General features: G+C 38.0%; 40 protein-coding genes and 1 pseudogene (1 of these 41 running past the window's edge). 12 read left to right on the top strand and 29 right to left on the bottom strand.

Annotated elements, in window-relative coordinates; translation table 11 throughout:
• Positions 1 to 62: 62 nt before the first annotated feature.
• The 5 genes from bioD to bioB all read right to left on the bottom strand — a co-directional run bounded on the left by bioD (position 63) and on the right by bioB (position 4441).
• Positions 63 to 716, bottom strand: a complete 654-nt coding sequence (bioD, locus tag IE867_RS01220) for a dethiobiotin synthase (RefSeq protein ID WP_192482950.1) — start codon at positions 714 to 716, stop codon at positions 63 to 65.
• A 174-nt stretch (positions 717 to 890) separates the two neighbouring features.
• A complete protein-coding gene (locus IE867_RS01215; RefSeq protein ID WP_192482949.1) occupies positions 891 to 1682 on the bottom strand; it encodes a methyltransferase domain-containing protein in 792 nt (263 codons plus the stop codon).
• Positions 1676 to 2353, bottom strand: a complete 678-nt coding sequence (locus IE867_RS01210) for a hypothetical protein (RefSeq protein WP_192482948.1) — start codon at positions 2351 to 2353, stop codon at positions 1676 to 1678. The genes IE867_RS01215 and IE867_RS01210 overlap by 7 nt, the downstream gene beginning before the upstream one ends.
• Complete coding sequence (locus tag IE867_RS01205) at positions 2350 to 3492, bottom strand: aminotransferase class I/II-fold pyridoxal phosphate-dependent enzyme (protein ID WP_192482947.1); 1143 nt, start codon at positions 3490 to 3492, stop codon at positions 2350 to 2352. The genes IE867_RS01210 and IE867_RS01205 overlap by 4 nt, the downstream gene beginning before the upstream one ends.
• The gene (gene bioB, locus IE867_RS01200; RefSeq protein ID WP_263971895.1) at positions 3473 to 4441 is read right to left on the bottom strand and encodes a biotin synthase BioB; all 969 of its coding nucleotides are present in this window, start codon (positions 4439 to 4441) and stop codon (positions 3473 to 3475) included. The genes IE867_RS01205 and bioB overlap by 20 nt, the downstream gene beginning before the upstream one ends.
• 115 nt (positions 4442 to 4556) lie before the next feature.
• On the opposite strand from bioB, the gene bioA reads away from it, so the two are divergent.
• A complete protein-coding gene (gene bioA, locus IE867_RS01195; protein WP_192482945.1) occupies positions 4557 to 5831 on the top strand; it encodes an adenosylmethionine--8-amino-7-oxononanoate transaminase in 1275 nt (424 codons plus the stop codon).
• Positions 5832 to 5959: 128 nt separating this feature from the next.
• Here bioA and trpA read toward each other — a convergent pair whose 3' ends face one another.
• The 4 genes from trpA to IE867_RS01175 all read right to left on the bottom strand — a co-directional run bounded on the left by trpA (position 5960) and on the right by IE867_RS01175 (position 10005).
• The gene (trpA, locus tag IE867_RS01190) at positions 5960 to 6742 is read right to left on the bottom strand and encodes a tryptophan synthase subunit alpha (RefSeq protein ID WP_192482944.1); all 783 of its coding nucleotides are present in this window, start codon (positions 6740 to 6742) and stop codon (positions 5960 to 5962) included.
• Positions 6735 to 7916, bottom strand: coding sequence for a tryptophan synthase subunit beta (gene trpB, locus IE867_RS01185; RefSeq protein WP_192482943.1), 1182 nt, complete (start codon positions 7914 to 7916; stop codon positions 6735 to 6737). The genes trpA and trpB overlap by 8 nt, the downstream gene beginning before the upstream one ends.
• Positions 7917 to 8030: 114 nt before the next feature.
• Positions 8031 to 8951 (bottom strand): FUSC family protein, encoded by a 921-nt coding sequence (locus IE867_RS01180; protein WP_192482942.1) that lies wholly within the window; start codon positions 8949 to 8951, stop codon positions 8031 to 8033.
• Positions 8938 to 10005, bottom strand: a complete 1068-nt coding sequence (locus IE867_RS01175; protein ID WP_192482941.1) for a hypothetical protein — start codon at positions 10003 to 10005, stop codon at positions 8938 to 8940. Before IE867_RS01175 ends, IE867_RS01180 begins: the two co-directional genes overlap by 14 nt.
• Before the next feature lie 167 nt (positions 10006 to 10172).
• Here IE867_RS01175 and IE867_RS01170 point away from each other — a divergent pair, with 167 nt between their 5' ends.
• The gene (locus tag IE867_RS01170) at positions 10173 to 11018 is read left to right on the top strand and encodes a MurR/RpiR family transcriptional regulator (RefSeq protein ID WP_192482940.1); all 846 of its coding nucleotides are present in this window, start codon (positions 10173 to 10175) and stop codon (positions 11016 to 11018) included.
• A gap of 9 nt (positions 11019 to 11027) precedes the next feature.
• On the opposite strand, the gene guaA is transcribed toward IE867_RS01170, so the two are convergent.
• The gene (guaA, locus tag IE867_RS01165) at positions 11028 to 12578 is read right to left on the bottom strand and encodes a glutamine-hydrolyzing GMP synthase (protein ID WP_192482939.1); all 1551 of its coding nucleotides are present in this window, start codon (positions 12576 to 12578) and stop codon (positions 11028 to 11030) included.
• A 297-nt stretch (positions 12579 to 12875) separates the two neighbouring features.
• Between guaA and IE867_RS01160 the strand changes: the two genes are divergently transcribed.
• Complete coding sequence (locus IE867_RS01160; RefSeq protein ID WP_225629907.1) at positions 12876 to 14687, top strand: cation:proton antiporter domain-containing protein; 1812 nt, start codon at positions 12876 to 12878, stop codon at positions 14685 to 14687.
• Here IE867_RS01160 and IE867_RS01155 read toward each other — a convergent pair.
• The 6 genes from IE867_RS01155 to IE867_RS01130 all read right to left on the bottom strand — a co-directional run bounded on the left by IE867_RS01155 (position 14684) and on the right by IE867_RS01130 (position 32290).
• The gene (locus IE867_RS01155) at positions 14684 to 15565 is read right to left on the bottom strand and encodes a LysR family transcriptional regulator (protein ID WP_192482938.1); all 882 of its coding nucleotides are present in this window, start codon (positions 15563 to 15565) and stop codon (positions 14684 to 14686) included. The two genes, IE867_RS01160 and IE867_RS01155, sit on opposite strands and share 4 nt — an antisense overlap.
• A 5-nt stretch (positions 15566 to 15570) precedes the next feature.
• Positions 15571 to 16470 (bottom strand): LysR family transcriptional regulator, encoded by a 900-nt coding sequence (locus tag IE867_RS01150; RefSeq protein WP_192482937.1) that lies wholly within the window; start codon positions 16468 to 16470, stop codon positions 15571 to 15573.
• Between the two features lie 73 nt (positions 16471 to 16543).
• The gene (locus IE867_RS01145) at positions 16544 to 21067 is read right to left on the bottom strand and encodes an RCC1 domain-containing protein (RefSeq protein ID WP_192482936.1); all 4524 of its coding nucleotides are present in this window, start codon (positions 21065 to 21067) and stop codon (positions 16544 to 16546) included.
• Between the two features lie 136 nt (positions 21068 to 21203).
• Positions 21204 to 24173: a COG1470 family protein gene (locus tag IE867_RS01140; protein WP_192482935.1), complete on the bottom strand. Its 2970-nt coding sequence runs from the start codon at positions 24171 to 24173 to the stop codon at positions 21204 to 21206.
• Between the two features lie 108 nt (positions 24174 to 24281).
• Positions 24282 to 27779, bottom strand: coding sequence for a glycosyl hydrolase family 18 protein (locus IE867_RS01135; RefSeq protein WP_192482934.1), 3498 nt, complete (start codon positions 27777 to 27779; stop codon positions 24282 to 24284).
• An 86-nt stretch (positions 27780 to 27865) separates the two neighbouring features.
• Positions 27866 to 32290, bottom strand: a complete 4425-nt coding sequence (locus IE867_RS01130) for an RCC1 domain-containing protein (RefSeq protein ID WP_192482933.1) — start codon at positions 32288 to 32290, stop codon at positions 27866 to 27868.
• Positions 32291 to 32586: 296 nt separating this feature from the next.
• On the opposite strand from IE867_RS01130, the gene IE867_RS01125 reads away from it, so the two are divergent.
• Positions 32587 to 33837 carry an HlyC/CorC family transporter gene (locus IE867_RS01125; RefSeq protein ID WP_192482932.1) on the top strand — a complete coding sequence of 417 codons (1251 nt, stop codon included), beginning with the start codon at positions 32587 to 32589 and terminating at the stop codon, positions 33835 to 33837.
• Between the two features lie 4 nt (positions 33838 to 33841).
• On the opposite strand, the gene IE867_RS01120 is transcribed toward IE867_RS01125, so the two are convergent.
• Positions 33842 to 34288: a PACE efflux transporter gene (locus IE867_RS01120; protein ID WP_192482931.1), complete on the bottom strand. Its 447-nt coding sequence runs from the start codon at positions 34286 to 34288 to the stop codon at positions 33842 to 33844.
• Positions 34289 to 34498: 210 nt separating this feature from the next.
• Here IE867_RS01120 and IE867_RS01115 point away from each other — a divergent pair, with 210 nt between their 5' ends.
• The 3 genes from IE867_RS01115 to IE867_RS01105 are packed head-to-tail and all read left to right on the top strand — an operon-like array spanning position 34499 to position 38832.
• The gene (locus IE867_RS01115) at positions 34499 to 35299 is read left to right on the top strand and encodes an efflux RND transporter periplasmic adaptor subunit (protein WP_192482930.1); all 801 of its coding nucleotides are present in this window, start codon (positions 34499 to 34501) and stop codon (positions 35297 to 35299) included.
• 5 nt (positions 35300 to 35304) lie between these two features.
• Positions 35305 to 36645, top strand: coding sequence for an efflux RND transporter periplasmic adaptor subunit (locus IE867_RS01110; RefSeq protein WP_192482929.1), 1341 nt, complete (start codon positions 35305 to 35307; stop codon positions 36643 to 36645).
• A 15-nt stretch (positions 36646 to 36660) separates the two neighbouring features.
• The gene (locus tag IE867_RS01105) at positions 36661 to 38832 is read left to right on the top strand and encodes an HlyD family efflux transporter periplasmic adaptor subunit (protein ID WP_192482928.1); all 2172 of its coding nucleotides are present in this window, start codon (positions 36661 to 36663) and stop codon (positions 38830 to 38832) included.
• A 66-nt stretch (positions 38833 to 38898) separates the two neighbouring features.
• On the opposite strand, the gene IE867_RS01100 is transcribed toward IE867_RS01105, so the two are convergent.
• From IE867_RS01100 to IE867_RS01085, 4 genes are all read right to left on the bottom strand, one after another.
• On the bottom strand, positions 38899 to 39762 hold the full coding sequence (locus IE867_RS01100; protein WP_192482927.1) for a LysR family transcriptional regulator: 864 nt from the start codon (positions 39760 to 39762) through the stop codon (positions 38899 to 38901).
• 178 nt (positions 39763 to 39940) lie between these two features.
• Positions 39941 to 40657 (bottom strand): ribonuclease PH, encoded by a 717-nt coding sequence (gene rph / locus IE867_RS01095; protein WP_192482926.1) that lies wholly within the window; start codon positions 40655 to 40657, stop codon positions 39941 to 39943.
• A gap of 127 nt (positions 40658 to 40784) precedes the next feature.
• Positions 40785 to 41471, bottom strand: a complete 687-nt coding sequence (locus IE867_RS01090; RefSeq protein WP_192482925.1) for a 5'-methylthioadenosine/adenosylhomocysteine nucleosidase — start codon at positions 41469 to 41471, stop codon at positions 40785 to 40787.
• A 78-nt stretch (positions 41472 to 41549) separates the two neighbouring features.
• Complete coding sequence (locus IE867_RS01085) at positions 41550 to 42311, bottom strand: metallophosphoesterase family protein (RefSeq protein ID WP_192482924.1); 762 nt, start codon at positions 42309 to 42311, stop codon at positions 41550 to 41552.
• A 147-nt stretch (positions 42312 to 42458) separates the two neighbouring features.
• Between IE867_RS01085 and IE867_RS01080 the strand changes: the two genes are divergently transcribed.
• Together IE867_RS01080 and IE867_RS01075 are read left to right on the top strand one after the other, a co-directional pair.
• Positions 42459 to 43703: an MFS transporter gene (locus tag IE867_RS01080; RefSeq protein WP_192482923.1), complete on the top strand. Its 1245-nt coding sequence runs from the start codon at positions 42459 to 42461 to the stop codon at positions 43701 to 43703.
• 5 nt (positions 43704 to 43708) lie between these two features.
• Positions 43709 to 45895: a primosomal protein N' gene (locus IE867_RS01075; protein ID WP_192482922.1), complete on the top strand. Its 2187-nt coding sequence runs from the start codon at positions 43709 to 43711 to the stop codon at positions 45893 to 45895.
• Positions 45896 to 45959: 64 nt separating this feature from the next.
• On the opposite strand, the gene pckA is transcribed toward IE867_RS01075, so the two are convergent.
• On the bottom strand, positions 45960 to 47579 hold the full coding sequence (gene pckA, locus IE867_RS01070) for a phosphoenolpyruvate carboxykinase (ATP) (RefSeq protein WP_192482921.1): 1620 nt from the start codon (positions 47577 to 47579) through the stop codon (positions 45960 to 45962).
• A 174-nt stretch (positions 47580 to 47753) separates the two neighbouring features.
• On the opposite strand from pckA, the gene IE867_RS01065 reads away from it, so the two are divergent.
• Entirely contained in the window at positions 47754 to 49412 is a 1659-nt protein-coding gene (locus tag IE867_RS01065; RefSeq protein ID WP_192482920.1) for a glutamine--tRNA ligase/YqeY domain fusion protein, read from the top strand.
• Between the two features lie 43 nt (positions 49413 to 49455).
• Here IE867_RS01065 and IE867_RS01060 read toward each other — a convergent pair whose 3' ends face one another.
• On the bottom strand, positions 49456 to 50022 hold the full coding sequence (locus IE867_RS01060; protein WP_192482919.1) for a DOMON domain-containing protein: 567 nt from the start codon (positions 50020 to 50022) through the stop codon (positions 49456 to 49458).
• 377 nt (positions 50023 to 50399) lie between these two features.
• On the opposite strand from IE867_RS01060, the gene IE867_RS01055 reads away from it, so the two are divergent.
• Together IE867_RS01055 and IE867_RS01050 are read left to right on the top strand one after the other, a co-directional pair.
• On the top strand, positions 50400 to 51878 hold the full coding sequence (locus tag IE867_RS01055) for an oligopeptide:H+ symporter (RefSeq protein ID WP_192482918.1): 1479 nt from the start codon (positions 50400 to 50402) through the stop codon (positions 51876 to 51878).
• A gap of 88 nt (positions 51879 to 51966) precedes the next feature.
• Positions 51967 to 52827 carry a mechanosensitive ion channel family protein gene (locus tag IE867_RS01050; RefSeq protein WP_192482917.1) on the top strand — a complete coding sequence of 287 codons (861 nt, stop codon included), beginning with the start codon at positions 51967 to 51969 and terminating at the stop codon, positions 52825 to 52827.
• On the opposite strand, the gene ispD is transcribed toward IE867_RS01050, so the two are convergent.
• The 6 genes and pseudogenes from ispD to IE867_RS14865 form a co-directional block, all read right to left on the bottom strand.
• On the bottom strand, positions 52803 to 53498 hold the full coding sequence (ispD, locus tag IE867_RS01045) for a 2-C-methyl-D-erythritol 4-phosphate cytidylyltransferase (protein ID WP_192482916.1): 696 nt from the start codon (positions 53496 to 53498) through the stop codon (positions 52803 to 52805). The genes IE867_RS01050 and ispD overlap by 25 nt on opposite strands.
• Positions 53495 to 53815, bottom strand: coding sequence for a septum formation initiator family protein (locus IE867_RS01040; RefSeq protein WP_192482915.1), 321 nt, complete (start codon positions 53813 to 53815; stop codon positions 53495 to 53497). The genes ispD and IE867_RS01040 overlap by 4 nt, the downstream gene beginning before the upstream one ends.
• Before the next feature lie 326 nt (positions 53816 to 54141).
• Positions 54142 to 55426: pseudogene (gene eno, locus IE867_RS01035) on the bottom strand (phosphopyruvate hydratase); the annotation flags it as partial.
• Positions 55427 to 55505: 79 nt separating this feature from the next.
• Positions 55506 to 56423 (bottom strand): ribose ABC transporter substrate-binding protein RbsB, encoded by a 918-nt coding sequence (gene rbsB, locus IE867_RS01030; protein WP_192482913.1) that lies wholly within the window; start codon positions 56421 to 56423, stop codon positions 55506 to 55508.
• A gap of 24 nt (positions 56424 to 56447) precedes the next feature.
• Positions 56448 to 57398: a ribose ABC transporter permease gene (gene rbsC / locus IE867_RS01025; protein ID WP_192482912.1), complete on the bottom strand. Its 951-nt coding sequence runs from the start codon at positions 57396 to 57398 to the stop codon at positions 56448 to 56450.
• Positions 57399 to 57417: 19 nt separating this feature from the next.
• Positions 57418 to 57671: the 3' portion of a sugar ABC transporter ATP-binding protein gene (locus tag IE867_RS14865; protein WP_192482911.1), read on the bottom strand. It continues 1255 nt past the right edge of the window; 254 of the gene's 1509 nt are visible here — the last part of the coding sequence; the start codon falls outside the window, past its right edge — the gene reads right to left on this strand; it ends in the stop codon at positions 57418 to 57420.

Below are 57671 nucleotides of genomic sequence, written 5' to 3'. Positions count from 1 at the left end.
ATTGAAAATAGGCTAGATATCATAACGAAATTAAATTACTCACAACATTGGATGTTAACCATTTACAGATTAAACTGAATCTCTGCTATTTTTGGCACTGTTAACATTTGCGTCAATGTCGCAATATTTTCTTGCAAAACAGGCATATCAGGATTGATGCAATTAGCAACCCAGCCAATACAGGATATTTGTTGTTGTTTAAGATAGTGTTCAGTTAACAAAGCATGGTTAATACAGCCAAGCTTCATACCAACAACTAAAAGCACTGGAATATCGAACGCCTTTAAATAATCCGCCCATGTTTCATTGAAATTTAATGGCGTTAATAAGCCCCCAGCGCCTTCAATAAAAGTGATATCACTGCTAATTTGCGCTAAAGAATGCTTGGTTTGCGCAACAAGTTTTTCAACAGTTAATGATTTATTTGCTTGCTTTGCAGCAATGTGTGGCGCAATGGCAGGTTCATAAACGTTAGGGTTTATTACTTCATAAGAAAGTGGTGCAGAAGAAGTCTCTTGCAAAGCCAATGCATCCTCATTAACTAAGTGACCATCTTTGTTAAAGGCGCCTGATGCCATTGGTTTTAATCCAGCGACTGTTAAGCCCTGCTTTTTTAATTGATTCATTAAATAAACACAGACATAAGTTTTGCCAACTTCGGTATCTGTACCGATAATGGCGACTTTCTTATGTTTTGTTAATGAAGAGATATTCATTTGTTTTCCTTATTAATTATTTTATAAAAGGTATCGCATAGGGCGTATGCAATACGCCCCTACAAAGATCCTTGTAGGGGCACTTCACGAATGGCCCGGCATATACCACACACCACCGTAAAGGCAATTCATGAATTGCCCGATGCATACACCATCGTAGAGGTAATTCAATAATTACCCCTTTGTAATAACATATAACCCAACCTCATAACTTAACGTTGTCATTTGTTCATTATCATCACGCAAATATCGCCAAAGTGATTTCACCTCTGGCTTTTCACCCTTCTCACTCTTTTCATCTCCTAAATAACTATTCACACCGGTACTCTTTAGATGTTTTAACTGTGCCATTCTATTAACAAACTCTAGTTGAATGCTTTGCTTATCGATACTTAGACACTGCCAATTAAATGATTTAAACAACGATTGCATTTCATGATGCATTGTAAACTTATTAATACGAACAATTTTTTTAAGCTCCTCAAAGGTGCCATCCAACGGAATAGAAAACGCAAACATACCATTTACAGTCAACACTTGATCAATGTATTTGAATAATCTTTGTAAGCAATAAGACCACTGTAGCGCCATATTACTATAGATAACATCATATTTTTTTTGCGGTAATGTTTGCCAGAAAAATGATTGATTAAAATCACCTTGTATAAAGTTAAAGTTGCACCTTGATATCGACGAGCTATCAACTGCTATCTCCTTTGCTTTATCAATTAACACATCTGCAATATCAACTGCATCATAAGTCAATGGCATAATCTTTTTTACTATATCAATACTGCTAACACCATCACCACAGCCTAGCTCTAATATGTGCTGTGTATTTCGAGTTTGCTCAAGATACTGAAATACCATATTTTTCAAGTTTTCATCTACCTTGCGTTGCACTTGATCGTGTTGATGATAACTGTCTTTAGCGGCACTAAAGCTTATACGAGGTGATTTTAGCATGCGCTTACCTCACTCCCAGCAAGATGTAATAAGCCTAAGTGGCTTTGGTTCTTTGTGAGCTTACTATTAAATAACTTTGCCAAAGATGTACTATCAACAATCGCATCATTTTCTGCCAGAAATATAGTAATTCCAGTTTCTTTACACAAAGCAATGACATCTGTTATTGGCATTCTTTCAGTAAAAGAAAACATCCACTTTAAATAGTTTAATTGGCTATGATACTCTGCGTCTTTTGCCAATAGGCAATATGACTCTAGATCTTTAAGCCTATCAACCTCTGGAAAAGCAACAAGCTTTAAAAATTTCTGTGACAGTTTTTGGGGGTTTAATTCATATTGTCTTATAAAGGCTTGTTTTTTCTCATCACTAGAAAATTGCCATAACAACGGCAAACCATAACAATAAATGCTTTTATTTTTGATATCTAATTTATTTTGTTGAATAAGTCTCAAAACCCACAAGCCACTATGTGACCATGCATGAATGACTTGGGCTTTGGCTAATTTCCTTGATAAATACTGCAATACTTGTTCTTCATTTTTTTCACCCATGCTCTCAAAAAAAGGCATATCGATGCATTGATGAGCGGATATTTCAGGGTGAAATACTTGCCAAAGACTCGCTTTAAAGCCCCAACCTGATAAAAACACATGATTTTGAGTACTCATAACACACGTACCAATTGATCTAATAATGCTTTAATATCACCTATATCATGCAACGCGGTAAGTGATATGCGTAGTCGTGCACTATGCTCAGGTACTGTCGGTGGACGAATACATGAAACATAAAAACCTTTATCTTTAAGCATATTTTGTATGTTTTGCGTTTGTTGGTTATCACCAATGATAACGCTGCGAATTGGCGTCAAATCATCTGACACAACATGAAGGCCTAGTCTCTGTGCATAGTGGTTAAAAAAGGCAATATTTTCAAACAACTTGTCACGCAAATAATTCCCCTCCATAACTAGCTTTAAACTCGCATTTAAAGCCGCAACAACCGGAATGGCAAGTGCTGTGCTATAGATATAACTACGCGCTGTTTGTATCAATAGCTCAATAAACTGATCACTTGCACAAACCAATGCACCCATAGCACCTAACGCTTTGCCGCATGGAATAATCATGACAGGTACATTCTCAAAATTTAACCCCGCATGATTTACCGCACCCTTGCCTAATTGACCTAACACACCAAAGCCATGCGCATCATCAACAATAAGTTGAATAGGATCAACATTGGCAAGCTTTGCTAAAGGCGAAATATCACCATCCATACTAAAAACACCTTCGGTAATGACATAGTTAGCTTCTGGATGCTTTTGAAGGATCGCATGTAAACTATCAATATTTTGATGCGGATAACGCTTAAGCTTGGCGCCTGATAAGGCAATGCCATCTAAAATAGAGGCATGAACTAATTTATCCGCAACCACTGTCTGAGCATTTTTTCCTATTAGGCTCATCACCGCTAAATTGGCATGATAGCCAGAGTTAAATAGCAAAGCACGTGGATAGCCTACAAATGCCGCTATATCATGTTCTAACGCCTCAATAAGATAGTGACTTCCTGAAACAATGGCTGATGATGTGCTACCCACACCATAATACTCAATGGCTTGCTGCGCCTGTTTTTTAACCTCCACATGCTGTGATAATCCCAAATAATCATTACCACTAAAATTGATTAACCCTAGTTCATCAATATGGATAAACTTATCTTGTATTTGGGTAAATACGCGTTGCCGATAACGCCCGCTATGTTTAATTACCGTTAAGCGCTCATCATTCGCTAACAAGCTCATGATGCTCCTCATTGTTTTTTGTTACTTTAAAGCCAAGTGTATTGAGAAGCTTCAGATCATGATTCTCTGAAGGATTTGCTGCAGTTAATAATTTATCACCATAAAAAATAGAATTTGCCCCTGCTAAAAATGCTAAAGCTTGCATTTCATCACTCATTTGCGAGCGCCCTGCTGACAGTCTGATTTTTGAGCTTGGCATTAAGATTCTTGCCACAGCAATCGTGCGCACAAAGTCAAAGCTATCAACCTCTGCTTTTTTTAGTTTATTGCCAAGTGGTGTACCTGGCACTGGAATCAATTGATTAATTGGCACGCTTGCCGGTGGTGTTTTTAAATTCGCCAGTGTCACTAACATTTGTAAACGATCATCAATTGTCTCCCCCATCCCAAGAATGCCACCGCAACAGACTTTCATGCCTGCATTTGCTACTTCTTCCAGAGTATCTAAACGCGATTGGTAATCTCTCGTACTAATAATCTCTTGATAAAACTCCTCTGAGGTATCCAGATTATGATTGTAATAATCAAGACCTGCATTGGCTAATTCTGTTGCTTGTGCTTTGGATAACATTCCCAAAGTCATACAAGTTTCCAATCCCAATGACTTAACTGATTGGATAATCTCAAGTAATTGTGGCATCGCTTTCTCCGGTGGATTGCGCCACGCAGCCCCCATACAAAAGCGCTTAGCACCAAGATCTTTAGCTCTTTGGGCTTGTGATACAATACTCTCTACATCCATTAACTTTTCTTTTTGAACACCCGCATTATAATGCCCACTTTGCGGACAATACTTGCAATCCTCAGGGCAACTGCCTGTTTTAATGCTTAGCAGTACACACAGTTCAATTTCATTAGCAAAATTTTCGCGATGTACCGTTTGTGCCGTAAATAGTAATTCATTAAATGGTTTGTTATATAAGCTCTGTGCATAATTTAAATTAATCATTGGCATTATTATCCTTTATCCTTTGTTTTTCACATTGTGATACTTTTACATCGGCAACAATCTAGATATACTTGCCACTTTAGTCAACTTATAATTTTATTAAGGTTTACAAAAAATGTATTCGACCAATCTTTGGCACCCTTGCTCACAAATGAAAGATTATGAAACCTTCTCGCCTCTTAATATTACCAAAGCCAAAGGCAGCTTTATCTATCATAATGACAAACCGATTATTGATGCAATCTCAAGCTGGTGGTGTAAGTCATTAGGTCACAGCCACCCAGATTTGCAAAAAGCTTTAACACAGCAACTAGGCACACTTGAGCATACCATTTTGGCAAATACCACCAATACAACCATTGAGCAATTAACGCAAAAGCTCTGCCAACTTACCCGTACTGACAAAGCACTTTTTGCCAGTGACGGCTCTTGTGCTGTTGAGATTGCGATGAAAATGAGTATTCATGCACGTGTTATCAAAGGACAGACAAACAAAACGCATTTTGCCGCACTGCAAAATGGATATCATGGTGAAACTTGCGCCACCTTAAGCGTGAGTGATTTAGGTTTGTACAAGCATGCTTATCAATCCTTATTATTTGATTGTACTTTCTTGCAAGATATTCCTTATGTGACTGGCATTAACGACCCACTTTGGCATGATACACAAAGTGCTTGGCAAAAATCACAAATGCAATTAGAAGCAATTAAAGATAAGCTTAATGCCGTGATTCTCGAGCCATTGATTCAAGGTGCTGGTGGCATGCTGATTTATAGCAAAGACTATCTAGCAAGACTGGCTAAGTGGTGTAAGGAGAATGATGTTTACTTAATTGCCGATGAGATTATGGCCGGCATTGGGCGCACCGGTAAAATGCTCGCCTGTGAACATGCTGATATTACACCTGACTTTATTTGTTTATCTAAAGGCATTACTTCAGGCATGCTTCCTTTAAGTATTTGCTTAACGCATGATGATATTTATGCCCTTTTTTATGATGATTACGCAACACAGAAAGCCTTTATGCACTCGCATACCCATAGTGGTAATACATTGGCTTCAAGAGTCGCTTTAGAAACACTCACTATTTTTGAGCGTGAGCGTATACTTAACTATGTTAATAACACATTGGCGCCAACGATGCATAATATCATGCTAGAAATCGCTCAAAGCACTCAAAAACTGCATAATGTTCGCAGCCTTGGTGGCGTTGTTGCTGCTGATTTAAAAACCACAGAGCCACGTGCTGGTTATAAGCTTTATCAAAGAGCCATAGAAAAAGGCGCACTAATGCGTCCATTGGGAAATACTATTTATTGGCTGCCACCACTAAATACTGATATTAAAACGATAAATAGGCTGGGAGAGATATTGCTTGAGCTATTATGAAGCATCAATGTATAACTATTGGCTAATCATTAGTCAAAGCTATTAGTTTCTTCCCTTCCCTTCGACTGCGCTCAGGGAACGGCAAAGGTATAACCGTTGGCTGAGCGTCAGTCGAAGCCATTTATTGATTACTCCAATGCCTTAATAAACTGACGTATTTTATCAGCTGCTATTGTTGTATCATCTAAATGCTGCTCAATTAATGAAGTAAAGTAACTACCTACAATTGCCGCATTACCACCGGCTTGCCATACTGCGTGAACATGCTCAGGTTTTGAAATACCAAAGCCAACGACCATAGGTTGATCAATCAACGCTCTTACGTGCTTGATTCGTGCGATGGTTTGTAGAGCAATCTCGCTTTTAGCACCCGTGGTACCAAAACCACTTAACACATAATTAAATGCACTACTATGACTGGCTAACTGCTTGACACGCTCATCAGATGAGTTTGGAGCAACCATTTGTACCGCACCAATATTATACTTCCTAAGTAATGCCTCATGCGCTTGTGACTCTTCTAACGGTAAATCAGCACAAACCACACCATCGATGCCAACCTGTGAAAGTTTCTGATAAGCGCTTTCACCTTGTTTAAATAAAAGGTTGTAGTAAATGAGTAAGCCAATTGCGATATCTGGATACTTTTGACGAATAATACTTAGCATCTCAATACAGCGATCAAACGTCATGCCTGATTTTAGTGCCCTTTCCATTGAGCGTTGATTGGTTGGACCATCGGCAATTGGATCAGAAAATGGAAAGCCAAGTTCAATCGCTTCAATACCACTATCAATTGCTGCAGATATGATATGTAGGCTTTCATCAAAATTAGGATCACCCAAGGTAAAAAATGGCATAAATATTTTTTTGCTGTGATTTCTAAACAATGTGTCAAATCGATTACTCATCGGAAAGTCCTTTATATCTAAAATAACTCTGTAAATCTTTGTCACCACGCCCTGATAAGTTGACCAAAATGGTTTTACCCTTCAACTGCGATTGCGCCAATTGAAACGCCAATGCTAATGCATGCGCTGATTCAAAGGCTGGAATAATACCTTCTTGTTTTGATAACGCTTCAAATGCCGCAATAGCCTCATCATCAGTGATAGTAAGATAGCTCACGCGTTTGCTCTCTTGCAAATAAACATGCTCAGGTCCAATACCAGGATAGTCAAGGCCGGCTGAGATCGAATAAGGCTCTTTGATCTGCCCATCTTTATCTTGTAAGAACAGTGATTGCATACCATGGAACACACCTATTTCACCTTTATTCATCGTTGCCGCATGCTCACCAGTTTCAATACCTTTTCCAGCAGGTTCAGCGCCATAAATAGCCACATTCTCATCACTCAAAAAGCCACTAAATAGTCCAATTGCATTACTACCTCCACCAACACAAGCAATAACTGCATCAGGTAAAGCATTGGTTAATTTAAGCATTTGCGCACGTGCTTCTTTACCAATAACCTCTTGGAAGTAACGCACTAAGGCCGGAAATGGATGTGGTCCTGCTGCAGTACCAAAGCAATAATAGGTATCCTCGGCATGTGTAATCCAATCACGCATGGCATCATTGATCGCATCTTTCAATGTTGCACTTCCTGATGACACGCTGTGAACCTTAGCACCAAATAATTTCATGCGCTCAAGATTAGGCTTTTGTCGGGCGATATCTACAGCCCCCATATAGATCTCAACTTGAAGCCCAAGCATCGCTCCTGTCATTGCCGTTGCCACACCATGCTGACCGGCACCCGTTTCAGCGATAACACGCTTTTTGCCAAGGTATTTAGCCAAGAGCATCTGCCCAATGGTGTTATTGGTTTTATGCGCACCACCATGCAATAAATCCTCGCGCTTAAGATAAATATTGGCACCATATTTATCTGATAAGTTATGTATATAAGTAATCGGTGTTTTGCGTCCTGCGTAGTCTTTTAACAAACGTTTAAATTCTAACTGAAAGGATTCATCTTGTTGAATGGCGATAAAGCCTTTCTCAATCTCTGTTAAAATCGGCATCAAACTCTCTGGCGCATAACAGCCCCCAAATTGCCCATAGCGTGTATTTAATTGCATAAATTAAAATTTAAGTTAAGCATAAGTGCCGTTACGATAACATGCTTTTTATCAACGTACAAAACAATTTTGCAATTATGTATCGATACACAAATACAAGACTATCATAATCAACTATTTTTTAGATGGGTTATTAGTTATATTTTCAAGTAAAGCATACTCATTTTTTAACAGATCAAAAAACATCACTAATTTCTGGCGGCAAAAATGCAGTAATTTTTGATTACTTTGACGATCATCTAACAGCAACAAGGCGTGATAAACCGACATAAGTTCACGCATTGTTGACAGCAACACCTTAATCATATTGATTTGCACCTTATTAAGTTCTATTTTGGTGTTGATAAAGTTCTCAACCACATGCTTTTCTTGCAATGTCAACTCATCGATAAGCAACCTTAATATCTCTTTATCCAAACTCTGATCAAAGCCTTCCTCTTTATCTATTGATGTCTTGTTTTTTCCTTCTCTTTGCATTAAAAACATTTCAATAATCTCTTTATGCGTCAAATAAACCGATGAAAATTCTGCATAAAATTTTTCTCTTAAATTGCGCTGTTTTAATAGCCTACTAATTAGCAGAATCACTAATGCCCCTATTGCAATATCTAATATGCGTGCGATAAGTAACGACACATCCCAAAAGGATAAAGTACCAATAAACATCACCACAAAAATACTACTAAAGAAAACGCCCACCGCATAATGCACCACACTAAAATAAAGCGTATAAAGCGCTAACACTAAGATCACTGTGATAATCACATAAAACGGCACATAAAGATTTAACACATAATAAGCAAACGTCCCAATAAAGCAGCCGGAAATCGTATTGACGATAACGGCTTTAGAACGAAGTAGAACCTCTCTGGCATGCACGCTAATGCTAATGGATATAATTGCCAAAACACTCCAATAGTTACGTTGTAACCCAATGGCTTCGGTTAATACAATTGCAATTAAGCAAGCGCTTGCTACCCTTATTGCCAACAACTTATACGCCGGTAACGCATTTAACCAATTAGTTAATCTCATGCACGACCTCTCTTAAAGATAGCGCAGTGTTATGCATACTCTCAAGAATAAGTATTATCTCAAAAACAAGGACTTGGCAGCCTTTCAAGCTAGATGCTGTTAATACTTCTTGTTTAAAATGATCGCTATATGTTTTAAATTGATTTAACTGATGTTTAAAATCCTCATCTTTATTCATCAAAAACACCCAAACGGCAAGCTTCGTTGCCATATAAACGATATCTTTAATTGCCGTTTTTTTAATAATATTTTCCGCAATAGCCGATTTTCTTTTGGATAGAGTGTAGTAGAAAAAGATCAACCGAAAGGTATTTTGCACTAAACTGTGATAATGCCCATAGCATTTATGCCAAGCAATTTTGCGCTTAGGCAAAATAATCCAGCTAGCACCTTTATCATGTAAAGTAATGAGCCTTTTATTAACTTCTTTTTGGGTTTTATCTATATCAAAAATATCTGCATTGACATCAAATGCCATACGTAAGATATAGCGTGTTTCATTTTGCAGCAAAATCGCATGCATCTGTAAGACGCGTAATAACTGCCTTGGTGTATCCCATGGGCGCAGCATCAGCACCAGTACAAAAAAGGCGATCCCTACACATAGTAGACTAATATATAACTGTATTAAATCTTGTTTAAGTACTGGTAATTGAATTGATGATATCGCCAATACAATCACTAAGTAACCAGGAAACTGATTAAATATAGGGTCATATTTCCTTACCCAAAAGGCATAATACGCACAAATAATTAACAAGGTAAAACTTAATAACTTATAGGGGTACAGCCAATAAGAGGCAGTTAATGCTAAGGCAAATCCTGCTAAAAACCATAGAAATATCTTGCGCCGTGAATATATATCGCCCACTGCGCAAACGATGGCAGCAAATGCCAGAAAATAAAACACCCAAATAATTACCTCATAAACAAGTCCAAAGCGCCATGCGATTAAAAAATATACAATCATAATCGCACCAACTTTGATCACCATAGACAACACATGTGCCCCGGGATCATTCTTTGATAAGTTGTATATAAAATGTTTTATCATTTTTACTGTGATCCATGTTTATTATCTACACGCCATGCTATAATGCGCCCAATTTTTATGGTTATAAGCAAATCTTAATGCCATTGCAAATTATAGCGTTTAAACGCTAGAAATGCAGTGACACCGCTGCAACTTAGGGGTACAAAAGCGTGAGACATGATGAAACAATGTTAGAAAAACTTCAAAATGGGGAGTTTAAATTAAGGAAATCTGAACAAAAAGTTGCGAATTGGATCATTGATAACAGCCATGCAGCGACTTCTTTAAACATCACTACAATTGCACAAAACATTGGTGTTAGTGAGCCAACGATTGTCCGCTTTTGTCGTGCGGTGGGTTGCAAAGGTTTTCAAGAGTTTAAGATTCGCTTTGCTGAGGAGCTAGCCCTTGGTAAAATCAATGAATCTATTGATATTAAGCTTGATGACTCTACTGCGGTTGTTAAAGATAAGGTTGCCCAATACGCACGTGCTGCTATTGCTAATGTTGATCGTGAAATTGATGCTGAGCAACTGGAGTTAGCGACACATATTTTGATTGACTCTAATAAAGTCGTTGTTTGTGGTTTTGGCGCGTCAAACTGCACTGCTTTTGATAGCTTCCATAAACTCTTTAGAATGATGCCAAAAGTTGGCTACTACCCTGATATGCATATGTCGGCAATGGCGATAGGCTCTTTGGAACCAGGTGACGCAATTATTGCCATTTCTAACAGTGGCAAATCAGAAGCCTTGATTAGCCTATGCAAGCTAGCACGTAGCAATGGTGCAAAAGTGATTACGATCACTGATCCAGGCTCACCGGTTGATCAAACAGCAAGCGTGCGTTTGAATATCAAAAAGCAAGTCGATACCGGATTATTTGTACCGATGGCACATCGCTTAAAGCAGTTAACAATTATCGACTTTTTGGTATATAACTACGCAAGATTGAATGAGCAGCGTGCAGCTCAGCGTTTAAAGAAAACAAAAACGGCGTTAACCAACTTAAAGCAGCAACACAGTATTATTTAGTTATTTTGATCATTCCCACTCAATCGTTCCTGGCGGTTTGCCTGTGACATCATAAACCACGCGTGATATGCCTTTGACTTCGTTAACAATCCGATTAGAAATAAGACCTATCAAATCATAAGGCAAATGCGCCCAACGCGCAGTCATAAAGTCGATCGTCTCAACCGCTCTTAAGGCAACGACATAATCATACTTACGCTGATCACCCATCACACCAACAGATTTCACCGGTAAGAATACAGCAAAGGCTTGACTGACTTTATCATAATAGCCACTTTTCTCTAGCTCTTGCATATATATCGCATCGGCTTGACGCAAGATATCAGCATAATCTTTTTTAACTTCACCTAAGATACGCACACCAAGACCAGGGCCTGGGAATGGGTGACGATAAACCATGCGATATGGCAAACCTAGCTCAACACCCACTTTACGCACTTCATCTTTGAAAAGCTCTCTTAACGGCTCAACCAGTCCAAGCTTCATATCTTCAGGTAAACCACCCACGTTATGATGTGACTTAATCACATGCGCTTTACCGCTACTGCTGCCTGCTGACTCAATCACATCAGGATAAATCGTTCCTTGCGCTAACCATTTAGCATTTTTAAGCTTTGCTGATTCTTCATCAAAGATATCAACAAACAAATTACCGATAATTTTGCGCTTTTTCTCAGGATCATTAACCCCTTCAAGCTTAGCTAAGAATCTCTCCTCGGCATTCACACGCACAACATTAACATGCATATTTTCAGCAAATGTCTGCATGACTTGATCACCTTCGTGCAAGCGCAACAATCCAGTATCAACAAACACACAGGTCAACTTCTCGCCAATGGCTTTATGCAAAAGGGCAGCAACCACCGATGAATCAACACCACCTGATAAGCCTAAGACGACTTCATCAGATCCAACTTGCGCTTTAATTTTTTGCACGGCATCTTCAATAATACTTGCAGGATTCCATAATGCTTCACAGCCACAGATTTTAAAGGCAAAGTTCTCGAGCAACTCTTTGCCATAAGCAGAATGCGTCACCTCTGGATGATATTGCACACCATAATATGGCTTTGCTTTATGTGCCATTGCGGCAATCGGTGCATTTTCAGAAGATGCAATTACTTCAAACTCATCTCCTAGACCAACCACTTTATCACCATGGCTCATCCATACATCTTGAGTTTGCGGCACTGATTCGTACAAAGGATTTGCTTTACTGATTTCAATCTTGGCATAACCAAATTCACGTTTATCAGATGAGGCAACTTCACCACCGAATTGATGTGCCATGGTTTGCATACCATAGCAAATGCCAAGTACAGGGATATTCAATTCAAACACACATTCGGGCGCTCTAACATGTACCGACTCATTAACTGACTCAGGTCCACCTGAAAGGATAATGCCACTGGCAGCAAAATCTTTAATAAAACTGACATCAACATCATAAGGATAAATCTCACAATACACACCAATTTCACGCACACGACGCGCGATCAATTGTGTATATTGCGAACCAAAATCTAAAATCAACAATCTATGCTTATGTATATCTTGCATACAGGAAGTACTCATCACCACGTTAAAAACTGCCCGCGATTATATCATGCCAATAAAACATTGCATCCATTTGCTTGAAATTGCTGATAAAATTTAAGTGCCGAGGTAGTTAACTCACCTGTGTCATAGATATATAGCTTAAGCAGGCGTCACACCTGAACATCATCTTCTGCTATTAATAGCCTGCTAAACATTCATAATAGCCACCCTGCGCATTGTAAGCAGTTAATTAATGCACTAGCAGAAATAAGCTGTAATAATACTCAGTATCAATTATGCACCTTAGGAAGAATCTATATGACCTCAATGCTATCTCAAGCTGCTTTATTTCTATTTTTTGCCATTATCACTGTGCCCATTGCCAAGAAATTTAAACTAGGATCAGTTTTAGGTTATTTATTAGCAGGTATTTTGATTGGTCCCTTATTTGGTCTGATTGGTTCCGAAGTATCATCGATCCAACACTTTGCGGAATTAGGTGTTGTCATGATGATGTTTTTAATTGGCTTGGAATTAAAGCCTAAAGAAATCTGGCATATGAAATCACAGTTACTTGGTCTAGGTGGCATGCAGATCGTGTTAACCACGATACTTTTGAGTTTATTCACACATTTTATCTTCCGATTTGAGCTATATCCATCCATTGCTTTGGGGCTTATTTTTTCATTATCATCAACAGCCATTGTCTTGCAAAGCTTACAAGAAACAAAGCAGTTAAACACCAAAGCTGGTAAGTCAATTCTATCAGTGCTCATTTCACAAGATATCGCAGTGATCCCAATCTTTGCTATTTTGCCTATGCTTGTTATTTCTTCAACTAACGCTAGTGCACCAAATAGACATTTAGGGTTTATGGCTAGTTTGCCAGGTTATGTTCAAGCACTGATAATATTAGCCGTGATTATTTTGATGATTTTTGTTGGCAAATATATTTTAAGGTATGTTTTTCGCTATGTTGCTAAAACCAAATTGGTTGAATTATTTACAGCTCTTGTATTGTTACTAATTATTGCAGTTTCTTTGACAATGGAATCACTGGGATTATCTGCGGCACTGGGTACCTTTATTGCTGGTGTTATCTTATCCGAAAGTGAATATCGCCATGAAATTGAAAGCCAAATATCCCCGTTTAAAGGCTTATTGATGGGGGTATTTTTTATTTCGATTGGTGCAAGCATTAATTTTGTTTTATTCGCTCAAAACTGGATATATATCTTAGTTGCTGTTTTATTACTGATTTGTACAAAAATCACCATATTAGCACTATTGGCAAAAGTTTACCGACTTAAAACCACAGATTTTTGGCTATTTAGCCTATCTTTGGCACAAGGTAGCGAATTTGCCTTTGTATTATTGGGATTTGCATTAACCTTGGGGTTATTTCAAAGCTATATTGTGAGCATTGCCATATTAGTCATTATTCTGTCGATGCTGTTAACGCCTATAATTTTCTTAATTTATGAACGTGTCATCCTCGTGAAATATCAAAATAAACAAAACATGCCTAATGACACTATTGCACATCAAAGCAATATTATTATTGCCGGTGCTGGTCGTTTTGGTCAAATTATCGCGCGCGTATTAAATGCCAACCAACATGAACCTGTTATTCTTGATTATGATATTGATATGGTTGAAACCTTTAGAAAATATGGTAATACAGCTTATTATGGCAATGCGCTCTTACCCGAGGTTTTAATCTCAGCAGGCATTATGAATTCAACTATTTTCGTTGCAGCCTTAGATGATCGTGACAGTCAAACAGAGCTTGTAGCAATGGTTAGACGACATGAAAAAAACATCAAAATTATTGCGCGAGCACGCGATAGGCACCATGCCTATGAGCTAGAAGAAGCAGGCGCTAATTATGTTATTCGAGAGACCTTTGAGTCCGCTAGTACAGCGGCTATTGAAGCACTTATAATGCTCGGTGACGATAAAGATATTGCCACACAAAAAGTAAATATCTTCAAAGCGCATGACATTGAATCCATGAAAAAACTAAAACAAGAATGGCTTGAAAATGGCACGAACAAAGACTATATCGACCATGCAAACACCAATAAACAAATGCTTGCTGCATTAATGGCAAAGAATATAAACAACTAAATCTCATTAATACATTCTAAGCATACGCGCTCACATAATTCTCTAAGCCATATATTTTGAACATTATGCTCTAGATGTTTAGGATATGCTAAAGTCACTGGTACTCTAGCGGTATCAAATGGCAAGGGTATAACATTGAGTCTTTTATGCAATGAATATTGTAAAGGTAAAGTCGCCACATAACGATCTTGTAGTAAAGGAATAATACGATCCATCATTTGGCATCTTAATTTAATGTTTCTAGGGTCTGGGGATCCCAAATAGCTTTGAACAAAACGGTTATTGTCGCTATTCATAGTATGAACGACATGCGGCAAACTAATATAGGTTTGATAATCAAGCACTTTATCTGGCAATGGATAACGATCATAAGCCAAAATAAAAACATCATCCATAATTGCCTTAATTGTAAAATTCAATAAATTTTCATATAAACCGATAATAATATCCGCTTTTTCAAACTGATGTATCTGTTCATAACTATATTCTGTTGGAAAGACCTGCAATGAAATGACATGATCGCTATTATAGCTTTGTATTTGATTAATAATGCGCTCAGCAACTATTGAATAACCAATTTCGAGAATTTGAATGGTGAACTGTTTTGGTGTTTTATAAGGATCAAACTGTTCTAAATTCGGCAAAATAGCTGAAAATTCTTGATTTATTTGCTGTAAGGTTGACAGTATTGCGTGTGCTTTTGCCGTTACCTCCATATTATGACCGTTACGCACTAAAATCTGATCTTTCAACTCATTGCGCATCTTGTTTAAACGTAAAGTGATCGTAGGTTGTGACATATTCATAAGCTTGGCAGTTTTGCTAATGCTACGCTCAGTAATTAATGTTTGTAAAATAATATAATCTTTAACATCCATGTAAACTATGCCTCCAGTCTGAGTTTAAATAACTGTGCTTTAGCACGAATGACTTTGGCACACACACTGCGTATCCAGCGATTTTTGGCATCAATTTGCAAAAAATTTGGGTATGAAAAGGCAATCGGCAACAGCGGTGTTGCAAATGGTAATGGTAAATAAGCAAATCCACGCTCCTTAGCAAAAGAAGAACCTATCGTTCCAACACACCTTCCTTTTGCAATGCTCTCAGACGCAACATTAATATTATTCGTGCGCAATTTAATATTTCGTGGATCCGGTTTTGATAGCCATTCTAAAAAAAGATTACTTTCATCATCTTTAGCAAAGACCACATGTGCTAACTTTAAATACTGTTGCATTGTAATCTTCTTATTACCGTTTAATGCATCCATTTGATGGACTAACTGATACTCATCCCAAGCGATTATCTCTTGAGTGTAACCCTTGATTGGATAAAGCGTACCAATAATAATATCAGCATTTTGGAAATCATACCGCCCTTCAATACCCTGCTCTAAAGGGAAAACGGTGATCCGTACTTCATGCTGATCATTGATTGCATAAATGGCATTAATATATTCCTCAAAACAAAAATGACAATGTCCATCTGATAGATATAAATTGATAATTGTCGGTGTGTTTTTTGCATCGAAGTACTCCATTGGATAAAGGCTCTCAATGCTTTCGCTTAAGCGCGTTATTGCATTGCTAAGTGATAATGCTCTAGTAGTCAGCACCATATCCTTTCCTTCCCTTACCAGTAATGGATCATCAAAATAACCTCTGAGTTTATTGATGCGTGCTGTTACTGCCGGTTGCGAGAGATTGATTTTCTCACCAACCTCAGTTACCTTGGCGCCGGTTAAAAGTAAACGTAAAACCTCTACATCTTCATTGTCCATATTGGCTTATCCTTAACACTTATAACTATATTGAGTATAGATGGCAATGAGTGAATTAACAGCTAAATTTTACTTAGCGTGGCGTTAATATTTCTACAGGTGTCGTTACAATACTTTGTGTACCAGCAACCTGACCATAGTCATTATCACCTGTACAAAATAAGCGATTAGTATTTGTATCTGTTTGTGACTGACCCAATACACAGGTATGATGTTGCCCAAGTGCCAACTGAGTAATATCGCGAAGCTTATCAGAAAAATCCATCACAATAGTGGGCACAAGTCGCTTTGTATTCGTATCTGCCCGCCCCATCTGACCAAACCCTGCAGATCCCCAGCACGCCACTTTATTATAGTAGACATCGCCACGATGACGCACTACAGCACAGCTATACTCACTACCTGTTTGAATTGAATCAGGCTTAGCTTCCATCGTATTTAAACTAGCAACAACTGCTTCGGTTTCATGCTTATCAAATCCAGACAGTCCATTACCTAATTGCCCAAAAATATTTACCCCCCAGCAATAAATATTACTAGCCAAGTCTGATCTTGTAGCACAGCTTTGACCATAACCTGCTGAAACCTTTGCGATTGGTCTTAGTACATTAGGTTGGGGTTTTGCATACACAGTCTTGAATTCCATCGGACCAATGTCATTTTTCACGCCTGTGCCTAGCTGCCCAAATTTATTAGCTCCCCAGCAGCGTACTGGATAACTATCACCATTTTGAATGCCGCAGGCATGATCACTACCAACATCAATATCCAAGAATGAATACTGTGATACTATCGGTGCGTTTTCTGAATAAGCAAGACCGGTTGAACCCACAGGAAAACGTCCTAGCTGCGCTTTATCATTTTTACCCCAACAATAAACATTAGATTTTGTAGAAGGCACATTAAAATCCCTTACAAGACAGCTCACACCATTACCTAACGACAAATCAATAATTTCTCGAGTGTCATTAGAAGAGATACCTGTAACATAGCGTCCATAACTTAAATAACTTGTTGCAGCATCTATATATGTTTCTTTATTTGTATTATCGCCCCAACAGTAAAGATCTCCTTGATTGGTAATACCACATGAGTGATAACGACCAGCCTCTACCCGTTTGAATTTTACAACTTGATTATTTGGATTGACAACAACTGGCTTTTGCGGGCGATCGCTATTAATAGTTGTTCCATTACCTAATTGACCATGGTTATTTCTTCCCCAACAGTAGGTATAGCCTGATTTTGTTACTGCGCACGTATGATTACCGCCAGCAGATACATAAGCCCAACTATCATCTAAGAAATTGATAGTTAACTGTGGGTTAATAATATCTGGTTTGACGATTGCCGAACCTACCTCATTGATGTGTACGCCAAGCCAATCAAACCCTGGTTTAAGTGCTATTACCTCTAATGATATATAGCAAGGCATTGTCGGATTCTCTTTATAAATGGTACATCTAGGTGGTGACTGTGTACTCATTGATTGTGCATTTTGGAAAGAAGCTTGATATACAAGATTTTCACCTTTTGTATAGTCTAGCCAATTACTCGGCGGTATTATTTTGAGTCTAAAACGTTTATTTAAATAAGCGCCAGAAAACTGCGTATCCTGATATTCGTCAACCACATTAATCAAAGTCTTACCTTTTTCAATAATAGAAAGTGCGCCTGCTTTAATTGCATCACCTGCTAAATTACTACTGCCTTCATTAAGCAATAAATCATAATCCCCCGCTTTCGCTGTATTGCTTACACTAAGCTGTAAATAGCATGACTCATCTGGAGAAATACTATTGCCTAGCGTACAACTATTTTTACCTTCAGCTGCAGGCAGAACTTCAAGACCCTCAACATGATTTGCAAGATAATAATCATTGAGATCTGTTGAAGGAACCCACTGTACATCAGACTCATTATTCACCAACTTTATATCATAAAAAGCATAATCCACTGCTTCAGGGATCTCCATCAATTGATCAGAAATCGCATAATTTACCTGATAAACATAATTTGTTTTAAAGCGAATCTCTAACATAGTCATTGGTACATCACCATTGATTTCTGTTAACATTAGCTCAGCATGATTGCCACTTGATTCTGCTGCATCTGCATTTGCTTCAAAAATAACAGCGCATGACTCAAACGCACCTAGTTGCCCTATCTCACTACAGTTTGCTAAGTCATTAACACTGCCAGTCATCACTCGTTTAATACCATGAGGTAAACTTTCATTAAATGCTAATGTATAACTATATTCCGTCGGATTAGTTATTTTTACATGCTGTTTACTTGGCTTGGTGTAAACCAGTTGATATAGAACCTCCTGCAACAATGTCGTTTGTGGCATATCGATATATGGCATGATATCAACGCGTAACTCAGGATAATACTTAGCAACCGAATTACTCGTATGGATATCAATCACATCACCCAAAGTATCACCATTAAGATGATTACTAAAAATCGCATGCGCATGATCTTTTACGACTTGATGTAAATCTGCCATTGTTTTATCTTGTTGCAATGGCAGGTGTAGTATGTAAGTATCACCTACAGCAATTGAGTGCAACTGTTTCACAATTGACAGGTCAAATAATTCACCAATCCAACTTTGATTGAAGTTCAGCTGAACCCCAGAAACCACTCTTGCAGTATTATTATGTAATATAATTTGCATACTTTCTTGATCAATATCTACATAGCTTTTAAGTGGCTCTAGAAGTGCTAACTCATTTAATTTGCTTAAATCATCATTAGACGCAGGATCCTTAATTTCAACGACCAACTTACTTTCCGTATTTGTGTCATCTTGCCATTTAATTAATAAATCTGGCGTAAAGACCTTATCATTAATCATATCGGCAGGAATGTTAATCTTTAACTGACAAGGAGATAGTGCGCTAACTGCCTTGCCTAAAATACAGCTATTTCCAATTGTTGTATCCTGTACAGCTGTTGGAATATTAAGTAACTCAAATGACTTATAGACTTTCTCAACTGCTGGTGCAATTGTATAGTAAACAATTAGATCCTTGCCTTTCACAATTGCTTCTGGGTTAAGTTGATTGCTTGGCTGTACCCCATTATTACTGTAGTTTGGTAATGACAAATTAGGCAATGCATCATGATTGGTGCCTGATAGTTTTAAAAATAGCTGATCATTTTCAACACTTTCATTAGGCTTAAATGTCAAATAACAAGATTGCCCTTTGGCTAAAAACGCCACATTTGTACATGATGGTGTTTTTATGCCGTCACTGACTTCAACCCGATCTGTTGTAACCACAGTACCATTAGCATCAACGACTTGATAATCCTGAAGCTCACTAGATGGCAGCCAATGCAGTAGTGAGCTATTTTGAAGCTCAACTTGGTTTTGGTAGTTTGCTAAAAACGTGCTATTTTCTCCAATGTGTAAAGCAACATCATTAAGCATATTAACTTGTAACACAGTTGGATCACGATGTGTAATATCCGCACCAAAAAAACTTATATCATAGCTAAATCCAGTCGCATCTTTCCGAGCAATCTCAGGTGAAATATTAACCTTAACCAAGCAGCTTTTATTAAAATCTAACGGTAAAGTGCACATGGATAAATCTACATCAATATCATCTGTTTGCGGTGTCACTGTTATTGAAATATCACTCATTGCTTTGCCACTAACATTAAGTAGTGACACCATAGCATGGTACATACCATCTTCTTCCACGAATTTACTTACACTTGATGTGGCAAGCTTAAGCTCTTGTAGATAAATAGTCGGTCTGACTTCATATATCTGTGCTGGGAAAGAGGCGCTTTTGTATTGAATTAATGCATTAGGATCACTTACCATTTGTTCTTGCCACAATCTAAGTGCATCAAGAGCAGCTTGTGAGTCTTCTATTTCAAAGCTTATTTTGACGCTTTCACCACTTTCTATCTCAATCGGTGCTTGAATATTTTTGACATAAGCTTGTATAGCCGCTGGGAAAATAATCTCAGGATTGTTAATAGCACGTGCAGTTGCATTACTAATAGTGACTTCACTTTGCATACCTGTACCCATTGGCGAGATATCAACAATGTTAAACTTATCCATATTAAAGATTGGATCATGTGGTGACTTAAACGTAAGTTTAATATCGCTTTCTGCCTTGCCAATATTTGTATTGTAAACAATCTTGCCTTCAAATTGATCGCTATCTTTTGTGGTTGATGCCTGCCATGTATCTAAGCATGATTCACCCATTGTCATTTCTTTATTGATCACACAGTTGCTATTATCAACTGCTGTGATAGCAACACTACTATCATCTAAACTTGTTTTAACCACTTCTTTGCTTAAAATTTTCAAATGTGTACTTTGGTTTGCCGCTTTAACATGTAGATGATTAACATCCTCAACCATAAACTGCATCTCTAGCATGGCATTGCTATCACTCATATAGCTTTCAGACATACTACTTGCTACAGCAAGTTTTGGCTGAACACCAACCACTGGATCAGGTGTAGGTGAAGGATCTTCCGACCCTCCACCGCCCCCGCAGGCAGTTATAGCCGTTGCTAATACAACAAGGTAAATACTTTTATAATTAAATTTTGACATGTAGTCCTCCGTTTGTGGATCTCAAAGCATTTGGTTCAATCAATGATCTTTTATGACGTACAATATGATCCGACTTGAAGATGTCGTAAAATCAATTCTTTTAATAGAAATATTTGAGAATTTGATAATTAATGTTCTAGTCGTGTTGCTCGATCGGATAATAATAATATTGATGCCCTAACTCAGATATTTGGTAGCCTTCACTAAAATCTGCTGATAGATAATTTAATTCAGTCCATTGTTTATCGGCATACTCAAAGATAGATAATTTATTTGAACGTGACGCTTCTTTTTTTACCTTTGCACCGATTAAAAATAATCTGTCATTAATTAACTTCAGTGTTTCTGCACTTGCTGCTGCATCTGGGGTTTCAGCTAATTCACGACAATGTAAATCATCACCAAAATGCCCATGCTCATAATCAATATCACACCGAACAATTTCTTTTTTGCTATGTCCAGCATCAACTAAAGCATAAAAAGACATCATATTTGGAATGGCATGCACTGAATAAATTTCTTTGTAGTTACTTGGCATTAAATAGGATGCATCAGGATGATTGATAACAATATTTCCATCTCTTTCCATAGGCTTACTTTGATAGTTAAAAAAGTTAACGCTATGTGAATCAGCATCTGATGCATCAATCACTGCCATATAATCAGCTTGAGCAAAGTAAAGATTATACTTTAGCGTTCCTTTTGATAAATATAACACCGTTTCATCAAAACTAGGATCCAGCTTTATAAGGGCACCAGAATCAGGGTACCCATCAAAATTAATTAGATAAGTATTGCCATGTTGATCCATTGACATTTTTAAATCATCATAGGCTGTTACATCAGTTTCAATGCTAAAATCTTCACTCCATGTATAGCCTGACGATGTTGGTTTCCCGATAACTTTTATTGCTTTTTCTAAATAATTATCTCCAACGAAAATTTGAATTTCGCCTGCTAGATTAAATATTGATCTAGCACCAAGATAAACATAATAGTTACTAGGAAAATCAAGATTAACCCAAGCACCACCAATATTTTTAAGCAATTCAATAGTTCTTTTATCGTGCTGCGACTTATCAATAACAACAACAGCAAGTGTATTATGATCGGGATCATTCTCAAGCCAATAATACTGTTCTATCATTCCAGCTGTATGCAAATGTTTTGCTATATCTTCGTCTTTAAAGCTAGCCCCACCGCCCATAAGCTGATAAAGTTTGTGATTAGAGAGTGTTGCACTTGGGGTATCTGCATACAACATTATATTTTTTTCTAGATTAAATCGATAGTCTTGACCAAGCGCATTAATCGTTAACTGTGCTTGTGCTATATTCACATCACTTGGGCTAAACATATATAAATGACAAGACGCTCCTACCTCAAGATTAAATGTCTCATCATTCATCTCACAGTAATTTGGGCAAAGTTCAGCAGTACACCATGTCGCACCATAACTTGAAGTACCATTGCTACCATTATAAAACTCAATACTCTCTGGTAATAAATTGCGATCAGTCCTAATATTCGTAATATTAATTTCACCATTATTGGTTAATTTAATTGCTCCCATATTTGATTGGTCTGAACCCTCCTGAACATCAACAACAATACTAGCACTTGCAGAACTTATATAAAATGATTCATTAACATCTGCAACCAGATTATTTGCTTGCTCTATATGCAATAAGTATCCATCTGGTGCAACATCCTCAGAGGCATGTATTTTAACCTGACATGACTCGCCTATTGCCAGCGCTGTATTAAAGCAATTTGACATTGGATCAAGCTTTAAACCAGATATATTCTTATTTTCTTGCATGATTTTAAAATATGACATTGCAGGCAGATCCGCAGTAAATGGACCATTATTTGTAACATTTACCTCAAACGTCTCGCCCTGCTTAGCATGAACATCATTTTCTATAGACAAACTCACTGGATCAATATCGATACTATTTTGAGAATTTAGCTGATAACCACTTTCTGTTGTATAGTTCAAAGTAATTTGAGCAGGTTTTGTGTAATCATCTAGCCTAGCATTATCATCTGCTTTTAAAATAACACGACAAGACGTGTGTGCCGACAGTGTCTCTTGACAATTACTATCCTCTATAATAACACTGTCACCTGCGATATTTTCAAGCGTGACCGCATTAATATTTAACGCTGCATCTGTATTATTTGTATAAGTAACGGTTTGAATTTCAGGCGCGTTAAACACGACATTATTGCTATCAATAATTGAGGTAGAGACTTCAAAATCAATGACATGAACATCCTTAGCATTTGCCGCCTCAAGCACTAAATCAACCTGATCGCCTTGATGCATATTAAGTGCTTCTATCGTTTGTTGATCAACGGCTAAGCTAAAGTTTAAACTAAAGGTTTCACCAGAGTGCAACTCAGCAATCTGTAATGGCGTGACATTCAATGCAATATCTTTTAGCCACTGCGGCATCTGAATCGTTAATGCATTGATAGTTACAGCAGAGTGATTACGCACATCAACTGTTACAGTGGAGCCTGGCTTAAGATAATGATTTGTTGTAACTGAATGAGATAAATCAACTAATCGTGCATCATTTTGTGGTACAAACTTCAGTGATTTATTAATAACAAGATCTTCTGCATTCTCTGAAGTCCTTACAGCTAAAGTTAAGTGTTTATTGGTTTCTTGATTAACTGGCATACCAAGCTTAGCTAAGAAAGCAATATTGCATTGCTCACCGGCGTGTAATACTTTACCTTGACCTTTTTCATCAAAACAGGTGTTTTGCGGCAAGCTTAAATCATAATTTAACTCAACACCATCAGTCACTGGTATTTCAAAACCTTGAATGGTAACAGCAGTATTATTACTGGCCCTACCAACAGCACTAAGCTTGACCTGCTCAACAACTGGGTTTATTACAGTATATGATAATACAGTCGCCTTACCTGACTGAATAACCTCAGGTGCTTTGATAGCTTCTTGGGCTTTTAATTGCGCTTTTACTGGTGTTGGAATTGGCATATCGCCACTACTACTGCCACCGCCGCCACCACAGCCTATTAATGCTAATGAAAATAGTAATGAGGTATGCTTTAGATTAAATTTCATCATTTCTCCTAAGTTTTATCGTGGGGAATTTTCAAGATCAAAATATGAACCAAATAGAAGTATTCGTAAAATTTGATTATTTAATATCTTTATTTAATTTATTGATAAGCACTAATCTGAGAACGTTTGTGACAAACTATCAATTAGCGATGGATCTGGGTTTGTGGCAGGATTAGGTGCATCACCTGAGCTATCCCAAAACATACCACCTTGTAGTCCTTGTTGTTTTATCCATTGACCTTTTATTTTAACCATCGTCGCCGAGTCATAAGTGATAAACATTTGACTAATAGGATTGTAATAATAACTCTCAATAATTTTATCAAAAGGATAAAGTATGCCACTAACACGGTAACCTGCACTTGTTACCTCACCAAAATTACCGACACTTCTAAGCACCTCATTATTATCTCGCACCAGAATATAAGTATACTCACTGGCAGTATCTTCAAAGCTTTGACAAACTTCAATTGTCTTTTGCGCTGAGAAAGTATCACCCATGATACAGTTATACCCCAGATTGCCAACTTCCCATTCGCCATTACCTGCATTACCGGTCTGATAAACGCCTGGAATATGACTTTGACCTTCGTCAACCTCAACCCATTGACGCCCATAAGCGGGAATGCCAGCAACAATCTTATTATTAGGAACACCAACTGCATTTAATGTCGCAACTGAGCTTATTAAATTCCATGTTCCTTTAGTCGTCGTATAATTTGGCGCATCAGAACCTTCAGCAGCTGAAAGTGGTGCTTGATTGCCTGTCGTTTGATCCCAAGTCCCTGCAGCATCATAGGACATAATATTAATCGAATCTAAATAATCCATCATCTTACTATAGCTATTGACGATAATATTATCTGGTGCTTGATTAATTGCGATACTCAAATGGTAATGTTTGCCTGTAATATTGGCTAATTCATCAAGTTTTTGACGTGTCACTTTAATGAGCTCAACATAGTTATCTGCTTCCTCATATGCCAAATGCTTATCATAGATGGCTTGCTTTTGCTCGTCACTAATACTAGCCCCTGCTGCTTTAATCTCGGCTTGTGCTGCATTTAAAAAAGCATTTTGCACACCCCATACTGGAAACTCCCAGTCTAAATCAAGTCCATCCATATCATAGGCTTGAACTAAAGCAGCGGCTGTATTGGCAAAGTTCTCACGTTTTACTGGATCTCTAGCGACTTCAGCGAAATGCGTTGACCAAGTCCAACCCCCTACGGAAAACACGGCAATCAACGTATTATTGTATTTTTCTTTCGCAAAACCTTTTAATTGCGCTATACGCTCTAAATTACCATAAAAAGGTTTGTCTGATCCTTCTCCTGACCATGTCCCAGGCTTATAGATTCCGTGCTCTGTTACCACTTCAGTCGTAAAGCGTTTATCAATATCGGCATAACTATCGCCTAAGACAACATTACCATTGCTATCAAAGTTTAAAAATGCGTAATAAATCACATCTAAGTCTTTTGCATCCAAATCATGAATTTGATTATTTCGATCATATGTTCCCCATGCCGGATAATAAGCACCAACCTTATAAAACAAACTATCTGCGGTATAGCTTATGCTCAAATTTTTTGTGCTGTCTTTTTCAATGACTACCTGTTCAGTTTGTGATGCACTATAGTAGCGCTTATTTACTTCATCTAAATACCCCTCATACGACAGGCGATATATTCCTTCTGGCAGCTCAAACTCTGTCATAAAGTTACTGGTACTTTTACTGACTACAACACGATAAAGCGCATCATAAACCGTTACTGTCCGCTGTGATGCAGCTTGAGGTAAATCAGTCAGCGAAATATTAACATAACCCAACTCATTAGCAGCTACCTCTGTATAGTCAATCATGGCAGGTAATGACATACCTTGAGATATCGACATTTGTGGTGTCGATAGAACATAATTCACACCATTGTATATAATCAACGATTGTAACGTATATTCCCCCTTGATGAGGTTAACACCCTCCGAAGATCGCAACTGATCTAGCGTAAATGTAAATGTTTGATTGTTGGCATCTGTCAATATCAAGTTACCTGTTGCTAAGGAAGGAATTCCATTTAAAGTGAAGTTAACACTGACTTCATCAGGTGTTGGCGTAGGTGTCGGCAGCTTACCCAAAAAGGCACGCGTAAAATCATAAGGTGCTTGCTCTACGCCTGAGTAATCTGGACTGGCATTATCACCCAAATCACCTGTTTTATTTTGATTACGATCACCATCCATTGACCAAAATGAAATGCCTGCCATTTTCTTTAATTTGACATACTCTTGTAAATTATAAGCATCTTGTGGATAAAACTCACTGTAATCATAATCAACACCAATCTTTGGCGTGACACGTATCATCTGCCAAATTTCATCATCTGATGCCTCTTGATAAATTGACTTTAATTGCGTAAACCCCTTCTCAGCTGCAGCAATAACACTATCTGATATGGGCTTATCTTGCAATTTTTGCGCATACCATGCCATTGTCATCATATTCCATTCAAAGACCTCTAGTCCTTTTTCCTTTGCGCGCTGTATGATTTGTATCGCAGATGGTGGAAAGCCATCAATATTTGCAGGTAAGGTAAATGAAAACTTAACATTCGGATTGGCTTGTTTAATTGCAAGCAAAGCATCTATTCGCTTATTATTTGCCTCAGTATCACTTAAAGCACCACCTTCAACATCAAAATCTATCATAAAAGGATCATAAGTATTAATTGCTTCTTGATAAACAGTAATAAGGTCATTAAGCATACATTTACTTGCCACCGTACTGCCATTTTCACCACCAAATGAAATCCCTACATGTCCTCCTTGATTCTTAAGGTAATTGACTTCATTAACATAAAGCGCTTTATCTAAAGCAAGCTCTGGAGATCCACCCCATGCTGGAAAACAACTATCTGACCACGCATTTTGCGTAATAAATGCCAATATATAATCATAGTGTTTAGAAACATCGGCAATTTCCTGTAAATTGGATCGTGGTGGCGTAGTTGACCATAGCATGTTAAAACTCACATCCTTAAACGGCATTAACGCAATATGCTCACTTTCTTCAGGTTCAGGCTCGGGTTCTGATTCAACCTTTTGAAATGTAATTGCAATGGTTTTATTATCATTTGGGTATAACTCAATCTGATCATCAGAAAGCGTATACTCCATTTCATCTTTGCCAATAACATAAGTAGATATCTTGTAACGCCCACTTCGCATCTCGACACCATTGGCAAGATACGCAAGTGGATAACTAAATTTTTGCCCAGTTTCATTGATCAATTCAAGCATAATATTGTCTAGCGCATTAGGCTCAGAAGGCGCTTCATGAATAGTGGCTGTAAGCTGTCCTATCCCTTCTGGAATAACCTCTGGTTCCGGTTCCGGCTCAGGTTCTGGTTGAGGGTTTGGTGTAGGTGTAGGTGTAGGTGTAGGTGTAGGTGTTGGATTTGGCACAGGATGAGACCCAGGATCTGGTGATGTTGAAGGGGTTGGATTCGGCATTGAATCAGAGGATTCACCGCCACCGCAACCTATCAAAAGCATCGATGATAAAATAGTAATGAGTTTTAATTTTCTTTTATTAACATAACATAGCATACAAAGCCCTCCTTTAAAGCATGTTAATTATCTTTGAAGTGATTTGATAAACAGTAAATGTGTGACGCTTTCTAACTTTAGCGTGTTTAAATTATCGGTAACTTCCCAACAACAGGAATGAGGCTATTATTGAGCATACCATTACCAAGCTGACCATTTGTATTTCGACCCCAACAATAGCTATAGCTCATACTAAGAACACATGTATGTGAACTTCCGGCAACAATTGAATTAATAAGAGCATCTTCTGGAATATCTCCTTGGACAATCGCAATCGGTTTATTTTCATAACTACCCGTTTCAACGCCATTGCCAAGCAAACCATTGCGATTCGCACCCCAACAATAGACTTTATGATCACTTGCAATAGCACAACTATGAGCGTTACCCAATGCCATTGATTCTATATACACACCTTCAGGCATTGAACCACTTTCTACTTTTTTAGGTAAAGTTTCACCTAAAGATGGAGGCACTCCAGTACCCAATTGCCCACTCTCATTATTACCCCAACAATAGGCTTCATTATGATCACTCACGCCACAGGTATGATAATGGCCCGTATATATGCTTTTTAAATTCACACCTTCAAGGTTTACTTTAATTGGTATATTTGATGTATTCACTGGCAATTGAGTGCCTAACTCTTTAAAGTAATTGCTTCCCCAGCAATACGCTTCTTTTGTATCTGTTAATAAACAAGCATGGTTATTTCCAAGAGAAATTGATTCAATCACCGCACCTGGCGTTATATTACCTTCATTAACTCTTACAGGCACTGTCTTATTTGGATCGGTAATCCCAGCACCTAATACACCATTTTGGTTATTACCCCAACAGTAAACATGCTTATCTGTCGCTAACGCACAAGAAAATGAAGCGCCCGATTTAATCTCTGTTAGTTTCACATCCATTGGCATCTCGCCTTGTGCAAGTGCCTTGGGTGTATTACTCTCTTGAAAGCTGCCATTGCCAAGCTCTCCTTTGTAATTAGATCCCCAGCAATAGGCATCTCCAAGCAAGTTAAGTGCACAAGTATGGTAGAACCCCACCGCAATATTCTGCCACTGATTTGCTGCTGATGCTTCTCCCAAAACAACCGATACCGGCTCTAAAGCATATTCATAACTTTCTCCTGCCCCTAATTGACCATTGAAATTACGCCCCCAGCAATAAGCATTATTCTTGTCATCGAGTGCGCAAACATGATTATTAAAACTAGAAATCGAAGTGTATTTTACTGAGGAGACATCTAAGTCTAATTCAGATACATTAATAGGTAGAATCGTTTGCTGTTCAGGTATTATTTTCAAGAGATAATGACCACTTTGAAGCGCTTCATCAATCTGGACAGGCACCTTACACTCAGTACTTTGTGCAGACTGTGAAAGAATACACATACTCCCTTGAGGAAAGCTAATCGCTGAGTGATTTGCACTCATACTAAATGGCTGATCACCATCGACAGCAGTATGCCAGTTCTCAGGTGCTGAAATCACCACATCAATGATTTCTCCTGAGCGTACAACATGATTAATGCTATGATTATTTTGCACTAGCTGAACACTTGCCTTGCCGTACTCGACAATTGATACTTGCCCAACATCCAACACATCAAGTGCCAAATTACTTTCACCCATTTTAAGGCTTAATTGATAATTTGACTGTGTCAAAGCATGCTCATCAACCTCTAAGCCAACATAACAATAGCCATCCGTAGCAACTGCAGATCCACTCATACAATCTGGCATTATGGTTGGTGTGGTGATGCTAAGTCCACTAATGCCTTGGTCATGACTGATCATATAATCTGAAATATTCGTCGAAGGAACCCATTGTATGCCTTGTTCATTGTTGACTAATTTTAAGTTATATACCCTATGACCTGATAATGGTATTGCAATTGCACTGCCCTCTGTTTGATAAGTGATATCATAAACATAATTCACTTTAAAGCTCATCTGCAGTGTTGTCGCGATGGTCACATCTCCTTCAGCAGGTGTCATGCTTAGATCAAAATAATCTCCTTCAATAACATTTGCATCTGGTGATGCTATAAATGCTACTGCACACTTTTCCCCTGCTAATAAACTTGGAAATTCACTACAATTTGTTAGCCCATTGATTGCACCTGACATCACGCGGGTAATGCCACTGGGTAAGCTTTCTGAGAAGTTTATGTCATAACGATAATTGGTTGGATTTTTTACCTCGATATACTGTTGACTAGGCTTGCCAAATATCATGGTGTAAGCTAGCGTTTGTTTGTTATCTTCATTACTAAAATATGGGATTGTATCAACCTGAATTTCCGGAAAGTACTCATCTAATGCGTTACTACTACTAAAACGTATTACTTGACCGCCAGATCCATCCTCATAATTATTATGGGTAATCTCATCAAGATGATCTCTTAATGCAGCACTTAAATCATTTGCTGATTTATCGGATTTAAGAGGAATATGAACGATAAGCTCTTGATCTGGACTAAGTGTGATCATCTGCAACTGACTTAAATCAACTAAATCATTAAGCCATTGGGCTAGTATATGTATGTTTAAAGCTGATAATACTTTACCCGTTGTATTTTTAATAAATATCTGTATGCCATCTTGGTTGATATCAACATAATTCGTTTGCGACTGTAAAAGGTTAATATCAGACAACCCGCTTACATCCTCGCCTGATTGCGTAGGATCAACCACATCAATATTAAGCTTAACAGTTGATTGCGTGCCATCTTGCCAGAGTATGATTAATTGTGGTTTAAAATTCTCGCCATCAATTTCATCTCCAGCAATATCAATTTTAAGCTGACAAGGATTGTCACCACTGACGATATCGCCTTGTTTACAACTATTGGGATAACTCATATCTTGTGTAGCAGCTGATACACCCACTAATTCAAAGCCCTTAAATGTTTTGGACGATGGCGGTGCTATTGTAAAATACATTGATAAATCACGCCCTTTAACTACTGTTGAAGGCGTTAATGCATTATTACCACTAATGCCGTTAGCGCTATAATTCGGCAATAAAAGTGCTGCGTTTTGCACATTAGAATGATCTAAATGCAACTTAAGTTGTTTGCCTGTTTGGTCAGTATTTGGCAGTACAGTAATATAACATCCTGTATTTTTAGCTATTGTATGAGCAGTTAAGCAATCAGGTGACTTAACGCCATTGCCTATAACAAATTCTGATGTGATATCATTCAGCATTCCATCTATGATTTTATAGTCTTCTACATCAGATGATGGAAGCCATTGAATCAAGCTATTATTTTGTAAATATATCTGATTGTCATGATCTGCAACTAAAGTACTTTCAAGACCAATAGCAACATTTGCATTCATATCCAGCAAAAAGCTCATTGCATTTGGCTCTCTATTGCTTTGATCATTCACTCTGAAACTTACATCAAAGACTTGATCGGCAGCATAGGCATTTGAAATGCTAGGATCAATGATAATGGTGACAATACAGCTATTATTTTTTTGTAATGGGTAATGGCATTTTGAGTGATCCACTGTGATATATTGACTACCTTTTGTAATATCAGTTATAAGATTTGTCATGCTGTCTTGACTGACATTAAGTATTGATAAATCCATCGCTAACTTACCACCTATCTCACGGAAATTCTGAGCATTTGATTTTTGAATAACTAAATCATTCAAATAAATTGTTGGTTGCAATGGGTAAACTTGCATCGAAAAACGTGCACTTGAGTATTTTAAATGTGTATCTTCTTTATTCGCATTAAGATCATCTTGCCACGCTTTTAGTGCCTGTTGCGCTTCTTTATTATCAACCACTTTAAAACGAATAATGGCTGATTGACCACTTTTAATCTCTGTCACAGTCGACATATCAGTGATAAATGGTTTGAGCCCTTTAGGAAATTCAATGACAGGATGGTTAATCGCATATTGAGTGCTATTATTCAGCGTGATGCTAGTAGTTTCGCCCACTGCTACGGGTGTAACCGAGCTAATCGAAAAGCGATCTCTTTGAAAGACTGGATCAGTTGGTGATTTGAAAACAATTTGGATAGGTGCTTCAATGCGACCAAGATTGCTATCATAGACAAGCTTGCCTTGATATTGATCTTCTTGATTGACAGTGCTTACTTTCCACTGATCAATACAGTTCTCTGCAGGCTGCAAAATTTTTTTGGTAAGGCATGACTGATCAGAGCTTATTTCCTCAAAATGTATTGCATGACTTGATTGACTGGTGTTCACGAATTCTCTTGAATATATTTCTAACTGCGTCTTGTTATCAGCCGCCTGTAACAGCATTTGATTGACACTTCCTACTTCAATAGACATTTCAAGTATCGCTTCTTTATCACTCATATATGGACGTGAAACATCGGTCATAAGCTTGGCATTGGCTGCTATTGTTGGTGTATCAGGTGTAGCTGATGAGCCGCCGCCACCGCCACCACAAGCAGTTAAGCCTAGTACAGATAAGATATAGAGTAATTTGTATTTTTTGCTGATCATAGTATATTCCTCGGGGCCGGATTAAGTAATTATTTGGATCGAAATATGAACTTAAATGGCGAGAGCGTAAAATCAGATATTTAAATAGTTATATTATATTTTTGAATTTTTCGATTAAATAAAGAAGCTTTACGAATCATTTTTTAGGTCCCGCCATACATAGCAAAATTATATAAAGATCAATCTCATTGCGAGCGCCCATTTTTGGTAATAAAAAACAATAAAAATAATGCGCGCTTCACAGCTGATTGCTATGATAATCAAGTGATAAATTTAATATACAGCCAATAACACACATGGATCTTAGCTTTACACTTATTCTTTTGGTCGTTTTAATTTTGTGCTCTGCCTTTTTCTCAGGCTCTGAAACCGCAATGATGTCGTTAAATAAATATAAATTGCGACACATGGCAAAGCGCAAAAACAAAGCCGCTAAGCGCAGTTTAAACCTTATCAAGCGCCCTGATCGCCTGTTAGGCATGATCCTTGTTGGCAATACCTTCGCCAACATCATTGCCTCAGCCATTCTAACAAGCTATGCCGAGCAGCATTTTGGACATATTGGCATGATCATATCAACCATTGTGCTCACCATCATTATTCTTCTATTTGCCGAGATTATTCCAAAAACATTGGCTGCCCTTTTTCCACAACAATTAGCATTTCCCGCTTCTTTCTTATTGCTCATTTTACTGGTTTTATTTTATCCACTCGTGTGGCTATTAAATGGTTTTGCTAATCTGTTATTCCGTTTAGTAGGACTTAACATAAAACACAAAGAAACTGCTGAGCCATTAAGTAGTGACGAGATTCACTCGGTTGTTCACGACTCCAAAAGTAAATTGGGCCCCCGCAACAAAAATATGCTTTTAGGTGTGTTAGAGCTTGATCAGATCAAAGTCTCTGATGTCATGATCCCACATCATAAAATCGAGTATCTCAACTTAAGTCTTGATATTGATCAAATCATTCATCAAATTATCCATTCTAAGCATTCAATTTTAATTGCCTGCTATGAAAATATTGAGAACATAGCTGGCATCATTCTTACACGCGAAGCATTAAAGTTTATTGCCACAGATGACACCCCCACCTATGAAGAGGTTTTGACATTGCTTAAAGAGCCTTACTATATTCCTGATCATATCTCTATTAAGCGCCAATTGATTAATTTCCAACAAAAGGGCATGCGTTTTGCTACCGTGGTGAATGAATATGGTGAGATTGAAGGCATTATTACCGTTGAAGATATTATTGAAGAAATTGTCGGTGAATTTGCCGATACGTATAACCTTGAAACCCATATTAAAACGGGTAAAGATAATACTTATAGTACCACCGGAGATACCACCATTCGTGAGATTAATCGTCATTTGCATCTACATTTACCAACCCAAGGTGCTAAAACAATCTCTGGCTTTATTATCGATGAATTACGTGAAATCCCAATTGGCAACTGTTGTCTTAAAATCAATGGCTTTATCATTGAAGTAAAAAAGGTTGAAAACAATATGATTAAACTGGTTAAGATCCATGAGATCAACTAAATTTCTAGGCGATTGCTCTACGCGATAATTGCAGATATATACAGTCAAATAACCAGTTATAGACAAAAGCATAAACCAAGAAAAATACGACAAAACCAATATCAACAATAAATGCCTGCCATAATGTCATATTAAGCCAATAAGCAACCAATGGAATGGTGACAACAAGAAGTCCCAACTCAAATAATAATGCATGTATTGCTCGAATAATTGCACTTCGCTTAAAACGATCTTTGCCAAGCTTTGCCTCATAATGATCAAACATCCAGTTATAGATAAAATTCCACAACATCGCCATCAATGAGATAAGCATACCCAATACACCCACTTCAACAATGCTCTTATTCAATACCAATGCTGCGACAGGCGCAAAAATAATAAGCGCAAATAACTCAAAACCAATCATATGAATGACTCGTGTCGTCAAACTAAATCCATTATTCTGTTGCATAACAAACTCTCTTTTTTTTTGTTGTTGCTTAAATTAATCATTAGTTTAGCTAAATCCCAGTCACTTTAAAACACGCACTAAATACGCACTTTGCCATATGGTTATCGTTAAATTCGCACATAAGAAAAAGTTATTACCTATTGTTATAACAACACCTTATTACTACGCTAAACATCAAATAAAAAAGATATCATTTTACAGGGAATCGTTATGCATAAACCCATTATTTTTTATACTAGCTTACTAATGACTAGCTTGTTGTACGCTGATAACACCACATCAATCAACAATAACTACGACAAATCAAATAGCACATATGCCTCACTGTTTCCAATACAAAAAGCTTCATTATCAAGTCCCATGACTGGTGTTATTCAGAAAATCAACTTTCGCCCAGGAGATCAATTCAAACAGGGTGATGTGCTGGTACAGTTTGATTGTGAAGAGGTTGATTTAAAAAGCAAGCGTGCTCAAGCTGAGCTTGATGCCGCTAGCGCGCAACTAGATAGTACAACTGAGCTTATGCGTTTAAACTCGGCGAGCAAAATTGAACTTGCTAAGGCAAAAAGCCAGTTTGAAATTGCAAAAGCTGATCTTAACATCATGAAATTCCAACAAAAACAATGTCAGGTTTTAGCCCCCTACCATGGCGAAGTTGTCCATCAATCCGCCGAGGAAAATGAAACCGTTAAAACGGATGATCCCTTAATTGATATCATTGATAATCGTGAGCTTGAGATTAAGATGTATATTCCCTCAATCTGGCTGCAACATATCAAAGCACAAACACCTTTTACTTTAGTGTTAGATGAGTTACCAAAACAACACTTTAATGCCACAGTGACAAAGATCGTCGGACAAATTGACCCAGCAAGTCAGTCTATTTTAATCTACGGTAAACTAGTAATGCCCGATACTAATGAGAAACTCACACCACAAATGCTATTCTCAGGCATGAGTGGTATTGCCTATTTTAATCCAGACATGCACACATCGATTAATAAGGAGTAGGCAATATGAAAGATACATTAGCCAATCTACTTTCTTTACAACAAGAGCTAAGAGAAATCAACAAACTCAATGAGCTTGCATTTTTTATTGCGCATCAAAGCAAAGTTGTTATTGATTACCAACGCGCCATAGTATGGAGCTCATGGCAAAACAAACATATTCAAATTAAAAGCATCTCCGGCATTACGCGTTTGAATAAAACAAGCCCCTATCAACTGTCTGCTACTGAATTTATTGATAAATTAATCACTTATTATGCACAAAATAAAGAAGTGCAAACGATTGATAGCGAGACAGCTGTTGAAGCCGTTAATAAGATTTGGTTAGAACCCTTATCCAAATATGTCACCTTCTACTTTTTTCGCAATAGCCACAAAGAAGTTATCGGTGGCATACTATTATTAAACAATGAATTACCTGAAGAAAATGAATTTAAACAATTTGACTGGATCGCCCATTCCTACAAACAAGCATGGCTTCATTTAAGCAAACCACGCAATATCTTTGGACAGTTTACCTATTACTTTAAAAGTCGTAAACGTCGTATTATATGGCTCATCATTGTAGCTGCATTTCTGGCGATGTTTATCCGCGTACCACAAAGTGTATTAGCACCTGCCACCATTATTGCCAAAGACCCTATGATTATTACCGTACCAATGGAAGGTGTGATCGAGACTGTATTTGTAAAACCTGAGCAGTATATTACGCAAGGTGAGACATTATTTGATATGGATAAGCGAGATCTTCTCAATGCTCATGAGCTTGCACAAAAAGAGCTTTCAACAGCTACTGCTAAATACAAAACAGCCGTTCAAAGCAGTTATCAAGACATTGAAAAACGTGCTGAGATTCAAGTTTTACAAGCGCTGATGCAAGAAAAACAACTTGAAGTTGACTATACCGCCCATCTGATTAATGAATCAGATGTCAAAAGTCCTATTAATGGTATTGCTATTATTGATACGCCTAACCAATGGTTTGGTAAACCCGTTGTCACGGGTGAGAATGTTATGCAAGTAGCAACACCAGGTCAAGTTGAGATAGAAATCTGGCTGCCTGTTGCTGATGCTATCAATTTTAACAAAGGTGACAAGGTCAAGTTATTTCTAAATGCTGACCCGCTTAACCCTGTTTATGGCATTATTGATTATGCAAGCTTTGAAGCAACGATTACACCATCGCAAATTCTGGCTTATCAGGTCATTGCTCGTATTAATTCAAATCAAGACATACCTAAAATTGGCAGCCAAGGAACTGCCAAATTGATGGGTAATAATGTTAGTTTGTTTTATTACTTATTCCGTAAACCTATCACAACCTTACGACAATTTTTTGGGTGGTAAAGTATGCAAATGTCAATGAACTCAGAATTACCAGAAATTCTCCCATCTTTGCGTGAAGGTGTTATCTTGCAAAAAGGTGGTATGGACTTTAATAATAGTCCAACATGGGTTGTGCAGGATCTTTTAAATAATCGTTTTTTCCATCTTGGTTGGCACGAGCATGAGATATTGCGCTTTTGGCAGAGCATTTCTCCTGATGAGTTAATTAATACAGTTAAAGCAAACTCTCTGGCACAAATTACGACAGATGACATCACACAAATATTAAAATTTTTATCACAAAACTGCCTGATTGAGCAGTCTTTTGGCACCATGAAAACCATTAATGAAACGCAAGCACCGAAAAAAATGAATTGGTTTTTATGGCTTGCTAAAAACTATTTGTTTTTTCGCGTGCCCTTAGTCAAACCAAATCGTTTTTTAAATGCTATTTATCCTTATATGCGTTTTGCACTTGGTAAAGGTTTTGCATTAAGCATGATCATATTAGGATTTATTGCCATTATCTTTACATTGAGACAATGGGATCAATTTACACATACTTTTTTTGCCCTTTTTTCCATCCAATATATCTTATTGTATGGTATTGCATTAATACTTGCTAAAAGCTGTCATGAATTAGGACATGCGTTAATGTGTAAGAAATATGCGCTGAATGTGCCAACGATGGGGGTCGCTTTTTTGGTCATGTTTCCGATGCTTTATACTGACACTGGTGAAAGTTGGAAAATCAATGATCCCAAAGAGCGTGTGACTATCGCATTAGCAGGTGTTATCACTGAAACATATATTGCGATCTTTGCATTGTGCGCGTGGTTACTCATGCCTGAAGGCGCGATTAAAAGTATTTGTTTTTTCCTAGCAACCTATAGCTTAATGACCACCTATATTATTAATATCAGCCCGTTTTTGCGCTTTGACGGTTACCATGTGTTGTCTGATGTTTTAAGTATGCGTAATTTGCAAACACGTGCTTTTGCACTGACCAAGTGGAAATTGCGTGAGATGCTATTTGGGCTGAATATGCCCGAACCTGAACAATTCTCTAAAGCACGTCAACGTACTTTGATCACTTATGCCGTATTGACTTGGATCTATCGCTTTGTGCTCTTTTTAGGGATTGCAATTATGGTTTATTACTTATTTTTTAAGGCGCTAGGTATTATCTTATTTGTCATTGAAATTGTTTATTTTATTTTACATCCCATTTATCGCGAACTAAAAGTCTGGTGGAGCATGAAAAGCAATATATCACTTAATAAAAATACCCTAATGTTATCCATTATCATCCTTATTTTAATGGGTTTATTTTTTATTCCTTGGCAATCACAAGTCTCATTGCCGGCAACGTTATCTTATCAAACCAAACCGCTTTATACCGAGATTGCAGCACGCGTTGTATCTGTTTATGTTAAAAAAGGAGAATACGTTAAAAAAGGGCAAGTTTTAGCACAATTAGAGTCTGATCAGCTTGGCTTTCAAATTGCTCAAGCCAATGAGAAACTTAAACAACTCATTTGGCAGCAAAGAAATAGTGTCCATTTCCAAACCAAGCTAGATCAACAACAAGTACTGCAAACACAAATCAATCACACGAAAACCCAATTAACTCAATTACAAAAACAACAAGACAAGTTAAGGTTTACCGCACCTTTTGATGGCATTGTTGAATCATTATCTGAAGATTTGCACCCTGATGCTTGGCTAAAAGCCAAACAAGCATTAATGCTCATTGTCAATAACAAAACGTTGCAACTTCGTGCCTATACAACGGCAGATGATCAAGGTCAGCTAAAGCTTAATCAAAAGGGCTATTTTGTCCCTGAGAACATTGATCTTGCTAAAATGCCCGTTGAGATTAGATATATTGTGAGCTCACAATCAAGTGTTTTCAAAAGTCAGAATGAAAATAAAGCCAATCTAAGCTATATCCATGAAGCAGCTCCATTAAGTGCATATCACGCATCAAGCTTCGGGGGAAGTATTGCCGTTAACCCTGATAAAGAAGGTAAACTTACACCGCAGGAAAATGTGTTTTTGATTTTATTAACGCTTAGTTCGCCTTTACCTTACAAATTACCGCATGTTGTCAGAGGCAAAGTGTTTATTGATATTGAAAGAAAGTCACTTGCCGCACGCCTATGGCAGCAAATCCTTATCCTTTGGGTAAAAGAATCTGGGTTCTAAACTATACGTTGGTTGAGCGTTAGGGGACGTGCGTTGGCTGAGCGCTAGTCGAAGCCATTTCTGGTATTAGTTAATCGCATCGATTAACGCTTTAAAGTAACTTGGCAACACACCACGATCATACCAACATAATGAAATATCATGATCATAAAACCAATTATCTTTAAGAATAACCACTTTAGCCTGATCACAATATTGCTCAAAAAACTGCTTAGTAACTACCGTATAACCAAGCTTAAAGCCAACCAATTGCGCTAATTGATCAGGAGAGTTGATAAAATGTCGGTCTTTACGTGCAAACTGCAATAAGTCATACTTTGCCAAATAGGAAAACGTAATATCATCACTGCTATCAAAATCGATAATATTTTCATTAAGTACAACGTCTTTAATCGCACGCTTTGCCCACGCCTTAGGCACAATAAAGACATAACGCTCTGGAGATAGTACCTTAGCGCACATCTCTTTTGACACTTGCTTATTATTAACAATCGCCAGATCAACTTGCCCTGTCTTTAACAACTCATGCCGCGCTTCAATATCTTGGATCTGCAAATACAGTCTTAGTTGCGGGTATAATTTAGCAATGGTTGTCACTACTTTGACAATCCGTGTTTTCATTAATGTCGAGGAAGATACGAGTTTCAAAGCAATAATATTGTCACTTTCGCTCATATTTAAGCTATGCAAATAGCTGTTTTCTAAATTTTGCATATCATGACAATATCTAAGTAGTACTTGCCCTTCTTCAGTCAGCTGCATGCCCTTGCGTGAGCGGATAAAAAGTGGCACGCCAAGCTTCTCTTCAAGCTGCTTTATTCTTTGTGTTACCGCAGTTTGCGTCAAAAAAAGAGTCTCCGCGGCAGCATGTACCGTTTTGTTTTTCTCAACACTTAAAAAGGCTTGTAGTAAAGGACTTAGGCGAATCATGATTTTTACTCCAATGTTTTTTAGGGGGTACGCAATTAGGGCGTATGCAATACGCCCCTACGGGTTTTGCATAATTTATGGGCGTACTCAATATACCCCTATAGGTTTTGGATATTTGTGGATGTATGCAATATCTTCCCACAGGTTTTGCATATTTGTGGGCGTATGCAATACGCCCCTACGGTAGGTTACGCGTTTGCTTGAAAATCTCATTAATCCCTTTTTTACCCAAAGCAAGCATTTGTGCAAAATCTTCTTCTGAAAAAGGTGTGCCTTCAGCGGTTCCCTGAATCTCAATAATACCACCATCATGCGTCATCACAATATTCATATCTGTATCAGCATCTGAATCCTCAGCATAATCTAAATCAAGTACTGGTGTCTCTTTATAGACACCGACAGAAATAGCAGCAACATGTGTCTGAATTGGTTTAGCATCTTCTTTGACAAGACCATTTGCTTGCATGTATTTCACCGCATCTTCAATCGCAAGACTCGCTCCAGTAATCGCAGCCGTTCTTGTACCACCATCGGCTTGCAAGACATCACAGTCTACTTTTATGGTAATTCCTGGAAATTCATTCAAGTTTACTGCAGCACGTAATGCACGACCGATTAAACGCTGGATTTCTTGTGTTCTGCCTGATTGTTTACCTCTGGCTGCTTCCCTATCCATTCTTGAGTGAGTAGAACGCGGCAGCATGCCATATTCAGCCGTTAACCAACCTTGATTGGCATCTTTTAGAAATTTAGGTACTTCTTTTAATACTGAGGCATTACATAATACTTTGGTATCGCCAAAAGACACTAACACAGAGCCTTCTGCATGTTTGGTAAATTGATGAATTACTGTTAATTTTCTCATTTCATTGGTTTGACGTTGACTTGGACGCATTGTTCTTTTCCTTTTATTCTTTTTTGATCTTCTTTTGTTCTTCTGTTCTTTTATTTATTTCATATCTACCGTAGGGACGTATTGAATACGCCCTAAAATCTGATTATTCTCACTTCATACATTTACCTTATAATAATCTTACCAACGATAAAATAAGTGTGGCTGATTGCTTGGCTGCTTCTTCAACAAACTGCGGGAAATCATCCACTGCCTGACCATCTGCTGTATCTGAGATAGCACGCAATACCACACAAGGGACATTAAGCTCATGACACACCAGATTAACACTGGCTCCTTCCATCTCAATCGCCTGCGCATGGAAGTGCTTCACAATCATCTCTTTGACTTCTTTGCTATGAATAAACTGGTCCCCCGTCGCAATAACACCTTCTTTTAAGGCAATCCCATGCGTATTTGCAGCAATTTTTAACTTTGATGTTAAGCGCTGACAGGTTGCGATAAACACTTTGCTTCCTGGAATCTCACCCTTTTGGCGACCAAATGCGGTAATATCAATATCATGCTGCACTGTTTGTGTGGCAACAACGATATCGCCAACTTGCACATCTGCCGAGCCGCCTCCGGCAACACCAGAAAATAGCAAAACTTCCGCGCCGAAATGCTCTATCATCACCGTTGCCGTCAAGGTTGAAAACACCTTGCCAATTTTACTATAGGCAATAATTAGTTCATGCCCATGATAATGTCCTAGATAATAGGTATTATTGGCATATTCCTTGGTGTCATAAGTGTCTAACTCAGCAAGAATTGGTGTGATTTCTTCGGGCATTGCCCCCATAATTGCAATTTTCATTGTTATTTTTTGATTTTTCTTGGTCCATGATCAATGGCAAATACTATACGCAAAACATCATGCATTGACCATCAATAACTAAAATTTAGCATCATAATCAAATGCCGGATGCTTTGATAAATCTATCACGCGGTGTGGTGATGGCTTAGCTTGTTTGCCCGTGGATGTCCCGCCATCATAAACACGTGGGATTCCCCACTTACCACTCCACACTAAACCATCGTGATTATGACCAAATAACAGCATATCAATCTTATGTGCTTTTAGTATTTCACCTAAATCATCTGAGTCTTTTAAGTGATGAAATGGGCGAGGTGAGAAAGGATGATGATGCAGATACACCACGCGATATGCTGCATTTTTCACATCCTCATCATGGCTTAAATAATTATCTAAACGCTGTAATTGCGCCTCACCCAACTGCCCCTCGGCGAATAACCGATCATACCAATGAAGCTCCTCTGCCATGGAGTCTAACCCCAAAAAGGCAATATTATCAATAATTGTTTTAATTGGATATTGCACATCAATACTGCCATAAAAAGCCTGTTTAAATGCTGGCACATAACCACTATAACCAATCGATCCTGTACCATAGTCATGGTTGCCTGGAATCACAAGCACATGAAATCCAGCGCGTTTTAAGCGATTGATTTGTGCCAAGGCTTCATCATAAGCACCATCCTTTGTTGCATCCTCAACAATATCGCCAGTAATGACAATAATATAATCACCCGCCTTTTCCTTGGTAAAGATAATACGCGTGACTAAATCACGCATGACGGAAGATAGGTTTTCATAGCCTAAATGGGTATCGGTTAAATGAATAATCCGTTTCATTGCTTATCCTTTTATTTGGTTGGTTGTAGGGCACAACTCCAGTATAGTCAAAACTTTCGGCATAAAAGAAAATTTATCGCTAGTCTTGCCAAAATTTCATTGATAGAATCAGTCAACCCCCGTGTGAATATGGACAGATTAATCAATATGCTTAACAAAAATCAACGTAAAATTTTATTGTTATCAAGCTTAGGTGGCATGCTTGAGTTTTATGACTTCATCATCTACGCGCTACTTGCTGGCTATATATCACAGCTTTTCTTTCCAACGCATTCAGCAATTAACTCGCTTTTAATTGCCTTTAGTGCTTATGCTGTTGGTTATTTTGCACGCCCATTCGGCGGCATTATTTTTGGTCATTTTGGTGATAAATATGGGCGCAAGAAAACCTTTACCATTTCGATCTTAGTGATGGCATTATCAACATTTATCATTGGCATTCTGCCAACGTATCAAAGCGTTGGTATGCTGGCACCCATTTTATTGGTGATTTGTCGCATTGCCCAAGGTTTCTCTGTTGGTGGTGAAATCCCAGGAGCTATTACCTATGTCAGCGAATCAGCACCAGATAAAAAAGCTTTTATGACGGGTTTTGTCTTTTGTTTTTTAATTGCGGGTGTCGCCATTGGTTTTATTGTTGAAGCGCTTTTATTGCAATTTTTTAGCCATGAGCAAATGCTTATGCATGTGTGGCGTATACCCTTTATTTTGGGCGGCATTTTTGGCTTTATTGCTTATTACCTACGTAAACAATTAATGGACATTGAGGACTTTCAACCCTTTATCCAAAAAGAATATGCTTTACCTATTACCAAAGTCTTGCACACCCATGGCTGGAACTTAGTCTATACCACAATCATTGTCTCATTCGGTGCATTATGCTTTGTCACATTATTTTTATTACTTCCAGCGTATTTTGGCACTATTCTCAAATTGCATTTGAAAAACTTTGTTTGGATTAACAGCTTAGGCGTTATTATTTTATCAATTTTATGTATTATCGTTGGTTTTTTTGCGGATAAAATCAATAGACAAGTGATTCTATTACTAACCATTATTATCACCATAATTGCGAGCTTTTTTATCTATCACATATACACACAGAATCAAAATATCTACTTCCTTGCGATTGTTATCAGTGCGATCGTTTGTGCGTTATGCTGGGGCAATATCCCCGCAATGCTTATTGATGCTTTCAAGCAAGATGTGCGTTATAGCGGCATCGGTTTTGCTTATAATTTAGGTTTTGCAGTTTTTGGTGGTTTAACGCCAACGATTGTTATTGCTGCGATTAAAGCCAGTGGCGACTTAATGGCACCTGCCTATGTCTTGGCTGTTGGCGCCTTTATTACGCTTATTGCCATGCTCGTTAATCGCATGATCAAAAAATAATATTTATGACTATTGTTCGCGTTCTTGTGCATGGTCCCTTTACGGATGGGCTTGATTATTTTTATTCTGAGACAACACCACCAATACCTTTCACTCGTGTTGTTGTCCCGCTTGGTAGACGTAAGGTAATTGGTGTTATTAGTGAGATCAACCCTAAAGTCAGCTTACCCAAAGATAAACTTAAACCCATTGTTAACGTACTTGATCAAAGGGCGCTGCTATCAAAACAAGCGATTAATCTGGTTAAATGGCTTGCTAATTACTATCAGTGCACTTTATATCAAAGCCTAAGATTATCGCTACCAAAGCACTATTTGCAAAAAGAACAACCCGAATGCGCCAAACAAATTATTTATACCTTAAATATTGCTGATCGTAATGATTTTAAACCTGCTAAGAATGCACATAAACAGCATAAAGCATTAGCATTATTGCGTGAGCATGGCAGTGTTTCGCATGATACCTTTATCAGTCATGAGATCACATCAGCAACGATAAAGTCACTCATTAACAAAAATATCATCACACAATCAAAGCATAGACTGTTACCAACAACTCAAGCCACAACAGCAATAACACCGCGCACATTGACTAGTGCACAGCAAAGCGCTGTTGATGCAATTTGTCAGCATCTTCATCACTTTAAAACCTTTTTGCTTTTTGGCGTAACAGGAAGTGGCAAAACAGAAGTCTATATTGAAGCGATTAAGCCCGTGATTCAAAGCGGCAAACAAGTCTTAGTTTTAGTACCTGAGATCAACCTTACCCCTCAAACATTGATGCGCTTTGAGCAAAACTTCAATGAACCTATTGCCGCTATTCATTCACAACTAACTGACCAAGCACGCTTTGAGCTATTTGTGAAAGTACAAAATGCTGAGATTAATATCATTATTGCAACACGCTCTGGTCTTTTATTTGACACGCCAAATCTTGGCATGATTATCGTTGATGAAGAGCATGACGCCTCGTATAAACAACAAAACATTCCTACCTATCACGCACGTGATATTGCGATTGTCAAAGCACAAAAATATAATATTCCGATTATCTTAGGTAGTGGCACGCCATCTTTAGAAAGTTATTATCATGCATCAAATGGCAAGTATCATTTATTAACCTTAAAAAATCGCGCATTGAATCAAATTAGCAATCAGGTACATATTATTAACTTGCAGAAAAGTAAAACTCAAGCAGGATTAAGTCCAATATTGATTGATAAAATCAAACAGACGATTGCCAACAATGAACAAGTCCTATTATTCATCAATCGTCGCGGTTTTGCCCATAGCTTAATCTGTCAAGATTGCGGTTGGTGTGCTAACTGCAACCAATGCGAAAAACCGTATACCTTACACACCAAGCCTCAGCATCTGGCCTGTCACTTTTGTGGTAAAGCACGTGAAATTATTCTGCAATGCCCTAATTGCCAATCACATAACTTGTCAGACATTGGACAAGGTACTGAGAAACTCGAAGATGAATTAGCTGCTCTATTACCCACTGCGCATATTGCGCGCTTAGATCGCAGCTCAACGCAAAAAAAAGGCGCACTTGAAGGTGTGCTGAATAACATCAAATCACAGCATATCGATATTATCGTTGGCACACAGATGATTGCCAAAGGGCATGACTTTCAAAATGTTAGCCTTGTTGGTATTATCAATGCCGATGCCGGCTTTTACAGTCAAGATTTTCATGCTGTTGAGAGAACCGCGCAATTGATTATTCAAGTTGCTGGAAGAACAGGACGAGGTAGCAAACCTGGGGATGTTTACATTCAAACTTATCAACCAGATAATCCTATATTGCAACTGATTCTACAGGCCGATTATAAGAAGTTCTTAGAGCATAGCCTTGAAACACGTAAGCTTCTTAGCTACCCACCTTTTTCCTATCAGGCATATATTTATGCCCAAGCAAGTAAGACGCAGACTTGCACACATGCCTTACAACAACTCAATCATACGCTTGTAAACTGTAATGAACTTAAGCAATTACACTGTCAGATTTCGCATGTGTTACCTGCAATTAATATCAAACAAGCAGGACACTATCGTTTTATGTTAATGTTGACAGCAGGTACACGCAAACAGCTGCAACAACTGTTAAATGCGGTTAGTAATGACATTAAGCTTGCGCGCAAGAAGGTGAAGATCACCATTGATATCGATCCAATCGATATTAAATAAAACCCCACGGGCTTGAGCCCGTGGGGTTTTATTCTACTTGTTCCCTGATTTAAGCTATAAATTATTAAACCAAGGCATCAGACTTTGGGCCGTATTGCTCATACTTTTTGCCTAAGTCATTGTTAGTAAACTTCTTGAAGTTATTGACAAACATTTCAGCAAGTTGTTGATATTGAGCATCATATGCTGCTTTATCTGTCCACGTGTTGCGTGGATTTAAAATATGACTGTCTACATCATGCAAGGCTTGTGGAATCTCAAAACCAAACATTTCATCCTTGCGTAATGGCGCATGATCAATTGAACCATCAAGTACTGCATCAATGATTGCACGTGTATCTTTGATTGAAATGCGATGTCCTTTACCATAGCCACCACCCGTCCAGCCGGTATTAACCAAATAGGCACTGGCATCATGCTCAAGCATTTTCTTACCTAAAATTTCAGCATATTTTGTTGGGTGAAGTAATAAAAATGGTTGACCAAAGCATGATGAAAATACCGCTGTTGGCTCTTTAACACCTAGCTCAGTACCCGCAACTTTTGCCGTGTAACCAGATAAGAACTGATACATTGCCTGCTCAATCGATAGCTTTGATACAGGAGGTAGCACACCATAAGCATCACAGGTTAAGAAAATAATCTTGGTTGGGTGCCCTGCTTTAGATACAGGTTTAACAATATTATCAATATGGTAAATAGGATAAGAAACGCGTGTATTCTCAGTTTTGGCATTTGATGCGAAATCAATACTTTTATCATCGTTTAAGACAACATTCTCAAGTAATGCATCACGACGAATCGCATGATAAATATCTGGCTCATTTTCTTTAGACAAGTTAATGGTTTTAGCATAGCACCCTCCTTCTAAGTTGAAGATACCATCATGATCCCAACCATGCTCATCATCACCAATAAGCTCACGTTTTGGATCAGCTGAAAGTGTTGTTTTACCTGTGCCTGATAAACCAAAGAATAAGGCTGAATCACCTTCTTTACCAACATTTGCAGAACAATGGAAAGAGCCGATGTCTTGCAATGGTAAGAAGTAATTCATCATTGAGAAAATGCCCTTTTTAATCTCACCACCATACCATGTGCCACCGATTAAAGTCATACGCTCAGCGATATTAAATGCAACGAAAGTTTCTGAGTTTAAACCCCATTTTTGGTAATCTTCACATTTTGTTTTGCATGCATTTAAAATTGTCCAATCCGGTGTGAAATTTTTAAGCTCATCTGCTGTTGGACGAATAAACATATTTTTAAAGAAATGCGCCATCCACGCAACTTCAGTCACCAAACGCACAGATAATCGTGTTTCAGGATTAGCACCACAAAAACCATCCATAACATACAGTTTTTTATCATTAAGCTGTGTTGTTGCCAATGTTTTTAAGTGCTGCCAGCTTTCAATAGACAATGGCTTATTATCTGAACCATCTTTTGCCCACCAAACATTTTTCTTGGCTTCAGCCGTTTCAACGATAAACTTATCTTTTGGTGAACGCCCTGTATACTTACCCGTATCTACAGCAACAGCACCAGTAGCTGTTTCAACACCTTTTTCATACCCTTGAGCAGTTGCTGACGTTTCGTGATCGTATAAGCCTTCATAAGAAATATTGTGAAATATTTCTTTTGTTTCATTAATTCCGCATTTTTTCAACTGATCAAGTAGCATTTTTGTAAATTCTCCATTGTTTTGTGCATAAATATAATAATATGCCAAAGAAAAATGAACAACCCACTCTAACCAACTTTATCAAAATTTTATTCGCTTTACTAAGCTTGCTATTGAGCTGACTGATAAAGCACTTTACAATAGCACAGTTAACTAAATAAACCTGAGCAAACAATGTCTGAAACTGCACACAAGACCAATTTTATACGTAATATTATCGATAGAGATCTTGCTAATAATAAAACGCATGGCAAGGTCGTTACACGCTTCCCACCAGAACCTAATGGCTACTTACATATTGGCCATGCCAAATCGATTTGCCTTAACTTTGGTTTGGCACTAGCTTACCAAAAAGGACCATGTCACTTACGCTTTGATGATACCAACCCAGCTAATGAGGAAGCTGAATTTGTTGCAGCAATCAAAGAAGATGTGAAATGGCTTGGCTTTGATTGGGCAGATAATCTTTTCTATGCCTCTGACTATTTTGAAACACTTTACGCGCTAGCGGTTAAGCTAATTAAAGAGGGTAACGCCTATGTTTGTGACTTAACGGCAGATGAAGTGCGCGCTCACCGCGGCACACTGACAGAAAGCGGTAAAGACAGTCCATATCGCCAACGCAGTGTTGAAGAAAATTTACAAAAGTTTGAACAAATGCGTCAAGGTCTCTTTGATGAAGGCACTTGCACCTTACGTGCTAAAATTGACATGAGTGCTGGCAACATAAATATGCGAGATCCTGCACTTTACCGCATTAAGAAAGTGACTCATCCACACACAGGAGAACTTTGGTGTATTTATCCTATGTATGATTTTGCACATGCTGCCTCTGATGCTATTGAGAAAATCACTCACTCACTTTGCACGCTTGAGTTTCAAGATCACCGCCCATTGTATGACTGGGTTGTTGAAAAGTGTGGATTTGAGAACAGGCCACAGCAAATTGAGTTCTCACGCTTGAATTTAAACTACACCATCACCAGCAAACGCAAATTAAAATATCTTGTTGAACAACAACTTGTTTCTGGCTGGAATGATCCAAGGATGCCGACTATTCGCGGATTACGCCGCCGTGGTGTGACACCTGCTGCTATTCGTCGTTTGATTGATATTGTCGGTATCTCAAAGCAAGATTCCATTACTGACTACAGCTTATTTGAAGAGGTCATTCGCAATGATCTAAATCAAACAGTTGAACGTCGCAATGCCGTATTAAAGCCGTTATTGGTTGAAATTGATGGTCTAGAGGATGAAGTGCTCAATGTGCCTAATCACCCACAAAATCCTGATTTTGGACGCAGAGATATTAGCATTTCAAACCGTATTTATATTGAACAAGATGATTTCATGGAACAGTTAGAAAAAGGGCATAAAAAACTCTCTTTAAATGGACGAGCGCGTTTGTTAAATGCCTATGTGATTGAGTGTTATGATCTTGAAAAAGATCATTTGGGTCATATCACCAAGTTAAAATGTCGCTATTTACCAGAAACACTCGGTGGCAAAAAACCAAACGATGGCATTAAACCACAAGGGATGCTCCATTGGATAGATGCTAATAATTGCATCAATGCTGAAATCAGACAATATGACCGCCTATTTAACTGTGAAAACCCCGCTGCTTTAGATAAGTTAGAACAAGGCTTAAATCCACATTCTTTAGTGATTATTAATGATGCGAAACTTGAAGCCTCATTAGCACAAGCTGAAGCTGAAACGCGTTTCCAGTTCAACCGTTTAGGTTATTTCTGTGCTGATCAAATTGAACATAGTGCTAACAATATTATCTTTAATCAAATTGTTAACCTTAGAGATACTTGGACAAATTAGGTTTGAGGAACAATAAATGAAATAGACAACACAAACACTTAGTTTATTTTGGTAACTTTATCTCCGCACTAATGCGATACTGATGGTAACTGGTGAAATTCTTTGCACCATTTTTGCCATAAGCCAAAATAATGGGGATATCTTCACCTTGAGTAAACGTATAATTATATTTAGCCGATGATGGCGTCATTGGCAGCGTGAAGCTAATGGTTGTCTGCCCCTTCTCTATTTTACCCGAAACTAATTTAACCTCTGGTACCCCACCTAAAGATGCAACACTCTTGTGTGGTGGATGTCCTTTTACCCCATACTCTTGTGATAGCTGTACTTTGCCATTGGTATCAACATATCCCAATACCATTACCGCATCTGCCATTGTATGATTAACACTAAACCCTACTGCAACCCAACCTGTTGTCTTAGCACTTAATGTAAACTTGATATTTTTATCTGCTTGCATCTGATAAGACAAGTACATATTCTTCAAATGCAGTGAGCATACACCCTCTTTACATACTTCATTAGGTGCTTTGGCACCAGCAAATGCAGCTGTCATCATAAAACTGCCGAGTAATATGCTTCTTAATATTAGTTTTGGTTGTTTATCCATTGAACTTCCTTATTTTAGTTTTAGTTATCATCATCAATATCATCATTTAAGCACAGCATTTCCCGTAATACAATTACATCAAATGGCAAAAACAGTGCTAAAAGTTATCATACGAAATGTATAAAATGATAATAACACAAAAAAATGAAGTAAATTTACAGTCGTTTACTTGTTTTCAGTTGCTTTTAATCATAAAAGGATTTATAAATACTGCCAGAGCGAAAGAGGTCAAAACATATAATCTAGTAAAGTTGCTATGCATCATGATTAATTGTGATGCATAGCAATTTTATTGATTTCTTGTTATATACCCTTTGCAATGGGTATAGCTTCTGATTCTAAATGTTATTAAAAATACGAAATACGGGAGAAACTACATGTCAAATGAGGTCATTGCCTCTAGAGGGCTGCCTAAACCATTTTGGGTGATCTGGGGAATTGAATTATGGGAACGCTTTGGTTATTACGCAACCCAAGCTATTTTGGCACTTTACTTTGTGAATCACTTAGGCTTTAGCCAAGAGTTAAGTATTTATACTTTTGGTTCTTTTTCAGCTTTTGTTTATGGATTTGTTTGGGTTGGCGGTTATGTCGGTGATAAATACTTAGGTGCCAAGCGTACTGTTGCACTGGGTGCTGTTATTTTGTTTATCTCCTATATGGCGCTAGCAATGTCAACTAAGGGCACTATTTTTTACGCGCTTGGTGGCATTATCGTTGGTAATGCATTATTTAAAGCCAATCCATCATCACTTATCTCTAAGCTCTATGAAAAAGGTGATCCAGCTTTAGATGGCGCGATGACCTTATACTATATGGCAATTAACCTAGGTTCATTTGTTTCTATGTTGATCGCCCCAATTGCAGCACAAGCGTTTGGCTGGGAAGCCGCCTTCTGGATCAGTGCTTTTGGCTTATTACTTGGTCTTTTAAACTACTTTGTCTTTTATAAAGTTCTAGGCTCTATCTCAACTGAGGCAGGTGCAAAACCCATGATTTTTGGTCGTTTGATCACCATTATTGTTGCCTCAATTGTTGCTGTTATTGTGTTTGGTAAACTGCTACCGCATACAGAGATTTGTTACACGATTGTTTATATCGTGGTTGCCGGTGGTTTTTTATACTTTCTAAAAACCGCATTGACCTTAAAAGGCTCTGATCGGATTCGTATGCTGATTGCATTTCTTTTGATTCTTGAAGGAATTGTCTTCTTTGTTCTTTATAACCAGATGCCAACTTCACTAACATTCTTCGCTGTACACAACATTGACAATAATCTCTTTGGTTGGACCATTCCTGCGGCTTCTTACCAAGTATTAAACCCACTGGTGATTATTATTGCCTCACCTATTTTGGCTGTAATTTATAGAAAACTGCCAGGCACACATGTCACAAAATTCTGTTTTGGTATGACTTTGTGTGGTCTTGCCTTCTTAGTACTTTACTTACCACGCTTTACCGCAGCTGAAACGGGTCTTGCTTCACCTTGGTGGATGGTATTGACTTATACCTTGCAATCTACAGGAGAGTTATTAGTTTCTGGTCTAGGTGTTGCCATGGTTGCTGAGCTTTGCCCGCGCGCCATGTCTGGCTTTGTTATGGGTATTTGGTTCTTAACATCCATGCTAGCAGGTCCATTAGGTGCTTTTGTTGGCAATATGACTTCTCCACCAAGCGGTGTAACATTAAGCACGCTAGAAAGCCTAAATGTCTATACCGGTGTGTTTGCACAAATTGGTATTGTTACCTTGATTATTGCCGCAATCATGTGGTTATCACGACCAATTTTGAATAAGTATATTCATGATAAAAAAGAGACTACCAGTGATCATCAAATCAATGAAGTTATCAACTAAATAACTTCTTTATATTTCTACTTGCACTATTTACGATTTTCTGTAACTTTAACTTCATTAACAAATCTTTATATAAAGGACTTATTTAATGGAGCTTCACACACAGAATATTAATCAATATTTTCAATGGGTTATATCCCTCATCTTAGAACATTTACCAAGTGTTATTCTTGCGATAATTATCTTTGTTGTTGGACTTATTCTTGCTAAAGTTATTCGTTCAACCACGCAAAAGCTATTATTTAAAACCAAGCTAGATAAAGCCGTAACGATGTTTTTAATGCAGGTGCTATATATCTTTCTGGTTATTTTTGTCATTTTAATCGCCCTAAGTGAGATGGGGATATCCACTACCCCGCTAACTGCCGCAATTACAGCACTTATTGTCGGTATTGGTATGTCACTTAAAACCTCTGCTAATATTATTGTTTCCGGTATTATGATTGTCTCGACTCGTCCATTTAAAATCGGCGAGTTTGTCGACATGGGAGGCACCTCTGGCACGGTTGAGGAAATTAATTTTGTCTTTTGCACACTACGCACTAGTGATGGGCGCCAAGTGAAAGTACCTAATAGCTTAGTGACTTCACGCATTATTACCAATTTCTCTAACAACGAATTCAGACGCAATGACTTTATTATTGGTATTGGTTACAGCAGTGATCTACAACAAGCAAAATCATTACTACAAGAGCTTGTAAACAATAATGAAAACATTATCAAAGAAGAAGGAAAAGCACCTATTATACGGGTTGATGAATTAGCCGACTGCAGTGTTAATCTACTGATCCGCTATTGGACAAAGCGCGCTGACTTTTTAGAAACCAAATGGAAATTAACTGAAGAGACTAAGCTTTGCTTTGATGAGCACAATATTGAAATCCCTTTCCCTCAAAGATCACTACATATTGAAAATGATTCAACTCAACTCAATGTCGACAAAAAATAATTTGCAAGCACCAAATCCTCTGGTGTTGTGACTTTAATATTACGCTTATCACCATCAACAATAATTGGCTGATGGTCAAGTGCTTCAATTACAGAGGCTTCATCCGTCACAGCAATATTATTGTGCAGACAAAAATAATACCCCATCAATAAAGTACGATAGCGAAATACCTGTGGCGTTTGCGCAAGATAAATCTGTTTTCTATCCAGTGTTTTAACAATATTAAGCTCTTGATCAACAGCTTTAACGGTATCATGAGCTGCTGTGGCGAGAGTCCCACCAATCGCATCTTCAACACGAATGGCAGCATAAAGCCTTCTAATATCATCTAAACGTACACAGGGTCTTGCCGCATCATGTACAAAAATCCAATCATTATCACTGGCTACATTCTTTAATGCCATCAAAGCATTACGCACACTATCACGACGTTCTTTGCCACCGGCACATATCTTAATGCGTGCATTACTGATATGAATTGAGTTTTTCCAGTAACGATCTTTTGAGTCAAGTGCGACCACAACCAAATCAAAGAAAGGTTCACTTAATAATCTTGCAATCGTGGTATCGAGAATCGATAAACCATTATCCAATTTGATATATTGCTTTGGAATATCATGATTCATGCGACTACCAATGCCACTTGCTGGAATCACTAGAATTCGTTTCATTGACTATCTTCCTGTAATGCCACCTTTTTATCCTGTGGTGTGACGATTTGATAGAAGACCTCACCATTTTTGATAAAGCCAAGATTAGCGCGCGCCATACCTTCAAGTACAGAGTCATTCTGGCGCAAAGAGACAATCTCTGCATACCAATGCATATTACGCGCTAAGAGCTTATTATTTTTTTGCTGCTTGACGCTTACTTGCCCATTTAGCTCGTGCGTAGCAAAGAAACCTGTTTTACTCCACCAAAAGTCATATTGTAAGGCAATAATGCCAATAAATAACACAGCAATAAACAGGGTGTAACGTGAGATCATTATACTTTTATTTTTTTTAGTCTTTTAGGTTGTTAGGTCTTTGATATTTGCTTATGCTTTGGGATGTGCTTCTGCTGTTGTATCATTTGATTCAATCGACTCAGTCTTTTTAGTTTCTTTATCCTCTTGAACCTGTACATCATCCACTAAGGCTTCCGTTTTCTCAACGATATGTTCCTTAACTTCAGTGGTATGATTTTTTTCATCTTCAACGATAACAATTGTCTCTTCAACAACGGTATTTGTTTGCGCAACTTTGGTTTCTGCAACTACCTCTTTTGTTTCAGCACTTTGTTCAGCAGCTGAATCATCAGTATCAACATCGTCACTAAAGTTAAATGTCTTAAGTCCTGGATAGATGGCATTATCTGCTAGATCTTCTTCAATACGTAACAACTGATTGTATTTAGAAACACGATCAGAGCGGCATAGTGAACCCGTTTTAATTTGTCCGGCACCCGTTGCTACAGCTAAATCAGCAATCGTCGTATCAGATGTCTCACCTGAGCGATGTGAAATAACACAAGTATAACCTGCTTCAGCAGCCATTGCCATCGCTTCAAATGTCTCACTTAATGTACCGATTTGATTGAGTTTAACTAAGATCGAATTGGCAACGCCTTTATCAATTCCTTCACGCAAAATTTTGCTATTGGTCACAAACAAATCATCACCAACTAATTGCACTTTTTTGCCTAAACGTTCAGTTAATAATTTCCAACCATCCCAGTCATTCTCAGCCATGCCATCTTCAATGGAAATAATTGGATAACGATTAACCCAATCTTCCAGATAATCAACAAACTCCGCTGAGCTTAATGATTTATTCTCAGATGCCAATACATACTTACCATCTTTATAAAACTCACTACTGGCTAAATCTAATGCGATATAAACTTCTTCACCAGCTTTATAACCTGCCTCTTCAATCGCTTTTAAAATCATTTCAATCGCCACTGCATTTGATGGCAAGTTAGGGGCGTATCCGCCCTCGTCCCCTACACCTGCAACGCTAAAGCCCGCATTTGCTAGAACTTTTTTCAAGGTGTGAAATATTTCAGCGCCACAACGAAGTGCATCAGTAAACTTCTCAAAGCCAACTGGCATAATCATAAACTCTTGCATATCGACATTATTGTCAGCATGCTCGCCACCGTTGATGACATTCATCATCGGCACCGGCATAATATACTCTTTAGAATTCATCAAATAACGATAAAAAGGTTTTCTCAGGTGTGAAGCTGCCGCTTTAGCACATGCCAAAGATACCGCTAAAATCGCATTAGCACCTAGTTTTTCTTTATTCTCAGTGCCATCTAGATCAATCATTGTCTGATCAATTAGACGTTGATCTAAAGCATCTAAGCCAACGACTGCTTTTTTAATCGCTTTATTGACATTATTCACTGCTTTTTGCACGCTTTTACCAAGATAGTTCTTCTTATCACCATCGCGCAACTCGAGCGCTTCTCTAGTACCCGTTGATGCACCTGAAGGTGCAGCAGCACGTCCAAAAGCACCTGATTCCAAGATAACATCGGCTTCAATTGTTGGATTACCACGAGAGTCTAAAATTTGTCTTGCAACAACATTACTAATTTTTGCATTCATTGTTTTACCTTTAATTTGTTCATTCCATTCCTAAAAACTGGCATAAGAATACCAATATTTGCTCTAAATGCCTAGCAGATTAAGCGTTAGATTGAGTGACTAATCTCAAAGGAACAACAATATGCGGATTTACCTTTTCGCCACGCAAGAATTTAATCGCCGCTTCAACGCCAAGCTCACCCATTAAATACGGTTGTTGCGCAATGGTTGCTGCCATTTTTCCGGCTTTAACAGCATTGATACCCTCTTTTGTGCCATCAAAACCAATCAGGATAATATGCTTTTTACCTGCTTCTTCGATCGCACGCATAGCACCCAATGCCATTTCATCATTTTGCGCGAAGATACCATTAACATCAGGGTTAGATTGCAATAAGTTTTGCGTAACGTTCAAGCCTTGTGTACGATCAAAGTTTGCTGGCTGTTTCGCCACAATCTTGATATCTGATGTTGCCATTTCAGTATCAAAACCTTGGCCACGTTCTTTAGACGCTGAAGCACCTGGAATCCCTTGAAGCTCGATAATTTTGCCATTGTTATTTAAGCGATCAATCATATATTGCGCTGCCATTTTCCCACCTGCCACATTATTTGATTCAATATGTGACAATACTTTGCCTGAATCAGCTGTGCGATCCAAGGTAATGATTTCAACACCATGCTGATTTGCATATTTCACCGCATTAGAAACAGCTTGTGAATCAGTTGGGTTAATGATAATGACTTTAATATTTTTAGTAATCAAGTCTTGAACATTAGACAATTCTCTTGCCGGATCATTACGTGAATCAAGCGTGATAACTTTATATCCTTCTGCTTTAGCTGTTTCTTCAGCCCCATTTTTCATGCTAACGAAAAATGGATTATCTAAAGTCGAGACCACAAAACCAATCGTTTTATTATTATCACTTGAACTGCCACACCCTGCCACAATCAGCATGGCAACAATACCAACAATAGCTGTAATTACTTTAAAAATACGTGTTTTCATTTTCATTTCTTCTCCATGAGGTTAGTTACACTAGTTTTTCACTTTAAAATCAAATAATACCGCAATCAATATGACCAACGCCTTGACGATCATCTGATAATACGAGGAAACATCCATTAAGTTAAGCGCATTACTTAATAAACCGATAATAAGCGCGCCCATCAATGTGCCCATAATCTTACCTTTACCACCAAAAAGGCTTGTCCCGCCTAAGACCACAGCAGCAATTGCATCAAGCTCGTAACCTGTACCTGCTGTAGGTTGCGCTGATGAAAGCCGTGAGGTAATAATCATTGCCGCAACTGCTGATAAGGCACCTGAGATGGCATAAACAGCAAATTTAATACGATTAACACGAATACCGGCAAGCTTTGTTGCCTCTTCATTGCCACCTGTGGCATAGACATATCGGCCGAAACGCGTGTATTTCAATACATAAAAAGACACCGCAAAAACCACTGCCATAATATATACAGGAAAAGGAATGCCTAACAAACTACCCGTACCGATAAAAGCAAAAGCATCAGAGCTTGTTGCCACCGGATAACCATCACTAAACACCATTGTCAATCCACGAAACAAGGTCATGGTAATCAATGTTGCAATAAATGGTTGCACCGCACCCTTAGTGACAATCGTACCACTGACACCACCAAAGATAACACCGGCTAAAATCGTCAAGGGAATAACCAAATAAATCGGTACCATCCATTGCAATAAAAATGCGCAAATTACACCACAAAGTGCTAATACAGAGCCAACCGATAAATCAAGTCCCTTAGTTAAAATAACAAACGTCATCCCCACTGCAATCACCGCATTGACAGATGTCTGTTGCAAAATCACTAAGATATTATTCCATGTCAGAAAGTATTGATTCAAACATGACATCACAATAATCATAACAACAAGTGCCAATGCCGCCTTATGCTCGATTAAAAATTGTTTATTAACTTTACTCATCATTCTACTTTTTAGCATTACTCTCCCCTTAAGTCATTTAAGCAATTGCCAATTTCATTACCGCTTCTTGCGAGATATCACCTGATCTCAACTCACCCTTTATCTCACCTTCACGCATCACCAACATGCGATCACTCAAACCAATTACCTCAGGCATTTCTGAGGAAATAAATAAAATCGCCAAACCCTGTGCTTTAAGTGTATGAATCAAGCGGTATATCTCGCGTTTTGCCGCCACATCAATACCACGTGTTGGCTCATCTAAAATTAATAGCTTAGGTTGACATAATA

Source organism: Cysteiniphilum marinum (assembly GCF_014857925.1).
GTDB classification, from domain to species: domain Bacteria; phylum Pseudomonadota; class Gammaproteobacteria; order Francisellales; family Francisellaceae; genus Caedibacter; species Caedibacter marinus.
Note: the sequence above shows the minus strand (reverse complement) of the source record. Positions and strands in the feature narration are given on the sequence as shown.

Bases quoted from the DNA above. Each gene is read 5' to 3' on its own strand.
- bioD (WP_192482950.1), bottom strand. From the start codon at position 716: ATGAATATCTCTTCATTAACAAAACATAAGAAAGTCGCCATTATCGGT.
- rph (WP_192482926.1), bottom strand. From the start codon at position 40,657: ATGCGTCCAAGTCAACGTCAAACCAATGAAATGAGAAAATTAACAGTA.
- IE867_RS01100 (WP_192482927.1), bottom strand. From the start codon at position 39,762: ATGATTCGCCTAAGTCCTTTACTACAAGCCTTTTTAAGTGTTGAGAAA.
- IE867_RS01140 (WP_192482935.1), bottom strand. From the start codon at position 24,173: ATGATGAAATTTAATCTAAAGCATACCTCATTACTATTTTCATTAGCA.
- IE867_RS01150 (WP_192482937.1), bottom strand. From the start codon at position 16,470: ATGGACAATGAAGATGTAGAGGTTTTACGTTTACTTTTAACCGGCGCC.
- IE867_RS01125 (WP_192482932.1), top strand. From the start codon at position 32,587: ATGGATCTTAGCTTTACACTTATTCTTTTGGTCGTTTTAATTTTGTGC.
- IE867_RS01065 (WP_192482920.1), top strand. From the start codon at position 47,754: ATGTCTGAAACTGCACACAAGACCAATTTTATACGTAATATTATCGAT.
- IE867_RS01130 (WP_192482933.1), bottom strand. From the start codon at position 32,290: ATGATCAGCAAAAAATACAAATTACTCTATATCTTATCTGTACTAGGC.
- IE867_RS01145 (WP_192482936.1), bottom strand. From the start codon at position 21,067: ATGTCAAAATTTAATTATAAAAGTATTTACCTTGTTGTATTAGCAACG.
- IE867_RS01075 (WP_192482922.1), top strand. From the start codon at position 43,709: ATGACTATTGTTCGCGTTCTTGTGCATGGTCCCTTTACGGATGGGCTT.
- trpB (WP_192482943.1), bottom strand. From the start codon at position 7,916: ATGCAATTAAATACACGCTATGGGCAATTTGGGGGCTGTTATGCGCCA.
- IE867_RS01080 (WP_192482923.1), top strand. From the start codon at position 42,459: ATGCTTAACAAAAATCAACGTAAAATTTTATTGTTATCAAGCTTAGGT.
- IE867_RS01170 (WP_192482940.1), top strand. From the start codon at position 10,173: ATGTTAGAAAAACTTCAAAATGGGGAGTTTAAATTAAGGAAATCTGAA.
- pckA (WP_192482921.1), bottom strand. From the start codon at position 47,579: ATGCTACTTGATCAGTTGAAAAAATGCGGAATTAATGAAACAAAAGAA.
- IE867_RS01160 (WP_225629907.1), top strand. From the start codon at position 12,876: ATGACCTCAATGCTATCTCAAGCTGCTTTATTTCTATTTTTTGCCATT.
- IE867_RS01040 (WP_192482915.1), bottom strand. From the start codon at position 53,815: ATGATCTCACGTTACACCCTGTTTATTGCTGTGTTATTTATTGGCATT.
- IE867_RS01055 (WP_192482918.1), top strand. From the start codon at position 50,400: ATGTCAAATGAGGTCATTGCCTCTAGAGGGCTGCCTAAACCATTTTGG.
- rbsB (WP_192482913.1), bottom strand. From the start codon at position 56,423: ATGAAAATGAAAACACGTATTTTTAAAGTAATTACAGCTATTGTTGGT.
- trpA (WP_192482944.1), bottom strand. From the start codon at position 6,742: ATGAGTAATCGATTTGACACATTGTTTAGAAATCACAGCAAAAAAATA.
- rbsC (WP_192482912.1), bottom strand. From the start codon at position 57,398: ATGCTAAAAAGTAGAATGATGAGTAAAGTTAATAAACAATTTTTAATC.
- IE867_RS01175 (WP_192482941.1), bottom strand. From the start codon at position 10,005: ATGATAAAACATTTTATATACAACTTATCAAAGAATGATCCCGGGGCA.
- IE867_RS01155 (WP_192482938.1), bottom strand. From the start codon at position 15,565: ATGGATGTTAAAGATTATATTATTTTACAAACATTAATTACTGAGCGT.
- bioB (WP_263971895.1), bottom strand. From the start codon at position 4,441: ATGATTAATTTAAATTATGCACAGAGCTTATATAACAAACCATTTAAT.
- IE867_RS01180 (WP_192482942.1), bottom strand. From the start codon at position 8,951: ATGAGATTAACTAATTGGTTAAATGCGTTACCGGCGTATAAGTTGTTG.
- IE867_RS01205 (WP_192482947.1), bottom strand. From the start codon at position 3,492: ATGAGCTTGTTAGCGAATGATGAGCGCTTAACGGTAATTAAACATAGC.
- IE867_RS01105 (WP_192482928.1), top strand. From the start codon at position 36,661: ATGAACTCAGAATTACCAGAAATTCTCCCATCTTTGCGTGAAGGTGTT.
- IE867_RS01110 (WP_192482929.1), top strand. From the start codon at position 35,305: ATGAAAGATACATTAGCCAATCTACTTTCTTTACAACAAGAGCTAAGA.
- IE867_RS01050 (WP_192482917.1), top strand. From the start codon at position 51,967: ATGGAGCTTCACACACAGAATATTAATCAATATTTTCAATGGGTTATA.
- IE867_RS01090 (WP_192482925.1), bottom strand. From the start codon at position 41,471: ATGAAAATTGCAATTATGGGGGCAATGCCCGAAGAAATCACACCAATT.
- IE867_RS01120 (WP_192482931.1), bottom strand. From the start codon at position 34,288: ATGCAACAGAATAATGGATTTAGTTTGACGACACGAGTCATTCATATG.
- IE867_RS01210 (WP_192482948.1), bottom strand. From the start codon at position 2,353: ATGAGTACTCAAAATCATGTGTTTTTATCAGGTTGGGGCTTTAAAGCG.
- IE867_RS01085 (WP_192482924.1), bottom strand. From the start codon at position 42,311: ATGAAACGGATTATTCATTTAACCGATACCCATTTAGGCTATGAAAAC.
- bioA (WP_192482945.1), top strand. From the start codon at position 4,557: ATGTATTCGACCAATCTTTGGCACCCTTGCTCACAAATGAAAGATTAT.
- IE867_RS01060 (WP_192482919.1), bottom strand. From the start codon at position 50,022: ATGGATAAACAACCAAAACTAATATTAAGAAGCATATTACTCGGCAGT.
- ispD (WP_192482916.1), bottom strand. From the start codon at position 53,498: ATGAAACGAATTCTAGTGATTCCAGCAAGTGGCATTGGTAGTCGCATG.
- guaA (WP_192482939.1), bottom strand. From the start codon at position 12,578: ATGCAAGATATACATAAGCATAGATTGTTGATTTTAGATTTTGGTTCG.
- IE867_RS01135 (WP_192482934.1), bottom strand. From the start codon at position 27,779: ATGCTATGTTATGTTAATAAAAGAAAATTAAAACTCATTACTATTTTA.
- IE867_RS01215 (WP_192482949.1), bottom strand. From the start codon at position 1,682: ATGCTAAAATCACCTCGTATAAGCTTTAGTGCCGCTAAAGACAGTTAT.
- IE867_RS01115 (WP_192482930.1), top strand. From the start codon at position 34,499: ATGCATAAACCCATTATTTTTTATACTAGCTTACTAATGACTAGCTTG.